Origin of the sequence: Janthinobacterium agaricidamnosum NBRC 102515 = DSM 9628, from assembly GCF_000723165.1 — a bacterium.
GTDB classification, from domain to species: Bacteria; Pseudomonadota; Gammaproteobacteria; order Burkholderiales; family Burkholderiaceae_D; genus Janthinobacterium; species Janthinobacterium agaricidamnosum.
Window position 1 is genome coordinate 897,435 of sequence record NZ_HG322949.1, and the last position, 54,294, is coordinate 951,728.

At 61.6% G+C, this 54,294-nt stretch carries 50 protein-coding genes and 2 tRNA genes (1 of these 52 cut by a window edge); 27 read left to right on the forward strand and 25 right to left on the reverse strand.

All coding sequences use genetic code 11. From position 1 onward, the window contains the following. The 8 genes from glyS to miaB all read right to left on the reverse strand — a co-directional run. Nucleotides 1–607 carry the 5' end (the start) of a glycine--tRNA ligase subunit beta gene (glyS, locus tag GJA_RS03800; RefSeq protein ID WP_038488982.1) on the reverse strand. 1,496 nt of this gene lie to the left of the window's left edge, so the window shows 607 of its 2,103 coding nt (coding positions 1–607); its start codon is at nucleotides 605–607; its stop codon lies off the left edge, out of view. 31 nt (nucleotides 608–638) lie between these two features. Beyond that, nucleotides 639–1,571: a glycine--tRNA ligase subunit alpha gene (glyQ, locus tag GJA_RS03805; RefSeq protein ID WP_038498619.1), complete on the reverse strand. Its 933-nt coding sequence runs from the start codon at nucleotides 1,569–1,571 to the stop codon at nucleotides 639–641. Nucleotides 1,572–1,720: 149 nt separating this feature from the next. Then, entirely contained in the window at nucleotides 1,721–3,247 is a 1,527-nt protein-coding gene (lnt, locus tag GJA_RS03810; protein WP_144241415.1) for an apolipoprotein N-acyltransferase, read from the reverse strand. Nucleotides 3,248–3,333: 86 nt separating this feature from the next. After that, the gene (locus GJA_RS03815) at nucleotides 3,334–4,212 is read right to left on the reverse strand and encodes an HlyC/CorC family transporter (RefSeq protein ID WP_038488987.1); all 879 of its coding nucleotides are present in this window, start codon (nucleotides 4,210–4,212) and stop codon (nucleotides 3,334–3,336) included. Nucleotides 4,213–4,334: 122 nt separating this feature from the next. Continuing rightward, nucleotides 4,335–4,739: a DUF4259 domain-containing protein gene (locus GJA_RS03820; protein WP_038488990.1), complete on the reverse strand. Its 405-nt coding sequence runs from the start codon at nucleotides 4,737–4,739 to the stop codon at nucleotides 4,335–4,337. 191 nt (nucleotides 4,740–4,930) lie between these two features. After that, nucleotides 4,931–5,395: an rRNA maturation RNase YbeY gene (ybeY, locus tag GJA_RS03825; RefSeq protein ID WP_038488993.1), complete on the reverse strand. Its 465-nt coding sequence runs from the start codon at nucleotides 5,393–5,395 to the stop codon at nucleotides 4,931–4,933. Beyond that, nucleotides 5,379–6,440, reverse strand: coding sequence for a PhoH family protein (locus GJA_RS03830; protein ID WP_038488995.1), 1,062 nt, complete (start codon nucleotides 6,438–6,440; stop codon nucleotides 5,379–5,381). Before GJA_RS03830 ends, ybeY begins: the two co-directional genes overlap by 17 nt. Then, nucleotides 6,437–7,804 (reverse strand): tRNA (N6-isopentenyl adenosine(37)-C2)-methylthiotransferase MiaB, encoded by a 1,368-nt coding sequence (gene miaB, locus GJA_RS03835; RefSeq protein ID WP_038488997.1) that lies wholly within the window; start codon nucleotides 7,802–7,804, stop codon nucleotides 6,437–6,439. The genes GJA_RS03830 and miaB overlap by 4 nt, the downstream gene beginning before the upstream one ends. A 542-nt stretch (nucleotides 7,805–8,346) precedes the next feature. On the opposite strand from miaB, the gene GJA_RS03840 reads away from it, so the two are divergent. Beyond that, nucleotides 8,347–8,673 (forward strand): hypothetical protein, encoded by a 327-nt coding sequence (locus tag GJA_RS03840; protein WP_038489000.1) that lies wholly within the window; start codon nucleotides 8,347–8,349, stop codon nucleotides 8,671–8,673. Nucleotides 8,674–8,781: 108 nt separating this feature from the next. Here the strand turns inward: GJA_RS03840 and GJA_RS03845 are convergent, their stop codons facing one another. Together GJA_RS03845 and GJA_RS03850 are read right to left on the reverse strand one after the other, a co-directional pair. Further along, entirely contained in the window at nucleotides 8,782–9,639 is an 858-nt protein-coding gene (locus GJA_RS03845) for an HDOD domain-containing protein (protein WP_038489003.1), read from the reverse strand. Then, nucleotides 9,636–10,007, reverse strand: a complete 372-nt coding sequence (locus GJA_RS03850) for a hypothetical protein (RefSeq protein ID WP_038489006.1) — start codon at nucleotides 10,005–10,007, stop codon at nucleotides 9,636–9,638. Before GJA_RS03850 ends, GJA_RS03845 begins: the two co-directional genes overlap by 4 nt. Nucleotides 10,008–10,229: 222 nt before the next feature. On the opposite strand from GJA_RS03850, the gene GJA_RS03855 reads away from it, so the two are divergent. Together GJA_RS03855 and GJA_RS03860 are read left to right on the forward strand one after the other, a co-directional pair. After that, nucleotides 10,230–11,801: a sensor histidine kinase gene (locus tag GJA_RS03855; RefSeq protein ID WP_038489009.1), complete on the forward strand. Its 1,572-nt coding sequence runs from the start codon at nucleotides 10,230–10,232 to the stop codon at nucleotides 11,799–11,801. Nucleotides 11,802–11,813: 12 nt separating this feature from the next. Then, nucleotides 11,814–12,371, forward strand: coding sequence for a DUF1697 domain-containing protein (locus GJA_RS03860; protein ID WP_038489013.1), 558 nt, complete (start codon nucleotides 11,814–11,816; stop codon nucleotides 12,369–12,371). Nucleotides 12,372–12,377: 6 nt separating this feature from the next. Here the strand turns inward: GJA_RS03860 and GJA_RS27090 are convergent, their stop codons facing one another. Together GJA_RS27090 and GJA_RS03870 are read right to left on the reverse strand one after the other, a co-directional pair. After that, entirely contained in the window at nucleotides 12,378–12,785 is a 408-nt protein-coding gene (locus GJA_RS27090) for a hypothetical protein (RefSeq protein ID WP_144241416.1), read from the reverse strand. Between the two features lie 226 nt (nucleotides 12,786–13,011). Further along, the gene (locus GJA_RS03870) at nucleotides 13,012–13,872 is read right to left on the reverse strand and encodes a LysR family transcriptional regulator (RefSeq protein WP_038489017.1); all 861 of its coding nucleotides are present in this window, start codon (nucleotides 13,870–13,872) and stop codon (nucleotides 13,012–13,014) included. Between the two features lie 116 nt (nucleotides 13,873–13,988). Between GJA_RS03870 and GJA_RS03875 the strand changes: the two genes are divergently transcribed. From GJA_RS03875 to GJA_RS03895, 5 genes are all read left to right on the forward strand, one after another. Next, the gene (locus GJA_RS03875; RefSeq protein WP_038498622.1) at nucleotides 13,989–15,383 is read left to right on the forward strand and encodes an MFS transporter; all 1,395 of its coding nucleotides are present in this window, start codon (nucleotides 13,989–13,991) and stop codon (nucleotides 15,381–15,383) included. A gap of 111 nt (nucleotides 15,384–15,494) precedes the next feature. Further along, on the forward strand, nucleotides 15,495–15,836 hold the full coding sequence (locus GJA_RS03880) for an ArsR/SmtB family transcription factor (protein WP_081905238.1): 342 nt from the start codon (nucleotides 15,495–15,497) through the stop codon (nucleotides 15,834–15,836). A 116-nt stretch (nucleotides 15,837–15,952) separates the two neighbouring features. Then, nucleotides 15,953–16,813: a ChaN family lipoprotein gene (locus tag GJA_RS03885; RefSeq protein WP_038489020.1), complete on the forward strand. Its 861-nt coding sequence runs from the start codon at nucleotides 15,953–15,955 to the stop codon at nucleotides 16,811–16,813. 471 nt (nucleotides 16,814–17,284) lie between these two features. Continuing rightward, on the forward strand, nucleotides 17,285–19,528 hold the full coding sequence (locus tag GJA_RS03890; protein WP_242404443.1) for a TonB-dependent receptor: 2,244 nt from the start codon (nucleotides 17,285–17,287) through the stop codon (nucleotides 19,526–19,528). A gap of 85 nt (nucleotides 19,529–19,613) precedes the next feature. Beyond that, nucleotides 19,614–21,860 carry a CehA/McbA family metallohydrolase gene (locus GJA_RS03895; protein ID WP_038489022.1) on the forward strand — a complete coding sequence of 749 codons (2,247 nt, stop codon included), beginning with the start codon at nucleotides 19,614–19,616 and terminating at the stop codon, nucleotides 21,858–21,860. On the opposite strand, the gene GJA_RS03900 is transcribed toward GJA_RS03895, so the two are convergent. Beyond that, entirely contained in the window at nucleotides 21,861–22,685 is an 825-nt protein-coding gene (locus GJA_RS03900; protein WP_038489024.1) for an IclR family transcriptional regulator domain-containing protein, read from the reverse strand. 195 nt (nucleotides 22,686–22,880) lie between these two features. Here GJA_RS03900 and GJA_RS03905 point away from each other — a divergent pair, with 195 nt between their 5' ends. The 8 genes from GJA_RS03905 to GJA_RS03940 all read left to right on the forward strand — a co-directional run bounded on the left by GJA_RS03905 (nucleotide 22,881) and on the right by GJA_RS03940 (nucleotide 30,423). Further along, entirely contained in the window at nucleotides 22,881–23,588 is a 708-nt protein-coding gene (locus tag GJA_RS03905) for a 3-oxoacid CoA-transferase subunit A (protein WP_038489026.1), read from the forward strand. Nucleotides 23,589–23,601: 13 nt separating this feature from the next. Next, a complete protein-coding gene (locus GJA_RS03910) occupies nucleotides 23,602–24,261 on the forward strand; it encodes a 3-oxoacid CoA-transferase subunit B (RefSeq protein ID WP_422567902.1) in 660 nt (219 codons plus the stop codon). A 12-nt stretch (nucleotides 24,262–24,273) separates the two neighbouring features. Then, nucleotides 24,274–25,476 (forward strand): 3-oxoadipyl-CoA thiolase, encoded by a 1,203-nt coding sequence (pcaF, locus tag GJA_RS03915; protein WP_038489029.1) that lies wholly within the window; start codon nucleotides 24,274–24,276, stop codon nucleotides 25,474–25,476. Between the two features lie 80 nt (nucleotides 25,477–25,556). Continuing rightward, nucleotides 25,557–26,837, forward strand: a complete 1,281-nt coding sequence (locus GJA_RS03920) for an MFS family transporter (protein WP_038489030.1) — start codon at nucleotides 25,557–25,559, stop codon at nucleotides 26,835–26,837. A 96-nt stretch (nucleotides 26,838–26,933) separates the two neighbouring features. Continuing rightward, nucleotides 26,934–27,629, forward strand: a complete 696-nt coding sequence (locus GJA_RS03925; RefSeq protein WP_038489032.1) for a fumarylacetoacetate hydrolase family protein — start codon at nucleotides 26,934–26,936, stop codon at nucleotides 27,627–27,629. Between the two features lie 126 nt (nucleotides 27,630–27,755). Further along, nucleotides 27,756–28,082 carry a thioredoxin family protein gene (locus GJA_RS03930; protein ID WP_038498628.1) on the forward strand — a complete coding sequence of 109 codons (327 nt, stop codon included), beginning with the start codon at nucleotides 27,756–27,758 and terminating at the stop codon, nucleotides 28,080–28,082. Nucleotides 28,083–28,614: 532 nt separating this feature from the next. After that, nucleotides 28,615–29,916: an MFS transporter gene (locus tag GJA_RS03935; RefSeq protein WP_038489034.1), complete on the forward strand. Its 1,302-nt coding sequence runs from the start codon at nucleotides 28,615–28,617 to the stop codon at nucleotides 29,914–29,916. A gap of 183 nt (nucleotides 29,917–30,099) precedes the next feature. Continuing rightward, a complete protein-coding gene (locus GJA_RS03940; RefSeq protein WP_144241668.1) occupies nucleotides 30,100–30,423 on the forward strand; it encodes a helix-turn-helix domain-containing protein in 324 nt (107 codons plus the stop codon). Between the two features lie 55 nt (nucleotides 30,424–30,478). Here GJA_RS03940 and GJA_RS03945 read toward each other — a convergent pair whose 3' ends face one another. The 6 genes from GJA_RS03945 to GJA_RS03970 form a co-directional block, all read right to left on the reverse strand. Next, nucleotides 30,479–31,354, reverse strand: coding sequence for an NAD(P)-dependent oxidoreductase (locus GJA_RS03945; protein ID WP_038489037.1), 876 nt, complete (start codon nucleotides 31,352–31,354; stop codon nucleotides 30,479–30,481). A 216-nt stretch (nucleotides 31,355–31,570) separates the two neighbouring features. Then, nucleotides 31,571–31,647, reverse strand: a tRNA-Met gene (locus GJA_RS03950). A gap of 83 nt (nucleotides 31,648–31,730) precedes the next feature. Further along, nucleotides 31,731–31,807 (reverse strand) — tRNA-Met (locus tag GJA_RS03955). A gap of 90 nt (nucleotides 31,808–31,897) precedes the next feature. Then, nucleotides 31,898–32,854, reverse strand: a complete 957-nt coding sequence (gene miaA, locus GJA_RS03960; RefSeq protein WP_038489038.1) for a tRNA (adenosine(37)-N6)-dimethylallyltransferase MiaA — start codon at nucleotides 32,852–32,854, stop codon at nucleotides 31,898–31,900. Nucleotides 32,855–32,884: 30 nt separating this feature from the next. Next, nucleotides 32,885–34,858, reverse strand: a complete 1,974-nt coding sequence (gene mutL, locus GJA_RS03965; protein ID WP_038489039.1) for a DNA mismatch repair endonuclease MutL — start codon at nucleotides 34,856–34,858, stop codon at nucleotides 32,885–32,887. Between the two features lie 51 nt (nucleotides 34,859–34,909). Further along, entirely contained in the window at nucleotides 34,910–35,821 is a 912-nt protein-coding gene (locus GJA_RS03970) for a peptidylprolyl isomerase (protein WP_038489041.1), read from the reverse strand. Nucleotides 35,822–36,194: 373 nt separating this feature from the next. On the opposite strand from GJA_RS03970, the gene GJA_RS03975 reads away from it, so the two are divergent. Next, on the forward strand, nucleotides 36,195–36,851 hold the full coding sequence (locus tag GJA_RS03975) for a VTT domain-containing protein (protein WP_038489043.1): 657 nt from the start codon (nucleotides 36,195–36,197) through the stop codon (nucleotides 36,849–36,851). A gap of 167 nt (nucleotides 36,852–37,018) precedes the next feature. Continuing rightward, on the forward strand, nucleotides 37,019–38,083 hold the full coding sequence (locus GJA_RS03980) for a carbonic anhydrase (protein WP_038489045.1): 1,065 nt from the start codon (nucleotides 37,019–37,021) through the stop codon (nucleotides 38,081–38,083). Between the two features lie 9 nt (nucleotides 38,084–38,092). On the opposite strand, the gene GJA_RS03985 is transcribed toward GJA_RS03980, so the two are convergent. Genes GJA_RS03985 through tsaE form a run of 3 tightly spaced genes read right to left on the reverse strand, consistent with a single transcriptional unit; the run spans nucleotide 38,093 to nucleotide 40,843 of the window. Further along, a complete protein-coding gene (locus GJA_RS03985) occupies nucleotides 38,093–38,929 on the reverse strand; it encodes a D-hexose-6-phosphate mutarotase (RefSeq protein ID WP_038489047.1) in 837 nt (278 codons plus the stop codon). Between the two features lie 19 nt (nucleotides 38,930–38,948). After that, nucleotides 38,949–40,391 carry an N-acetylmuramoyl-L-alanine amidase gene (locus GJA_RS03990; RefSeq protein WP_038489049.1) on the reverse strand — a complete coding sequence of 481 codons (1,443 nt, stop codon included), beginning with the start codon at nucleotides 40,389–40,391 and terminating at the stop codon, nucleotides 38,949–38,951. Beyond that, nucleotides 40,355–40,843 carry a tRNA (adenosine(37)-N6)-threonylcarbamoyltransferase complex ATPase subunit type 1 TsaE gene (gene tsaE, locus GJA_RS03995; protein WP_038498632.1) on the reverse strand — a complete coding sequence of 163 codons (489 nt, stop codon included), beginning with the start codon at nucleotides 40,841–40,843 and terminating at the stop codon, nucleotides 40,355–40,357. Before tsaE ends, GJA_RS03990 begins: the two co-directional genes overlap by 37 nt. Before the next feature lie 218 nt (nucleotides 40,844–41,061). On the opposite strand from tsaE, the gene queG reads away from it, so the two are divergent. From queG to GJA_RS27695, 3 genes are all read left to right on the forward strand, one after another. Beyond that, complete coding sequence (gene queG, locus GJA_RS04000; RefSeq protein ID WP_038489051.1) at nucleotides 41,062–42,168, forward strand: tRNA epoxyqueuosine(34) reductase QueG; 1,107 nt, start codon at nucleotides 41,062–41,064, stop codon at nucleotides 42,166–42,168. A gap of 115 nt (nucleotides 42,169–42,283) precedes the next feature. Next, the gene (locus GJA_RS04005) at nucleotides 42,284–42,907 is read left to right on the forward strand and encodes a PadR family transcriptional regulator (protein WP_038489053.1); all 624 of its coding nucleotides are present in this window, start codon (nucleotides 42,284–42,286) and stop codon (nucleotides 42,905–42,907) included. Between the two features lie 15 nt (nucleotides 42,908–42,922). After that, entirely contained in the window at nucleotides 42,923–43,099 is a 177-nt protein-coding gene (locus tag GJA_RS27695) for a hypothetical protein (protein ID WP_156484130.1), read from the forward strand. Between the two features lie 278 nt (nucleotides 43,100–43,377). Here the strand turns inward: GJA_RS27695 and GJA_RS04015 are convergent, their stop codons facing one another. Together GJA_RS04015 and GJA_RS04020 are read right to left on the reverse strand one after the other, a co-directional pair. Next, nucleotides 43,378–43,962, reverse strand: a complete 585-nt coding sequence (locus tag GJA_RS04015; RefSeq protein ID WP_038489055.1) for a response regulator transcription factor — start codon at nucleotides 43,960–43,962, stop codon at nucleotides 43,378–43,380. A gap of 11 nt (nucleotides 43,963–43,973) precedes the next feature. Beyond that, nucleotides 43,974–45,986 (reverse strand): PAS domain-containing sensor histidine kinase, encoded by a 2,013-nt coding sequence (locus GJA_RS04020; RefSeq protein ID WP_038489056.1) that lies wholly within the window; start codon nucleotides 45,984–45,986, stop codon nucleotides 43,974–43,976. Between the two features lie 138 nt (nucleotides 45,987–46,124). Between GJA_RS04020 and GJA_RS04025 the strand changes: the two genes are divergently transcribed. The 6 genes from GJA_RS04025 (at nucleotide 46,125) to GJA_RS04050 (ending at nucleotide 51,170) form a co-directional block, all read left to right on the forward strand. Then, nucleotides 46,125–47,111 carry a TRAP transporter substrate-binding protein gene (locus GJA_RS04025; RefSeq protein ID WP_038489057.1) on the forward strand — a complete coding sequence of 329 codons (987 nt, stop codon included), beginning with the start codon at nucleotides 46,125–46,127 and terminating at the stop codon, nucleotides 47,109–47,111. 119 nt (nucleotides 47,112–47,230) lie between these two features. Next, nucleotides 47,231–47,803: a TRAP transporter small permease gene (locus GJA_RS04030; RefSeq protein WP_038498635.1), complete on the forward strand. Its 573-nt coding sequence runs from the start codon at nucleotides 47,231–47,233 to the stop codon at nucleotides 47,801–47,803. Further along, the gene (locus tag GJA_RS04035; protein WP_038489059.1) at nucleotides 47,800–49,080 is read left to right on the forward strand and encodes a TRAP transporter large permease; all 1,281 of its coding nucleotides are present in this window, start codon (nucleotides 47,800–47,802) and stop codon (nucleotides 49,078–49,080) included. The genes GJA_RS04030 and GJA_RS04035 overlap by 4 nt, the downstream gene beginning before the upstream one ends. 414 nt (nucleotides 49,081–49,494) lie before the next feature. Next, complete coding sequence (locus tag GJA_RS04040; RefSeq protein ID WP_038489061.1) at nucleotides 49,495–49,992, forward strand: methylated-DNA--[protein]-cysteine S-methyltransferase; 498 nt, start codon at nucleotides 49,495–49,497, stop codon at nucleotides 49,990–49,992. Beyond that, a complete protein-coding gene (gene xerD, locus GJA_RS04045; RefSeq protein WP_038489063.1) occupies nucleotides 49,992–50,894 on the forward strand; it encodes a site-specific tyrosine recombinase XerD in 903 nt (300 codons plus the stop codon). Before GJA_RS04040 ends, xerD begins: the two co-directional genes overlap by 1 nt. An 81-nt stretch (nucleotides 50,895–50,975) precedes the next feature. Beyond that, complete coding sequence (locus GJA_RS04050; RefSeq protein ID WP_038489065.1) at nucleotides 50,976–51,170, forward strand: hypothetical protein; 195 nt, start codon at nucleotides 50,976–50,978, stop codon at nucleotides 51,168–51,170. Between the two features lie 66 nt (nucleotides 51,171–51,236). Here the strand turns inward: GJA_RS04050 and mgtA are convergent, their stop codons facing one another. After that, nucleotides 51,237–53,996, reverse strand: coding sequence for a magnesium-translocating P-type ATPase (gene mgtA, locus GJA_RS04055; protein ID WP_038489067.1), 2,760 nt, complete (start codon nucleotides 53,994–53,996; stop codon nucleotides 51,237–51,239). Nucleotides 53,997–54,294 lie beyond the last annotated feature (298 nt).

Below are 54,294 nucleotides of genomic sequence, written 5' to 3' on the forward strand. Positions count from 1 at the left end.
GGCCATCGCTGAGGAAGCGGTGGCCCAGCGTGCTGCGGCCGGCGGACAGGCCCAGCAGGGTCAGCGGTACGATATTGACGCCATGCAAGGCGATCAGGCTGTGCACCGGACGCACGAATTGCACGGTGCTGCCGTCCGGACGCTGGTAGCTCATCACTTTCGGGATCGGCAGCTTGGCGGCGGATTCGGCCAAGGCCAGTTGCAAGCCGGTTTCCAGCTTGCTGCCGGGCGCGCTGTAGCTGTAGAAGAAGCTTTCAGCCTTGCCGTCGGCGGCCCGTTCCAGTTCGGCCACGGTGACATCCGGGAACCCCAGCGCGGCCAGTTTCTTGGCCAGCGGCGGCGTGCCGTTGCCATTCGCATCCAGCGCGACCGACACCGGCAGCACTTTTTCGCGGATCGCCTTGTCCGGCGATACTTCGCGCACGTTGCTGATCGAGACCGCCAGGCGGCGCGGCGTGGAATAGGTGGTGGCGATACTGTCGGCTTCGAGGAAGTCGCGCGATTTCAAGCCATTGACGATGCCTGCGGCAAACGCGGCGCCCAGCTTGGCAAGCGCGTTCGGCGGCAATTCTTCAGTCAGTAATTCGATTAAGAGTGTGTGGTTCATATTGTATTCTGGTCTGGTTCTGATCGGGAAGTCACACGCTGCCTGGGGCGCTGGCTGCAGGCGCTGGCTGGGCCGGCAGCATCGGGAAGCCGAGCCGTTCGCGCGAATCGTAATACGCTTGCGCGACCAGGCGCGACAGGGTGCGCACCCGGCCGATATAGGCGGCGCGTTCGGTCACCGAAATGGCGCCGCGCGCGTCCAGCATATTGAAACTGTGCGACGCCTTCATGATTTTCTCGTAGGCCGGCAAGGTCAGTTGCAATTCGATCAGGCGCTTGGCTTCCGCTTCATCGTTGGCGAATTGGCTGAACAGCAAGTCGGTATTGGCGTGTTCGAAGTTGTAGGTCGATTGTTCCACTTCGTTTTGATGGAACACGTCGCCGTAGGTCAGCTTCTTGCTGATGCCGTTTTCCTGCCATTCGGTCCAGACCAAGTCGTAGACGTTTTCGACGCCCTGCAAATACATCGCCAGACGCTCGATGCCGTAGGTGATTTCGCCCAGCACCGGCTTGCAATCGAGGCCGCCCACTTGCTGGAAATAGGTGAACTGGGTCACTTCCATGCCGTTCAGCCAGACTTCCCAACCCAGGCCCCAGGCGCCCAAGGTCGGGCTTTCCCAGTTATCTTCGACGAAACGCACGTCATTCTGCTGCAAATCCAGGCCCAGCGCCGCCAGCGAACCGAGATACAGGTCGAGGATGTTTTCCGGCGCCGGTTTCAAGACCACCTGGTATTGGTAGTAATGCTGCATGCGGTTCGGGTTGTCGCCATAACGGCCATCTTTCGGACGGCGCGACGGCTGCACATACGCGGCGCGCCAAGGCTCCGGGCCGATCGCGCGCAGGAAGGTGCCGGTGTGGAAGGTGCCGGCGCCGACTTCCATGTCGTAGGGCTGGAGCAGGGCGCAGCCTTGCTGGTCCCAGTAGTTTTGCAAGGTCAGGATAATTTGTTGGAATGTGAGCATCGTCGTCATCGCTGCGTCTCCCACGGCTTGCGCGCATGGGTACGCTAAGGGTTCGCTAAAGCGGCTAATTTTAGCGGGTTTTAAAGGGTGGCTGTAACTCTTCCGGCAAGTATCGCCGATATAGACAGAAATTACAGCCGAATGTCATGCTATCGGCTACTTTCCGGCGCCGCAGCCGTCTGTTTGCGTGCTTCGCGGGCCAGCAGGAAGGCGCCGGTCAGCGCCAGGACGATCAGTACCAGGATACCGTTATTGCCATACAAGATGTAGGGCGTCATGCCGCCCATGCCTTGCACCGTCGCCGCCAGCGTGCCGCGGGTATCCTGGGCCAGACGGCTGACCACCTTGCCGTTCTGGTCGATGACGGCGGTGGCGCCGGTATTGGTCGAACGCAACATCGGGCGTCCGGTTTCCAGGCTGCGCATTTGCGAGATCTGCAAATGCTGCGGAATCGCGACCGACGCGCCATACCACGCCAGGTTGGAAATATTCAACAGCACCGATGCCGATTGTTGGCCGGTATTGTGCGCCGATGCCAGCTGGTCGGCGATTTCTTCGCCAAACAAGTCTTCGTAGCAAATATTTGGCAGCACCAGCTGGTCGCGCACCTTGAACGGCGGCTGCACCGCCGGACCACGGCGGAAGTCGCCCAGCGGGATCGACATCAGGTCGACAAACCAGCGGAAACCGGCCGGGATGAATTCGCCGAACGGCACCAGGTGGTGCTTGTCGTAACGATAAGGCTTGGCGCCGGCCATCGGCCAGAAACCCAGTGCGCTATTCGAATACACGGTCGGGCTTTCCATCAGCGGTATGCCGACCAGCAAGTAGCTATTGCTGCTGTGCGCATACTCGGCCAGGCTGCTCAGGTAATCGGGCGGCAAGTCTTTCGGGAACCAGGCCACCGCCGTTTCCGGCGTCGCGATCAGGTCGGCCGGTTCGGCGCGTATCATGTCGCGGTACATGTCCAGCGTCGCCGTGGCGCGTTCGACGCTGAATTTCTCGTCTTGCGGAATATTGCCTTGAAGCAGGCGCACGCTGATCGGGCGGCCGACCGGATGGGTCCAGGCGATAAATTGCAAACCGTAAGCGGCCGCGAACAAGGCGAATAATCCCGCCAGCGCGTGGTAGCGGCGGCGATGCATCAACAGCAGCAGCGCGCCGGCGCTGAGCGCCGCCAGCCAGCCGAGGCCGTATACGCCCAGCACCGGCGCAAAGCCGGCCAACGGGCTGGTGTTGTGCGCGTAACCGGCCGATACCCAAGGAAAACCGGTGAACAGCCAGCCGCGCACCCATTCGAACAAGCTCCACATCGACGGCAGCACCAGTAGCGTGGTCAGCGGCAGCGACAAGATCCAGCGCTTGCGCAGCCACGCCGCCGCGCCCATCGCCAGCGCCACGTACAGGCCCATGAACAGCGCCAGCAGCGCGATCGCCAGCGCCGCCAGCACCGACGGCAAGCCGCCGAAGCGGTGCAGCGCGATGAACAGCCAGTGGATGCCTGCGGCGCACCAGCCGAAGCCGTAGGCCCAGCCGATCAGGAAGCCGCTTTTGACGCCATTGGCGCGCAACATCTGGTAAAACAGGATCGCCAGGCTGACGATTTGCAGCGGCCAGTAGCCGAACGGAGCGAACGCCAGCACGCCGGCAGCGCCGGCGAGGGCGGCAATCAGCATGCGCGCCCGGGTGCTGCGGGGCGGTTTGGCGGGGTCGGAGGGGGTTGCGCGTCGAAAGCGCATTTCAGATTTTTTGCATTTCAGGGTTACAGTTCAAGTTCGGGTATCTCCGGCAATCGCTCGACCAGCAGCACATGCACTTGGCGCGCATCGGCGCGCAATACTTCGAAGCGCAGGTTGCCCAGGTCGAACACGTCGCCCTTGTGCGCCATGCGCCCCAGGTGGTTCGACACCAGGCCGCCGATGGTGTCGACATCCTCGTCCGACAAGTGGGCGTTCAGCGCTTCATTGAACTGGCTGATCTCGGTCAGCGCCTTGACGCGCCAGCGCGAACCCAGCTGGCCTTCCTTGATCGACAGGATATTGTCTTCTTCTTCGTCGAAATCGTATTCATCTTCGATATCGCCGACGATTTGCTCCAGTACGTCCTCGATCGTGATCAGGCCGGCCACGCCGCTGTATTCATCGACCACGATCGCCATGTGATTGTGGTTGGCGCGGAAGTCGCGCAGCAGCACGTTCAGGCGTTTCGATTCGGGGATGAAGATAGCGGGGCGCAACATGTCGCGCACGTCGAACGATTCTTCGGCGTAATAGCGCAGCAAGTCTTTCGCCAGCAAGATGCCGATGACCTTGTCGCGCTCGCCTTCGATCGCCGGAAAGCGCGAGTGGGCGGTCGACAGCACGGTGGGCATCCATTCTTCGATCGGCTTGCTGATGTCGATGACATCCATTTGCGAGCGCGGCACCATGATGTCGCGCGCGGACAGGTCGGATACCTGGAACACCCCCTCGATCATCGACAGGGCGTCGGCGTCGATCAGGTTGCGCTCATGCGCATCGTGCAGAACTTCAAGGAGTTCCGCGCGGTTCTCGGGCTCGGGGGAAATCAGTGCGGTCAAGCGTTCAAACAGTGACCGGTGGGGCTTGGCGTCAGTTTTGACGCCACTAGGGTGCTCTTGCATAGGAGGCGTGAGCCGTTGTTGCGAAGGGATATAGGATACACGAAAAGGGGTGCCCGGGTCGCCTTTGTCACAAAATCATGTTTTGGATCAGTGCGCCCGGGCTGTCAGGAAACGCCGGCAGCTCAGCCCGGCAAGCCGTTTTGCAGCGCTGCCACGGCGCTTTGCCAAGCGTCGTAATGTTCGCTCTCCTGCCACAGCTGGCGCAATTCCGACTGTTCCGACAAGATCCGCGCCAACGCGGCCCTGGCCTTGCCGATCAGCGGCGGTGTGACGTTCTGCTGGCGCCGGCCGACCCAGCCGTCGATATCGGCGATGTCTTCACTGCCCGGCTTGCCGAGCAGGCGCAGCAGCACGTCGACGGCGGCCAGCGCCTCGGCGGCGAACGGCGCTTCCAGTATTTCTTCGTGACTATCGATGACGTTATCGAGGGTGGTCTCGATCAATTCCAGGTTTTTGTATTCCTGCAAATCTTGCGCCCAGTCCATCGCGTAATCGTTGCCGAAGGCATCGGCCGACCATGTCGCCATCGTGTTTCCTTGTCAATATCAATCAAAACGCTATTGTGGCACGCCGGCCAGGATTGGTTGCCGCAACCATCACAAACCGGCATCGTGTTCGGCGGCAAAACACTTGCCAACCTTCGATGGCGCCACGGAAGCCGCACGGCCTGGTAAATCATCCGTGAGCGACGGCGGTCGCCGCTGCCGTCTAGCTGCGCTTATTCCTGGTATGGATCGCTGATGCCGAGCCTGGCCAGGATCTCGGTTTCCAGTCCTTCCATCTCGGCCGCTTCGTCATCGTCCATGTGGTCGTAGCCTTGCGCGTGCAGCACGCCATGGACGATCAAATGGGCGGTGTGTTCTTCGACCGATTTTTTTTGCTCGGCGGCTTCCTGTTCCAGCACATCGGTGCACAGGATGATGTCGGCCCGGCTCGGCTCGTCGTCCGCCAGCTCTTCCCCTTCGTTGTAGGCGAAGGTCAGCACGTTGGTGGCGTAATCCTTTTCGCGGTAATCGCGGTTCAGGTTGCGGCCTTCCTCGGCGTCGACGAAGCGGATGGTGAATTCGGCCGGCGCCAGCAGCGCCGCCTTGACCCAGCGCCGCACTTTCGGCCGGCTGATGATGGCTTGCAGCCGGGTGTCGGGATATTGCACCGACAACGACAATTTATTTTTTTCGGACATTTTTAATCGTGCTTGCTTGTAATAAAGGGGCGATCTCGGCGCTGGCGGCTTGCGCCGACTCATAGGCATCGACGATGCGCGCGACCAATGGATGGCGCACGACGTCGGTGCTGTTGAATTGCGTGAAGGCAATGCCACGCACGTCTTTCAACACCTGGATCGCATCGACCAGGCCGCTCTTCTGGCTTTTTTGCAAATCGACCTGGGTCACGTCGCCGGTGACCACGGCCTTGCTGCCGAAACCGATGCGCGTCAAAAACATCTTCATTTGTTCGACGGTGGTGTTTTGCGCCTCGTCGAGGATCACGAAGGCGTGATTCAGCGTGCGCCCGCGCATATACGCCAGCGGGGCGATTTCGATGACTTGTTTTTCAAACAGTTTCTGGGTCCGGTCAAACCCGAGCAAATCGTACAGCGCGTCGTACAGCGGACGCAGGTAGGGGTCGACTTTTTGCGCCAGGTCGCCGGGCAGGAAGCCCAGCCGTTCGCCCGCTTCGACCGCCGGGCGGGTCAGGATGATGCGCTTGACGGCGTCGCGTTCCAGCGCATCGACCGCGCAGGCCACCGCCAGATACGTCTTGCCGGTGCCGGCCGGGCCGACGCCGAAGCTGATGTCGTGTTCCAGGATGTTGCGCAGGTAGCCGATCTGGTGCGGCGTGCGGCCGCGCAAGTCGCTGCGCCGGGTTTTCAGCGCCGGGCTGGCGATGTCCGGCTCGATGAACGGCGTCACGCTGGCGCTGGCGGCCGGGTGGTGTTCGGACGCGGCCGACAGGCCGGCGCGCTGTTCCACCAGCGCCAGTTGTACTTCTTCCAGCGGCACCACCTTGTTGGCGATGGCATAGAACTGTTCCAGGATTTGCACCGCGCGCTCGGCATTGCTGCCGCCGACGATGAATTTTTCGCCGCGGCGGAAAATGGTCACGTCGAGCGCGGCGGAAATCTGGCGCAGGTTTTCATCGAGCGGTCCGCACAAATGGGCCAGCCGGGTATTGTCCAGCGGCTCTGGAATGAAATAATGCGGCTGGATCGGGGCTTTGGTTTTCAACTGGCTCTTTTCAAGTCGTGGGCGATGGCGACCAGGTCGCCGCGCAAGGTGTAGGAATAACTGTCGGTGATGCGCACGTCGACCAGCTGGCCGACCAGCTGCAAGCCGTCCGGGCCGGCGTCGAAGTTGACTACCCGGTTGTTTTCGGTGCGGCCCTGCAATTCGCTGGAATCGGTGTCTTTCTTGGAGCGGCCTTCGACCAGGATGCGCTGCACCGAACCGACCATCGCCAGGCTGTATTTCTTGGTGTTGGCGTCTATGGCGGCTTGCAATTGTTGCAGGCGAGCCAGCTTGACCTCATGCGGCGTGTCGTCTTCCAGGTTGGCGGCCGGCGTGCCGGGACGCTTGCTGAAGATGAAACTGTAGCTGTTGTCGAAACCGACATCGTTGATCAACTTCATCATCGCATCGAAATCGGCTTGCGTTTCGCCGGGGAAGCCGACGATGAAGTCCGACGAGATCGCCATGTTCGGGCGCACCGCGCGAATGCGGCGGATGATCGATTTGTATTCCAGGCCGGTGTAGCCGCGTTTCATCGCGCCGAGGATTTTGTCGGAGCCGTGTTGCGCCGGCAAATACAGGTGGTCCACCAGTTGCGGGATTTTTGCATAGGCGTCGATCAGGCGCTGGGTGAATTCCTTCGGATGGCTGGTGACGAAGCGCATGCGTTCGATGCCGGGAATGTCCGCCACGTATTCCAGCAGCAGCGCGAAGTCGGCGATCTCGCCATTGTCCATCAGGCCGCGGAAGGCATTGACGTTTTGCCCGAGCAAGGTGATTTCCTTGACGCCTTGCGCCGCCAGGCCCGCCACTTCGGTCAGCACGTCCTCGAAGCGGCGCGACACTTCTTCGCCGCGGGTGTACGGCACCACGCAATAACTGCAATATTTGCTGCAGCCTTCCATGATCGAGACGAACGCCGACGCGCCGTCGACCTTGGCCGGCGGCAAGTGGTCGAATTTTTCGATTTCGGGAAAACTGATGTCGACTTGCGCCGCGCCGCTGCTGCGCCGCAATTGGATCATTTGCGGCAAGCGGTGCAGCGTTTGCGGGCCGAACACCATGTCGACATATGGCGCGCGCTTGACGATGGCGTCGCCTTCCTGCGACGCGACGCAGCCGCCGACGCCGATCAGCAGGTTCGGGTTGGCCTGCTTCAATTCACGCAGCCGGCCGAGGTCGGAAAACACTTTTTCCTGGGCCTTTTCGCGTACCGAACACGTGTTGAGCAGGATCACGTCGGCGTCTTCCGGGCGCTCGGTGCGCACCAGGCCGTCCGACGCGCCGAGCACGTCGGCCATCTTGTCCGAGTCATACTCGTTCATTTGGCAACCGAAGGTTTTGATGAATACTTTTTTCTGCATGGAATCGGGTGCTTACTTTCTGGATGCTGCTGGTCTATGGATGCTGCTGCCCACGCGGGCCGGCGTGCCAGGCCGGCCACTTCTACTACGCGCCAAGGCGCTAGTTTAACGTAATTCGTGTCAACCGGCCATGCCGCGCCCGGTCAGGCGCCGGGGGAGCTTGCCCTGTAAAAACAATGAGTTGTAAAAATGCGCCCCGGCTCTTGCGTGCGCTGCGACATCGTCCGATGTGTTGAAATGTCATCGTTGTTAAGCTTACCAGTTGATTGCTTGATATGTAACAACGTTTGATTTGCGTTGGCAGGCAGGTCACCGTCGATGGGAATAGTATATTGTATTAATTGCAATTTCTCCGGGGGAGTTGCAGGAAGTGGTCCTCGATACCGGGCCGGTCTGACCGGAGCTTGAAGCAGCCTGTTTGGGATAGCCAAGGTCAGCAGGGTAAGGCGTAAATTTATGGAACTTATTTGACGAAACTAAGTCTTCCTTAAGTTCGAATCGGCATTATTTTCATCACTTACTACACTACACGAGGAAAAATCATGACTCAACATTCTCTTGCTTCCCAAGAAAGCTACAACCCTAACCACTTGCTCGATATTTTGCTGGGCAAGATGCAGTTGAAGAATGATGCCGCCCTGTCGCGCCTGCTGGAAGTGGCGCCACCGGTGATCAGCAAGATCCGCCATCATCGCTTGCCGGTCGGCGCATCGCTGCTGATACGCATGCATGAAGTGACCGGCATGAGCATCCGCGACCTGCGCGATTTGATGGGCGACCGGCGCACCAAATATCGTCTGTCCGATGCCCAAGGCCGGCCAAAAGCGGAAGACCGTACCGATACCCAGGAATCGAACTACGCTCACTGACGCGGTTGTGATCCATGCGTAAAAAGTGTTGTTTGAACGGCGCCGGAAACCAGCTTGTCCAGTTCTTTCCGGCGTCCAGTCTGCCCCCCGTTGCAACACAGTCTTGCCTCAGCCCAGCAAGGCGGTGGTAATTTCCTCGTAGCGCAATTCGGTTTCGCGAAACACGCTCAGATAACTTTCCTGGTTCAGGCCCAATGCATGCCAGGCGACATCCGACACCCGCGGCACGAGATCGTCAACCACCTGCGTCAGGTCAAGCGCATGCACGATCGCATCGGCGACGTGTATGATCGAGGCCAGGAAGCCCGCGCCCTGCGTCTCCGGCTCGTGGTGCCAGGCAATCGCCAGCCGCATCGTATCCGAAAAATTCCAGTGTTCGGCCAGCGCCACGCCGGCTTGCACATGATCGACTCCCAGCACGTCCCGTTCCGCATCGAGCAGATAACAATCGTGGGCTGCGCGGTAGGCCAGCACTTGCTCGACATGTTGCGGAAAACTGCTGACCAGCACCAGCCGCCCTATATCGTGCAGCAAGCCGGCCGTGAACGCGTAATCCTGGTTGAAGCGGATATGCCGTGCAAGGATGCGCGCGCAGGCGGCGGTGGCGATCGAATGGCGCCAGAACGCCTTGTCGTCGAAACCCTTGCAGCCGCCTTCCGGGAAGCAGCCGGTGATGGCCGCCGCCGTGATCAGGTTGCGGGTGGTCTGGAAACCCAGGTAAGTGATCGCCTGCTGGATCGTGGTGGCTTTCACTTGCAAGCCGTATTGCGAGGAATTGGCCAGCCGCAGCGTCTTGGCGGTCAGCGCCTGGTCGTACGACACCTTCTTGGCCAGTACCGAGATATCGATATTTTCCTGGTCTATATTGTTGAGCAATTCCATCACCACCGCCGGCAGCGACGGCAAGTCATCCAGGTGCTGCACGATCTCGTCGTAGCTCAGCGGCATGATCGGTTCGGTACTCATGCCGGCTCCTGCGCGCCGGAGCGGTAAGCGGTGACGACACTGCGCAACAAGCTGGTCGCGTCCGGGCCGTCCTGGTTTTGCTCCTGGCCTGGCTCGCTGTCTGCGTCAAGATTGTGTTTGCGGAACAAATGCGTCAGGCGTTCCAGGCGGCGCTGGCGCGCGGCGGCCACTTCTTCTTCCGAGAGCGCTAACGTGAGCAGGATCGGCAACATTTCGATGCCGTAGCGCGGCAGGCTGGCCAGCATGGATTCGGTCAGCACGGTCCCTTGCGGCAGCAAAACCTGGCCCTGCAGACCTAATAATTGGTCCGATAAAATCATTCCTGGTGTAACTTGTTCCAGCGCTAGGTGTTGATGTTTGGCCGGCATGGTGAGTCCTTAATTTTGGTTTGAAGATATTACCATTGCTTTGTCGCAATGTCTTGGGCTCATATCAAAGCTTCGCTGGCGGCGCTCCGCAAACGCTGGCGGCAAGGTTTTCGTCTTGCCAAGAAAGGGGTCATCACGTACATTCTTGGATAACAGGTTCTTGCTGTTCTTATATTTCTTGCCGTGCGCCGCCAGTCCGGGCACTGGCCCGGGAGTGTTTTCATGGTGCGTATCCAAGTCCGGCTGACTCTGCTGTTTGTCGTGATCGTCACGCTGGTGCTTGGCATTTCCGGCAGCTATACCCAATATACGCTGGCCAGGGAATTGGAGGCAGGCAGCCAGCGCTTGCGCCAGGGCGTGTTGACGCGCCTGCAAACCAGCTTGCCGTCGGCGCTGTGGGACCTGGATAAGTCCAAGGTCGACAGCATTGTTGCAGCGGAAATGTTGCCGCCGGAATTGGTGGCGATCCGTGTCTACGATTCCTCGGTCGGCCTGTTTTCCGGGAAAATGCGCAACGCCACCGGCATGGTGGTGGCGCTGGCCGCCGATAACGGCATGCCGGGTGCGCAAGCCGAGGCGCCGCTGGTGTTCCGCGAAGCCGTCGCCACCTCCGTCAACAGCAAGCCGGTGATTGTCGGCCGGGTGGTGGTCAATTTCAGCCGCGATCAGATCGATACCGCGCTGCGCGCCGAAGTCCGGCGCAAGGTCATGGAAGTATTGCTGCTCGACTTGATCCTGGTGGCGGCGCTGGTGCTGAGCTTGCGTATCGTGTTTGGCCCCTTGAAACAATTGCGCGATGGCTTGTTCGACCTGGCCACGCGCGGCAGCGACGAAGTCGAGGAATTGCCGGAAACCCGGCGCGACGAACTGGGCGACGTGATCCGCGGCTTTAACGCGGTGCAGCGCAAACTGCAATCGATCATCGAACGCATCCGCGAAGCGGAAGATGCGGCGCGCAGTTCGCAGCAAGCGACGGTCCAGGCGATGGATGAATTGCGGCGCGCCCAGGAATCGCTGCTGCAATCTGAACGGCTGGCCTCGCTCGGCAGCCTGGTGGCCGGCGTGGCCCATGAAATCAATACGCCGGTCGGCATCGCGCTGACCAGCGCCTCGGTGCTGAAGGACGCCACCGACAGCGTGCTGCTGGCGGTGCAGGACGGCGCGGTCAGGAAATCGGATATCTTGCGCTACCTCGAAACGGCCGGCGAAAGCGCGCGCCTGATCATGAACAACGCTTACCGCGCGGCGCACCTGATCCACAGCTTCAAGCAAATCGCGGTCGACCAGGTCAGCGAGGCGCACCGCCAGTTCGGCTTGCGCGACTATATCGAAGAGGTGATGGCCAGCTTGCAGCCGACCTTGAAAAAGACCCAGGTGCAGATCGTCATTCACTGCCCTGAAGATATTGTGCTCGACAGCTATCCGGGTGCGCTGGCGCAAGTGCTGACCAATCTGACCTTGAATTGCCTGGAACATGCTTTTGATGCGGAGATGGCCGGCGTCATCGATATCCGGGCCCGCCGCGATGGCGGCGACTGGATCGAAATGTGTGTCAGCGATAATGGCAAGGGTATCGCGCCGGACATGATAGACCGCGTCTTCGATCCCTTCGTGACGACCCGGCGCGGCCAGGGCGGCACCGGACTGGGATTAAATATCGTGTTTAACTTGATTGCCAAGCAGTTTGGCGGCACCATCTCGGTGAGCAGTACCTTGGGACAGGGCGCCAGCTTCTTGCTGCGCATGCCGCGCGTGACGCCGATGTGCGACGAGGCCGCCGCCACGCCAGGCTGAAGGAGGAAATTGATGGATACAGGGCAACAAGTAGCATTGCTGCGCGGAATAAACGTCGGCCGCGCCAAGCGGGTAGCGATGGCCGACTTGCGCAAATTATTGGGCGACCTCGGTTATACCGACGTGCGTACCGTCTTGAACAGCGGCAATGTGGTGTTTGGCGCGGGCGGCGTGCCGCCGGCCGAGTCGGCGATCCGCATCGAAGAGGCGCTGGTGCTGAAATTGGGCGTGGCGGCGCGCGCCACCGTGCTCGACGCCGCGCAATTTGCCGCCATCATCGAGCAAAACAGCTTGCAGGCGCTGGCCGACGATCCGTCGCGGCTGCTGGTGTCGGTGCTCAACGATGCGGCCGACATGCAGCGCATCGAGCCCTTGCTGCGGCAGGATTGGGCGCCGGAAGCACTGGCGGTCGGGCAGTGGGCGGCCTATGTCTGGTGTCCGGGCGGCGTGCTGGCCAGCCGCGCCGCGACTGCGCTGGGCGTGTTGCTGGGCGACGCCGTCACGTCGCGCAACTGGTCGACGATGAATAAATTGCATGCCTTGCTCGCAGGCCAGCTGGCCGTGCTCTGATATCGCTTACAAGGAAAATTTTTCATACTTCGCTTCGTGGCCGGACAATAGCAGCAAGCCCAGGCCGACCAGCAGCATGATGGAGACCGGCGCTTCCGGCACGGGCGTGACGCCGATGCCGGCCAGGTAGGCGGCAAATGGGGTCTGCTGCGAATATGCCCGGCCGGCAGGCGGATTCAGCGCGGGTGCCATATAGTTATCGTTTTGCAAGCTCTCAAGGAGCCGGCCATACGGCGCATCCAGCTGCTCCCATGGAGTGCGCCGGGCTGTCAACCCTCTGCCATTCCAGTCCGGACTGGCGCCGCAATCGGCATAAACGTCGCAAGAAAACGTCTGGTACAGGGCTGGCTCATCGATGCCGGCGCTGAATGGAGCAGCCTGCGCCGCACCGCCGAAGCCGCATGCGAGCGCCAAGATGATCGTGTGTGCAGATCCAAATAGTGTCATTTCTTACCCCTGGCGTCATACGCTAACTACCTGAGTGGTGATAGCGCGATTTTTTATCGTCCAGTTGATATTAAAGCATCGATAGTAAATTTGCCATATTTTTTATTTGCGCATAATCAATATTATTATTCATTGTCTCAATTGTTATTTAATAATATTTCTACCCAGCTCAGCGGGCGCCCCAAGTCGTTCGTCACGCGAGGAAGCTGTCGGCAAACGCTTGCCGCGCCGGATGGCGTACCACGTCGCGGCGCCACACCAGCACGGTGCTGATCTGCGCCACGCTTGGCGGCAGCTGGTGGACCTGGACGGTATCGGCCAGGTCGCGCCGGCGCAGTATTTCCTTCGGCATCAGCGCCACGCCCATGCCGGCCGCGACGCAACCGATGATGGCTTCGAAGGTGCCGAACTCGATGGTGCGCACGGTGGCGACGCCGGCTTCGGCAAACCAGCCTTCCAGTTTGCGGCGGTAGGCGCAGCCGGCGCGGAACACCAGCAAGGATTTCTTGCGCACATCGTGCGGCGTGACGACCGGGTCATGCTCCTGGTCGGTCAGCAGCACCAGTTCTTCCTCGAATACCGTCATTTGTTCCAGCTCCGGCCGCTCGACCGGCGCCGCGACCAGCGCCACGTCGAGCCGGTAGCTGAGCACCGCTTGCAGCAAATAGTCGGTGGGGCCGCTATCGAGCAGCAGCTCGACTTCCGGATGGGCACGGTGAAATTTCGCCAGGTAAAACGGCATGCGTGCGGCGGCCGTGGTTTCCATCGCGCCGATTTGCAGCTTGCCGGACGGGCTGCGGTCGCCGCGCATCGAAGCTTCCGCTTCATCGGCCAATTGCAGCAAACGGTCGGTATATTGAAGCAAACGCGCGCCTTCCGCCGTGATCAGCAGCCGCCGCCCGCTGCGGTGGAAGAGCGTCACGCCCAGCGACTCTTCCAGTTGCGTCAGGCGTACCGACACATTCGATTGCACACGGTGCAACCTGGCCGCCGCCTTGGTGACGCTGCCTTCTTCCGCGACGGCTTTAAAGATCCGCAATGCCGATAAGTCCATCCCCTTCTCCATTCTCTATTTGTGATTGACGACTTCATTATTATTCATTTTTTTAAATGTGAATAGGGTTTTATAGTGAAGTCATCATTCACCGCAGTCTCATCATGGATTCCTTCATGCAAGCGCATCAACGCCCCTCGCCCGCCATCCTGTTGGCCAGCAGTTTTGCTTTTATCATCGTCCAGCTCGACGTCACCATCGTCAATGTGGCCTTGCCGCAAATTGGCCAGCAACTGGGGGCCAGCGTCAGCGATCTGCAATGGGTGGTCGACGCCTACACGCTCGGCTTTGCGGTATTCCTGTTGTCGGCCGGCGTGATGGGCGACAAGTTCGGCGCCAAAAAAGTATTCCTGACCGGCTTCGCCCTGTTCACCGTCGCATCGGTCGGCTGCGCCACGGCGCCGGTCGCCGATGTGCTCAATATTGCCCGGGCCATCCAGGGCATCGGCGCGGCGCTGCTGGTGCCGAGTTCTTTGTCGATTCTTAATTTTTCGTATGCGCATGACAAAAAGATGCTGGCCAAGGCGATCGGCTGGTGGACCGCCACCGGCGGCGCGGCGATCGCGGCCGGGCCGGTGATCGGCGGCCTGTTATTGTCGGTGGCTGGCTGGCGCAGTATTTTCTGGGTCAATGTGCCGATTTGCATCATCGGCTTTTTCTTGACACGCAAGGTGGTGCCGGTCATGCAGGGCAAGGACCCGGGCCGCTCGTTCGACATGCCGGGACAGTTGCTGGCGATTATCACCCTGACCGCCTTTATCGGCGCGGTGATCGAGGTGGAAGCGTTGGGCTGGAATCATTACCTGGTGCGTGGCGCGCTGTTGCTGTCGCTGCTGTCCGGCATCGCGTTCTTGCTGGTCGAGCGGCGCAGCACGGCGCCGATGTTGCCGCTGGTATTGTTCCGTCAAATCGGCTTTTCCGGCGCCGTACTGTTTGGCGTGCTGGTCAATTTCTCGTATTACGGCATCATTTTCGTGTTCAGTTTTTACCTGCAAAAAGTGCGCGGTTTTTCGGTGCTGGAAACCGGGCTGACCTTCTTGCCGCTGACGGGCACCTTCATCATTTCGAATATCAGCAGCGGCGCCATGTCGGTCCGCACCGGTTTGCGGGCGCCGATGGTATGGGGCGGCTTGATCGGCTGTAGCGGTTACGCCTTGCTGGGCGGGTTCGGTATTTCTTCCGACGCCACGTTTTTACAGATGTTGCCGGGGCTGGCGCTGATTCCAGCCGGCATGGGACTGGCGGTGCCGGCGATGACCACGTCGATCTTGTCCAGCGTCGGCCGGCACCAGGCTGGCACCGCGTCGGCGGTGCTCAATACGGCGCGGCAAGTCGGCGGCGCAATGGGGGTGGCCGTATTCGGTTCCATGGTTGCGTTCGGTTCCGGGCTGGAGATCATGGCCGGCATCCGCGGCGCGATGTTTGCCTCGGCATGCTTGCTGCTCGCCGCCGCGGCGATTGCCTACTGGTGCCGGGTGGGGCTGGCCCATCCAGTGGCGGTTCATGTATAAAGTCATGCATAAATAAAACACTGTTGTTTTTAGTTGCACCGTATTGGTGCACAATATATTGTTTGATATAGTGTTCCCATCCAGCTTATTTGATCGTTATTGGGAACCATCATGTGTACAGCCGCCGCCACTTTTGATCTCACCGCCATGCGCGGCTGCGCCGACCGCGCCAGCGCCTTGTTGAAGGCGATGGCCAATCCGGACCGCCTGCTGTTGTTATGTCAGTTATTGCAGGGCGAACATTGCGTCAGTGAACTGGAGCAGGCGGTCGGCATCGGCCAGCCCAGTTTGTCGCAGCAACTGGGCGTGCTGCGCGAGGAAATGCTGGTGGCGACGCGGCGCGACGGCAAGCAGATTTTTTACCGGGTCGCCAGCGACAATGTGCTGGCCGTGCTGCAAGTGCTGTACACCCAGTTTTGCACGGTGCAAGCCGTGCCGCAACGCGGCCGATGACCATCGACAGCCTGCATTTCACGCCATGGGCCGGAGCGGCGTAAACCATGGCGTGGCCACGGCGCGGTATACAATCGTCCCATCTTCCACCTCGACCCGGGACCCGGTACTGACGCATGATGACGACACCTACACGACGCGGCTGGTCCGCCACACTGGTTTTGCTGTTTTCCGCCTTGGCCTTGAGCGCTTGCTCATTCCTTAAAAAACAGCCGGATGGACCACGCGCGGCACCCGCCTTGCCGAATCCGCAAGTGCTGCTGCTGGGCGAAGTGCATGACAATGCCCAAGGCCACAAGGAGCGTTTCGACGATTTGCGGCGCCGGGTCGAAGCGGGCTGGCATCCGGCCATCGCGATGGAACAATTCGACCAGGAAAACCAGGCCTTGCTGACCCGCGCGCAACGGGATTGCCCGGACGCCGGCTGTGTCATCCGCGTCATGGAAGGCAAGGGCTGGGATTGGGAACTGTACAAGCCGGTCATCGACCTGGCGATTTTTTATCGCTTGCCGCTGATCGCCGCCAACCTGTCGCGCAGCGATGCGTCGCGTACCGTGCGCGACGGCGTGAAAACCACCTTCGATGCGGCGGCCGTGCAAGCTTACCGCTTGAACGATGCGTTGCCGGCCGATATAGTCGCGGGCCAGCAAAAGGAAATCATTGCCGGCCATTGCAATATGCTGCCCGACATGATGGTGGGCGGCATGGTCCATGCACAAATCGCGCGCGATATCTGGATGGCCAAGCTGATCCGCGCGCAGGCGCCGAACGATGTGGTGCTGATCGCCGGCAATGGCCACGTGCGCAAGGATTTCGGCGTCGCGCGCTGGCTCAATGAAATTGCTCCCAAGCTGACGATACGCAGTGTAGCGTACCTGGAACAAGCCGGCCCGCATGACGCGGCCGCGTTCGATGTGGTGCATTTGATTAAGGCGCAGCAGCGGCCCGACCCTTGCGCCAAATTCAACGTTAAATAAGAGCCTATCCCAGTAGTGAGCGTCTTGTTCTGGCCGCGCATCAGGAGCGCGGACCAGGCGTGAGAAGGAAGCGTGGCGCGCCACGCGACGACGATCAACGCAGTCCCCGTTCCTGAGGGGCGCCAGAAGAGGGCGTATTCATCTACTGGGATAGGCTCTAAGAGCGACCGACAACACGCCGATGGCGGTCTTGCATCGTCTTGCCTTGAACGTTTTGTCAGGCGCTCCAGGTATTCTTGCTACTGTCACCCCGGCCGGCCAATTCGGCCGGGGCAATATTGTGCGGTAAATTTCCCCTCCACATCTTCTTTTTTTGCCGAGTGTTGTATCTCGCGCAATGTCATTCTTGCGTCATATTGGCTCACTACAATCCGCCACAGTTGAGTTTGTGACATGCATGAATGCCGATGACTGCATGCGCCAGGCCTGCGCCGTTTTCTCCCCTCCCCACAACTGTACGAGAGAATTTCCATGCAACAGCGTAATTGTTTGAAGCTGAGTTTGAAACCGATGTGCCTGATCGTCCTGCAAGCGCTGGCCTGCTACGCCCATGCCGCACCGGCAGGCGATGCCCCGGCAGGCGAGGGCGCCGCCCCGGCCATGCAAGTGGTGGAAGTGACGGGCCAGGGCCAGTCGCGCCAGGTGCAAAACATCACCCGTGCCGACTTGCAAAAAACGATACCCGGCACCAGTCCGTTGCTGGCGCTGGAAAAATTGCCAGGCGTAAGTTTCCAATCGGCCGACCCGTTCGGTTCGTATGAATGGTCGACCCGTTTCAGCATCCGCGGCTTCAATCAAGGCCAGCTCGGCTTTACGCTGGATGGCGTGCCGCTCGGCGACATGAGCTACAGCAATAACAACGGCTTGCATATCAGCCGTGCGATTTCGTCGGAAAACATCGGCCGTGTCGCCGTCTCGCAAGGCGCCGGTACGCTGAGCACCGCCTCGACCAGCAACCTCGGCGGCACCGTGCAGTTCTACACGCTGGACCCGTCCGATACGATGGGCGTGACCGCCTCGCAAACGCTGGGCAGCGACAGCACTGCGCGCACGTTTGTCCGCGTCGATAGCGGCCTGTTGTCGACCGGCACCAAGTTCTACCTGAGCGGCACCCGCATGCGTTCGGACAAATGGAAGGGCGACGGTCCGCAAGACCAGGATCAGTTCAACAGCAAATTCGTGCACACGTTTGGCGACAACAAGTTGAGCGGCTTCTACAATTACTCGAGCCGCAGCGAAGTCGATTACCAGGATTTGTCGCTGGACATGACCAGGCGCCTCGGTTACAACTGGGATAACTATGCGCCGGACTGGCAACGCGCCGTCAACGCCGCCAAGGGTATCTTCACCGGCGGCGTGACCAGCCTGGACGATGCGTATTACCTGGGCCGCGGCTTGCGCAAGGATAACCTGGGCGGCGTGTCGCTGGACTTGCAACTGACCCCGGCCAGCGTGTTGAAGACCACCATCTATCACCATGACAACAAAGGCCAGGGCCACTGGTACACGCCGTACAATGCATCGTCGGCGACCGTGCCGATCTCGATCCGCACCACCGAATATTCGATCGGCCGCGACGGCGTGACCAGCGACCTGACCTGGGATGTCGCCAACCATACGATCAACGCCGGTTTCTGGGGCGAACGCAGCCTGCACACGCTGACCCGCAATTTCTATGCGGTCACCGACGGCACGTATCAAGATCATTTCTTGAGCAACCCGACCTCGACCGTCTTCAAGCAAGACTTCACCACCACCACGCGCCAATTTTATGTGCAAGACACGGTGTCGCTGCTGGATGACAAGATGAGCCTGAATTTCGGCTTCAAGAGCCCGAAAGTGGCGATCGAAGCCGTCAACCTGGTCGGCACCCGCGCCGCCGGCAATATCGAAGCGAAAAAGGCGTTCTTGCCGCAAGCCGGCATCACCTATCGCCTGAACCGGAACGATGAAATCTTCACCTCGTTCTCGCGCAATATGCGTGCCTACCAGCCTGGCATCACCGGCCCGTTTTCGCAAACCCAGCAAGCGTTCGACTTGACTTCCAGCCAGCTGAAACCGGAAACCTCGACCACCGTCGACCTCGGCATGCGCTTCAAGCGCGACGCCGTGCAAGGTTCGATCGCCGTGTATTACGCCGACTTCAAGGATCGCCAACTGTCGATCGCGACATGCGCCGGCATCGTCGGTTGCCCTAGCACCATCGTCAACGTCGGCAAGGTCGAAACCAGCGGCCTGGAAGCGCTGGCTGTGTGGAAAGTGGCGCGCGATGTGTCGTGGTTCAACTCCTTCACCTACAACAGCTCGAAATACAAATCGGACTACACGGATAACGGCAAGCTGGTCGCCGTGGCCGGCAAGGATGTGGTCGATGCGCCGCGCGTGATGTTCAATACCGAATTGTCCTACGAAAATGCGGACTGGTTCACCCGCCTCGGCGCCAAGTACACCGACAAGCGTTATTACACCTACACCAACGATGCGCAAGTCCCGTCGTTCTGGAACTCGACCTTGTCGGCCGGCTACAAGTTCAAGACGGTCGGCGCGTTCAAGGAAGTGTCGCTGCAGTTGAACGTCAGCAACCTGTTCGACAAGCAGTATTTCAGCACCATCGGCAGCAACGGTTTCCAGGCGTCCGATCCGAACGGCACCTTCGCCACCTTGCTGGCCGGTGCGCCGCGCCAGGTATTCTTGACCTTGAGCGGCAAGCTGTAATTTTTAACCGGTAATAAACCAAGGCACGGCGGGAAGCGATTCTTGCCGTGCTTTTTTGTATTGTGTTGATGGTAGCGAGTCAATCATGAAGCAATTCTGCAAGATGGCGATTTTCCTGGTGCTCAGCCTGCCGTTGCTGGCGGGCGCCGCCGTGCGCTTGGTCACCGGGCCGACGCCGATACCGGATGGCGACGCCAGGGCGGCCGGCGATATCACCGTGATCAACCAGAAGCTGGCGTTTGCGCTGGCGCTCGCGTCGCCGGTGCCGTATGGCGTGCCGCGCGGCGCCATCGTCGATGTCGCAGTGGTGAACAAGGGCAAGATCGGGCGCGACCGCGCCGTGTTTGCCGACTTTATTCCGAATAACTGGTCGGCCTGGCCCAACACCGACCAAAAGATCGAGATCCTGGAACGCGGCCCGCAACAGGTGGTGATACGGGCCGTGCGCGACTGGGGCAAGGTGACGATTAGCACCACGTACACCTTGAAAGACCAGGCCGACCGGGTCGAAATTTCGACCGTCATGACGAATGGCGGCGACACGGAATTGATGGGTTTGCTGTCCGGCCTGACGTATTGGCCGAAAGGCGGCTTTTTGTTCGGCGTGCCGGGCGCGCCGGCCAGCGGCGCGGCGCCGCATGCGCTGGCGCAACGGATGGTGGCCTATGACGAAGACTGGAGCGTTGCCTTGCACGCGTCGTATTTCGACCATGTCGAATATGGCTCCAAGGATTTATACCAGTCGCACACGCTGGCGCCGGGCGCCAGCCGCACCTTTTCCGGCTGGCTGCAAGTCGGGGCCAGCGGCGACCTGGCGCCGGTGATGCGCGCTGAAATCGCGCGTGGCCAGTTGCCGGCCGGTCGCCTGCATGGCCTGGTGTCCGGCGCCGATGGCAAGCCGGTGCAGAAGGCGGTGGTGGTGGTCGAAAAATCCGGCAAGCCGTATGGCTGGGCGCTCGCGCCGCAGGGGCGGTATCAACTGCAATTGCCGGCCGGCGACTATGTTTTTTATGCGACCGCCAAGGGGTATCGGCAAACGGCGAAACAGGCGCTGACGGTGGGCCGCGACGCCGATCTGACGCAAGACTTCCAGCAATTGCAGGGGCCGGGTTTGCTCCATGTTGCCGTCAAGGGCAGGCAAAGCGGCCAGCCGCTCGATGCGCGCATCGTCATCGCCGAGGGGCAGCAGCCGGTGGTCGAGTTTCTCGGCAAGAAGACTTTTTTGACTGAATTGGAACGCAAGGGGCGGGCCGACCTATCGCTGGCGCCCGGCGATTATGTATTGAAGGTGGCGGCGGGCGGCGGTTTCCTGTCCGAACCGGCCAGCATCCCGCTGCATATCGCCGCCGGCAGCGAACAAAGCGTGCCGGTCGCATTGATTCCGTTTGCCGACCCGGCGGCGCGCGGCTGGTTTGGCGCCGACCTGCATCACCATGCGGACCAGGCCGAGGCGGTGACGCCGCCGGCCGACCTGGCCCGCTCGCAACTGGCGGCCGGCCTGGATCTGCTGTTTGTCAGCGACCATGACACGATGGTCAACCTGCCGGCCTTGCAGCGTATCGCCGGGCGCCGCCGCATGCCGTTGATCGGTTCGATGGAATTGTCGGCGTCGTGGGGACATTTCAACGCGTATCCCCTGGCTGGCGGGCAAAAATTGGCGATCGACATGAGCACCGCGACGGTCGAGCAGATTTTTGCCGAAGCGCGCCGGCTGGGCGCCGGCATCATCCAGGTGAACCATCCGTTCATTCCCTACGGCTACTTTGCCAGTGTGGATAAGCAGGTCGCGCCGGGCGGTTGGAATCCCGGCTACGACGTGGTCGAAATCAATGCCAGCGTGCCGGGCGACGACGGCAAGGTCTTGAAAAAACTGTGGGACGACTGGAACCACGGCCGTCCGTATTACCTGGCCGGCGGCACCGACGTGCATGACGTGTGGAACGATGAATCGGGCCGGGTGCGCACTTTTGCTCATGTCGACGGTCAATTGACTGCCGCCAGTTTCAGCGCGGCATTGAAGGCTGGCCGCGCCTATATCAGCCATGGCCCGCTGATTTTTCCGGACATCATGTTTGGCGAGCATTTGAGCAAGCCGCCGGCGGTGCTGGGTTTCGAGGTGCAAGCGTTAGCCGGTATCAAGCGGGTCGACCTGATCGCCGACGGTGTGGTGCTGGACAGCTTGTCGTTCGATGAGGTTACGCGCAGCAAACGCATCGACTTCATGCTCGCCGCGCAGTCGTCGACGGCTGGCTGGTATGCGCTGGTGGTCGAAGACCGCGACGGCCGCAAGGCGTACACCAACCCGGTCTGGGTCGATGGCGAGAAGCCGTAATTATTTCTGCATGCGCACCAGCGCGCTGACCTTGTCCGCCGTCGCCAGCAGCTTCGGCCGCGTGTGTTCCAGCAAATGCGATATCGACGGACCGGTGACCTGGCCGCTGACATTGATCGCGGCGACGACTTTGCCGCTGCGGTCGAACACCGGCGCGGCCAGCGCCACCAGGCCTTGTTCCAGTTCTTCGATCACCAGGCTCCAGCCTTGGCGGCGCACCTTGGCTATCTCTTCCAGCAATTGTTGCTGGTCGGTCACGGTGTGCGGCGTCAATTTCAGCAAGGCCATTTTGGACAAGCGTTCGCGCAGTTGTTCCGGCGCCAGGCCGGCCAGCATCACCCGGCCCATCGAGGTGCAATAAGCGGGCAGGCGGCTGCCGATGCCGAGGTTGATCGACATGGTCTTGTGCGCCGACAAGCGCACCACATAGACGATGTCGTCGCCGTCGAGCACGCTTGCCGAACAGGATTGGCGCAAGCTTTGCGTCAACTCTTCCAGCACCGGCTGGGCCTGGGTCCAGATCGGCAGCGACGACAGATAGGCGTAACCGAGATCCAAGACTTTGGGCGTCAGACGGAACAAACGGCCGTCCGCTTCCACATATCCCAGATGTAGCAAGGTCAACAAGATGCGGCGCGCGCCGGCCCGCGTCAAGCCGCTGCGTTCCGCCACGTCGCTCAAGGTTTGCGCCGGGGCGTCGGCGCCGAAACTGCGCAGCACCGCCAGCCCGCGCGCGAACGATTGCACGTAGCTGTCGCCGGGACGTGGCGTGCCGGCGTCGCTGGAAGGCAAGCCGGAGCCGGATGGAGTCTTGCTATCGGTCATGAATATTCCGTTTCATTAAGGTAGCGATTATAGCCACGGGGGCCAAAAGCGCGTGGTTTGTCGCCAATCGGCGGCAGACAAATCGCCAAATATTCTGCTACTATAGTTCTAAATACGAATATTTGTTCGCTATAAGAACAATGAATGAGCAAATAATCTGAAAAATGACAAGCAGATTTTCTTCCGGAGTAGCACATGATTAATAAATTATTGCCGTCCGTGGCCGAGGCGCTGGCCGATATCCACGACGGCGCGACGGTCATGATTGGCGGTTTCGGCGGCGCCGGCCAGCCGGCCGAATTGATCGACGGTTTGATCGCGCAAGGCGCGCGCGAGTTGGTGATCGTCAACAACAACGCCGGCAATGGCGACAGCGGCCTGGCGGCCTTGCTGAACAACGGCCAGGTGCGCAAGATCATTTGCTCGTTCCCGCGCCAGGCCGATTCGCATGTGTTCGACGCCTTGTACCGGGCCGGCAAGCTGGAACTTGAATTGGTGCCGCAAGGTAATCTGGCCGAACGCATCCGCGCCGCCGGCGCCGGCATCGGCGGCTTTTTCACGCCGACCGGTTACGGCACCGAGCTGGCCAAGGGCAAGGAAACCCGCGAAATCGGTGGCCGCATGTATGTGCTGGAAGCGCCTATCCACGCCGACTTCGCCTTGATCAAGGCCGAGCGGGGCGACCGCTGGGGAAATTTGACTTACCGCAAGACGGCGCGCAATTTCGGCCCGATCATGGCCAGCGCCGCCAAGGTGACCATCGCGTCGGTGCATGACATCGCCGAGCTGGGCGCGATCGATCCGGAAATCGTCGTCACGCCCGGCCTGTTCGTGCAGCGCGTGGTGCAAGTGCCGCGCAGCGCCACCGGGCCGGCCGGATTCAAAACTACTGCGGGAGCATAAGATGGCGGACGAGATGACGACACGGATGAAATGGAGCCGGGACCAGATGGCGGCGCGGGTCGCGCGCGATATCCCGGATGGCGCGGTGGTCAACCTCGGCATCGGCTTGCCGACGCTGGTGGCCAACCATTTGCCGGCCGACCTGGAAATTGTGCTGCATAGCGAAAATGGCGTGATCGGCATGGGGCCGGCGCCGGCCGCCGGCGATGAAGATTACGACTTGATCAACGCCGGCAAGCAGCCGGTCACCTTGTTGCCGGGCGGCAGCTTTTTCCACCACGCCGACAGTTTTGCGATGATGCGCGGCGGCCACCTCGACGTGTGCGTGCTGGGCGCGTTCCAGGTATCGGCCGGCGGCGACCTGGCCAACTGGCATACCGGCGCGGCGGATGCGATTCCGGCCGTCGGCGGGGCGATGGACCTGGCCATCGGCGCCAAGAAAACCTATGTGATGATGGAACACCTGACCAAGGGCGGCGACAGCAAGCTGGTGCCGGCCTGCACCTATCCGCTGACCGGCATCGGCTGCGTCAGCCGCATCTATACCGACCTGGCGGTGATCGACGTGGGACCGTCCGGCGCCTCGGTGATCGAACTGGCCGATGGCTGGACTTTCGACGCCGTGCAAGACATCACCGCCGTGACGCTCAGCGACGCGCGTCAAGCTAACTAACCTGGGAACTATATGAACCACGCTTTTATTTGCGACGGCCAACGCACCCCGTTCGGCCGCTACGGCGGCAGCCTGTCCGGCGTGCGCGCCGACGACCTGGGCGCATTGCCGATCCGTGCCTTGATGGCGCGCCATCCGCAAGTCGACTGGGCCGCGGTCGGCGACGTCATCTATGGCTGCGCCAACCAGGCCGGCGAAGACAACCGCAACGTGGCGCGCATGGCCGCACTGCTGTCCGGCTTGCCGCTCGAGGTGCCGGGTGTGACCGTCAACCGCCTGTGCGGTTCCGGGCTGGATGCGATCGGCACGGCGGCGCGCGCGATCAAGAGCGGCGAAGCGGGCTTGATGATCGCCGGCGGCGTCGAAAGCATGAGCCGCGCGCCGTTCGTGGTCGGCAAGTCGGACAGTGCGTTTGCGCGCGGCATCAAGATGGAAGACACCACCATCGGCTGGCGTTTCATCAACCCGTTGATGAAGGCGCAATACGGCGTCGACACGATGCCGGAAACGGCGGAAAACGTCGCCGCCGACTACGGCATCAGCCGTGCCGACCAGGACCAGTTTGCACTGGCCAGCCAGCTCAAGGCGCTGGCCGCGCAGCAGGCCGGCGTGTTCGACAGTGAAATCACGCCGGTGTCGATCGCCCAGAAAAAGGGCGATCCGCTCATCGTCAGCCGCGATGAACATCCGCGCGCGACCACGCTGGACACGCTGGCCAAATTGAAGCCGGTGGTGCGTCCGGACGGCAGCATTACCGCCGGCAATGCGTCCGGCGTCAACGACGGCGCCGCCGCCTTGCTGCTGGCCGACGAAGCCAGCGCCGCGCGCCATGGCTTGAGACCGGCAGCCCGCGTGGTGGCGATGGCGACCGCCGGCGTGGCGCCGCGCGTGATGGGCATCGGCCCGGTCGCCGCGACCCGCAAGGTGCTGGCGTTGACCGGCCTGAGCATGAACGATTTCGACGTCATCGAACTCAATGAAGCGTTTGCCGCGCAGGGACTGGCGGTGCTGCGCCAGCTGGGTTTGCAAGACGCCGATCCGCGCGTCAACCCGAATGGCGGCGCGATTGCGCTGGGCCATCCGCTGGGCGCGTCCGGCGCGCGGCTGGCCATGACGGCGGTTAACCAGTTGCAGCGCACGGGCGGGCGCTATGCGCTGTGCACCATGTGCATCGGCGTCGGCCAGGGCATTGCGCTGGTGCTGGAACGGGTTTGAGGTTTTGAGTGAGGGCGCCTGAATGTTTTGCCAGGCGCTCTCAAGACATATTTACTACAACAATATCTGGGAGACAAAAAATGACAACATCCTACGCCAGCCTGACGTCGGGCCAGCGCATCAAGGCGATTATCGGCGCTTCGTCCGGCAACCTGGTCGAATGGTTCGACTTTTACATTTATTCCTTTTGCGCGCTGTATTTTTCGCACGCGTTTTTCCCGGAAGGTAATCCAACCACGCAATTGCTGCAAACCGCCGGCATCTTTGCCGCCGGCTTCCTGATGCGACCGGTCGGCGGCTGGCTGTTCGGCCGCATCGCCGACAAATACGGCCGCAAGCAATCGATGATGATTTCGGTGCTGATGATGTGCGGCGGTTCGCTGATGATCGCCGTGATGCCGACCTACGCGACGATAGGCGCGGCCGCCCCGTTCCTGCTGCTGGTGGCGCGTTTGTTCCAGGGCTTGTCGGTCGGTGGCGAATATGGCACCAGTGCAACCTATATGAGTGAAGTGTCGGAATCGGGCAAGCGCGGTTTCTTTGCGTCGTTCCAGTACGTGACGCTGATCGGCGGCCAGTTGCTGGCGCTGCTGGTGCTGGTGGTCTTGCAGCAATTGCTGACGGTCGAAGAATTGCGCGCCTGGGGCTGGCGCATTCCGTTCGTGCTCGGCGCGGCCGCCGCGCTGATTTCGCTGTACCTGCGTAAATCGCTGACCGAAACCACCACCGCCGAAGAGCGCAAGGACAAGGACGCCGGCAGCTTGCGCGGCTTGCTGAAGCACAAGCGCGCCTTTATCACCGTGCTCGGCTTTACCGCCGGCGGCTCGCTGATCTTTTACACCTTCACCACCTATATGCAGAAATACCTGGTCAACACGGCCGGCATGGAGACCAAGACCGCCAGCGCGGTGATGACCGGCGCGCTGTTCGTCTACATGGTGATGCAGCCGCTGTTCGGCGCGATTTCGGACCGTATCGGCCGGCGCACCTCGATGTTGTGCTTTGGCGCCTTGTCGACCTTGTGCGTATTGCCGGTGATGCATACCTTGAAAGACATCAGCAACCCGTACGCGGCGTTCGGCCTGATCGTGCTGGCGCTGGCGATCGTCAGTTTTTATACCTCGATCAGCGGCTTGATCAAGGCCGAAATGTTTCCGGTCGAAGTGCGCGCACTGGGCGTCGGCCTGTCGTACGCGGTGGCCAATGCGGCGTTTGGCGGATCGGCCGAATACGTGGCGCTGCTGTTCAAGTCGATGCATGTGGAAGACTATTTTTATATCTATGTCACCATCATGTGCGCGCTGTCGCTGCTGGTGGCGATCCGCATGCCGGACCCGGGCCGCTCCGGCCTGCTGAAATAAGCTGGCTGCAGTACTATATGGCTACGGCAGGCGGGCCGATCCGCGCAGCGCCTGCCTGTTGACTGTCTTGTGAAAAAAATGCCATCAGGAGTTGATATGCAATATGTAATCGAAACGCCGGTCCAGGCGGCGGTGCCGGTCGCCGGCAGTGAGGCATGGTTTCCGGTACACCGGATTTATTGCGTCGGCCGTAACTATGTCGAGCATGCGAAGGAAATGGGCCATACCGGCCGTGAAGCGCCGTTCTTTTTCATGAAACCGGCCGACGCCGTATTGCCGGTCGCGGCCGGCACTACCGGCAACATGCCTTATCCGAGCCAGACCGCCGATCTGCACCATGAAATCGAACTGGTGGTGGCGATCGGCAAGGGCGGGCGCGACATCAGCACCGCCGACGCGCTGTCGCATGTGTGGGGCTATGCGGTCGGGCTGGACATGACGCGCCGCGACTTGCAGGGCGAAGCGAAGAAACTGGGCCGTCCATGGTGCACCGGCAAGGGTTTCGATTATTCGGCGCCGATCGGCCCGATCTTTCCGGTGGCCGACGCCGGCGCCGTTGACGCGGCGGCGATTTCGCTGACCGTCAACGGCGAACCGCGCCAGGCAAGCACGACCGGCAAGCTGATCTGGAACGTTGCTGAAACGATTTCGATCCTGTCGACACTGTACCAGTTGCAGCCGGGCGACCTGATCTTCAGCGGCACGCCGGAAGGCGTGGCGGCGGTCAGCCAGGGCGACTTGCTGGTCGGCGCCATCGACGGGCTGGGCGAGTTGCGCGTCAAGCTTGTATAAGAGTATCAAGCGGAGTATCAAGCGGTTCAATCGGACGACAGGCAAAACCCGCATGGCTCATGATGAGTGATGCGGGTTTTTTTGTTGATGATCGTTGCATGCCAATTAAGGAGGTTCCCCATCATGATGAGCACCATCTACGCCAGCGCCCAGCCGACGCGGGCCGATATCGATGCGCTGCCCGGCCCGGCACTGCTGGAATTCGGCGCCGGCTGGTGCGGCCATTGCCGTGCGTCGGAAGCCGTGCTGGCCCATGTGTTTAGCGATTATCCCGATGTGCGCCATCTCCGGGTCGAAGACGGCAGCGGCCGCGCGCTGGGCCGCTCGTTTCGCGTCAAGCTGTGGCCAACCATGATCTTCCTGCAGGATGGCATCGAAGTGGCGCGCCTGGTGCGTCCGCTCGACGCCGGCGCGATCCGCGACGCGTTTGCGCTGATCCGTCCCGCCGCCTGAGCCGCCGGCATCGTCCTGCGTCGCGTTATTCACTGCTGACTCACTTGCCGCACGGCAAGCGGGCAGGTATCATGAATGTAACAGCAAGATCGACGGCATCCCGAACCGGATGTTGGCGCAAGACTCGCCGGCCAAGTGATCGCACTTGGCCGCAGGCATGCCGGTACATCACAAATGTTCGCGCGCCGCGATCGCTTGGCGCCGGTCGGCACGGTATGTCATGCAATCGCTGGCCCGAACACGTCTCCCATCCCCGGACGACTCCCTTGCCGTATCTGTTCAATCAGATACCCGACCCTGTTTTCATGTGTCGCGAGCAGCGCCTGGCTGATTTCCTTCGGCTACGCGGGATACATTCTATTTTGCAAAAAAAGCACTGCATGTAACGCGCGTGGCGGATATGATGTTGATAGCGAGGCGGAGACACCACGCTGATCGGTGCACATGAATGAAACTGAGCTGACTGACCTGACTGACAATAACCCTGAGCATGCAGGGGCCTTCATATCACTCCCAATCAAGGAGAGCAGTAATGAGCAAGCATCAAGCCGGCGCCGTCAAGGCGAACTCACCCGGTACCGTTTTATTTGCCAGCCTGATCGGCACCACCATCGAATTCTTCGATTTTTATATTTACGCGACCGCCGCCGTGCTGGTCTTCCCGAAATTGTTTTTCCCGGCTGGCGACCCGTCGGCCGCCGTGCTGCAATCGCTGGCGACGTTTGCCATCGCCTTCTTCGCGCGGCCGGTCGGTTCGGCGCTGTTCGGCCACTTCGGCGACCGCATCGGCCGCAAGGCCACGCTGGTCGCGGCCTTGCTGACCATGGGCTTGTCCACCGTCATCATCGGCTTGCTGCCGACTTACGCGATGATCGGCACCGCCGCGCCGCTGTTGCTGGCGCTGTGCCGCTTCGGCCAGGGGCTCGGCCTGGGCGGCGAATGGGGCGGGGCGGTCTTGCTGGCCACCGAAAACGCGCCGCCGGGCAAACGCGCGTGGTATGGCATGTTCCCGCAACTGGGCGCGCCGATCGGCTTTTTCCTGTCGGGCGGCATCTTTTTGCTGCTGAGCGAAACGCTGAGCGATGCGCAATTCTTCAGCTACGGCTGGCGCATTCCGTTCCTGGCCAGTGCCTTGCTGGTTATCGTCGGTTTGTATGTGCGCCTGAAAATCACGGAAACCCCGGCGTTCCAGAAAGTGCTGGAAAAGAACGAGCGCGTCAAATTGCCGGTCGCTACCGTGTTCCGCGACCATGGCCGCATGCTGCTGCTCGGCACTATCGCCGCGATGGCCACCTTCGTGCTGTTTTACCTGATGACGGTGTTCGCCTTGAGCTGGGGTACCACCAAGCTGGGTTTCACGCGCAAGGAGTTCCTGATCCTGCAATTGTTCGCGGTGCTGTTCTTTGCGCTGACGATACCGCTGTCGGCCGTGCTGGCCGACCGCCACGGCCGCCGTTTGACGCTGATTCTGGTATCGGCCGCGATTGTCATCTTCGGCCTGGTGCTGGCGCCGATGTTCGGTTCCGGCAATGTCTGGGAAGTGACCCTGTTCATGTCTATCGGCCTGGGCTTGATGGGGATGACGTACGGCCCGCTGGGCACCATGCTGTCGGAACTGTTCCCGGCCGAAGTGCGCTACACCGGCTCGTCGCTGACTTTTAATCTGGCCGGCATCCTCGGCGCCTCGCTGGCGCCGTACGCGGCGACCTGGCTGGCCACCAATCATGGCCTGCAATATGTCGGTTATTACCTGTCGAGCGCCGCCTTGCTGACGCTGATCGCCTTGCTGCTGGTGGGCAAGCCGGTGAAGGGCAAGGAAGCGTGGGCTGAATAAGTTTCCGGCGTTTATCTGAATTGCCCCGTAAGGCCGCCAGCGTGATGTCGGCGGCCTTTTTTCATGGAGCGCATGCCAGCGGTATCAAGGTGGCGGTTCGCCAGCAGTGGCATATTGGCAGAGTGTGCTTCTCATCGTGAGCATTTATTTTTCACCGAGGTTGGCGAATGTGCCCACATGCTTATGTGGGCGAGCCAGTTTGATAGCGCGCGTGTGAAGGGGGATCCGGTTACGCGTGCGGCGCTGGAAGAGGCCAGCTTGCGTCCCGGTTTTGAACAGGCATGGAGCGCGCTGGAAGAGGAATATGGCGTGCTGGATGCGTTGTTGACGGCGCGTCAGCAGGCTGGCTTGACGCAGGAGCAGCTGGCGCAAAAGATGGGCACCACCAAGAGCGCGGTGTCGCGTCTGGAAGCGTCGCTGCGCAGCGAAAAATATTCGCCGTCCTTTGCCACGCTGAGGAAATATGCCCAGGCTTGCGGCAAGAAATTGGTGCTGCAACTGATTTGAGCGTATTGACCGGCGCAGCCATGCCGCCGGTCTGCGGGACGCGCTGATCTGGCGCCTACTGCTGGCCCGAACGCTTGATCGCGTGTACCCCGAGCATCGAAATATCCTTGCCGCCGTCGCCGGCCGCCAAGGCTTGCAAGAAGTTGTCGCGCAGCACGCTGGCGAAGGGCAATGGCACATCGTGCGCCTCGCCAGCCTTCAGCGCCAAGTTGCAATCCTTCAAGCCCAGGCGCAAGGTGAAGCTTGGCTGCTCCACTGTGCGCTGGCTAATCAGCGGACCGTAGATTTTGTAGGCCGGCGACGCAAATAGGGTATTGGTGACAAAATCGACCATGCTTTCGTTGGCGATGCCATAACTCTGCGTCAGCGCCATCGCTTCGCCCAATGCTTCGATGGCGCAGCCCAGCATCATATTGGCGGAAATTTTCAAGATGGCCGCCTGTACCGGCTGGTCGCCCATCGGCCAGGTTTTCTGGCCCATCATATCGAGCAGCGGCTGCACCTTGTCGATCGCTTGCTGCGGGCCGGCGACGGCGATATTCAAGGTGCCGGCGGCGGCCAGGTTGTTGCGGCCAAACACCGGTGCGGCGATATAGGCCACGCCCGCTTTTTCATGCAGTTCGCTTAGTTCGATGGTCAGGGCGGCCGATAGGGTTGCCATGCTCAGGTGAATCAAGCCCGGTTTGGCTGACGCCAGCGCGCCGCTGTCGATGACGATTTGGCGCGTCACATTGTCGTCCGACAGCATGGTGATGACCACGTCGGCATCGAACGCCTGCTGCGGTGTATCGACCACCACTGCGCCCAGCTTTTTCATTTCTTCCAGCGGTTCCGGGCTGCGATTCCAGATACTGAGTTGATGGCCTGCCTTGAGCAAGTTGGGCACCATCCCTTTGCCCATGGAACCAATCCCGATAAATCCGATATGCATAATAATAAACTCCGATAGTGCGTTGGTGGGTATTCGAATGTGTCCGGGCTGGCACCGGTTTGTTATCGTGCAATGTTCTTACCGAGCGGTAAGCATATCAGGATACGGACAGATCTTCCGCGACGCAGGAGTGGATTGCAAGGATGATAATAAAAGTGGGCAGGCGAAAAAAATGGCCAGTTCCGCATAACGGGACTGGCCATTTTTCTTGAATCCTGGTGGTGATAGGTGGACTTGAACCACCGACCCCAGCATTATGAATGCTGTGCTCTAACCAACTGAGCTATATCACCTTACAGACCGGTTTGATCCGGATGCGCTTTAAAACATAAATGGCCCAGTCATAATATCGGCTGGACCATCGATGATTGTTCTTTGGTGGTGATAGGTGGACTTGAACCACCGACCCCAGCATTATGAATGCTGTGCTCTAACCAACTGAGCTATATCACCCAACAGCCGAGCATTATCCGGTCTTCACTTTATGTTGTCAAGACAAGTGCTGAAAATTCCGCGATTTTTCGCGCTTTGCTGATTTATTCATTACTTTGCGGTCACTCTCAAGGCTTCCAGCCGGGCCAGCATGGCCGCCGCCGGATCGGACTCCAGGCAATCGATGACGATGCGCTCCGGCATCGAGCGCAGCCATGTCAATTGCCGCTTCGCCAGTTGGCGGGTGGCGATGATGCCGGTGTCGCGCAAGGCCGCGCGGTCGATATGGCCGTCCAGGTAATCCCAGGCCTGGCGGTAGCCGACGCAGCGCATCGACGGCAAGCCGGGATGCAAGTCGCCGCGCCGCCGCAAATGGTCGACCTCGTCGAGCAGCGCGTCGTTTTCCAGCATCAGGTCGAAGCGCCTGGCGATGCGCTGGTGCAGCACGGCTCGGTCCGACGGTTCCAGCGCGAACGATACCAGATTGAAGGGCAAGACAGTTTTTTCGCGCAGCGCCAGCAAGGTCGACATCGGCTTGCCGGACAGCGCGATGATTTCCAGCGCACGCTGGATGCGCTGCGCGTCGTTCGGTGCCAGCCGCGCGGCGGTGGCCGGGTCGAGCTGGGCCAGCCGCTGGTGCATGAGCGGCCAGCCGACCAGCGCCGCGTCGGCTTCCAGCGTGGCGCGCAGCACCGGATCGGCGCCCGGCAATTCGTCGAGCCCGTCGGCCAGGCCCTTGAAATACAGCATGGTGCCGCCGACCAGCAGCGGCAGTTTGCCGCGCCCGGCGATGTCGGCCACCAGCCGCAGCGTGTCCTTGCGAAATTGCGCCACCGAATACGCATCGAGCGGGTCGATGATGTCGATCAGGTGGTGCGGCACGCTGGCCTGTTCTTCCTTGCTCGGCTTGGCGGTGCCGATATCCATGCCGCGATACACCAGCGCCGAATCGACCGAAATGATTTCAGACGGGATTTTTTCGGCGATGGCCAGCGCGGCGGCGGTCTTGCCGGACGCGGTCGGCCCCATGATGGCGAGCGCCAGCGGTAGTGTTGCTGTGTTTGTCATTCAATACTTTGTCTTGTTACTTCATCTTTTTTATTGGCCGCGCAAGAACAGTTTGTCCAGTGCGCCGATGTCCACCTGCACCCAGGTCGGGCGGCCGTGATTGCATTGGTCGGCCCGTTCGGTGCTTTCCATCTGGCGCAGCAGGGCGTTCATTTCCTGCACCGACAGGATGCGGTTGGCGCGCACCGCCGTGTGGCAGGCCAGCGTGCCGAGCAATTCATTTTGCCGTTCGATCAGCACCCGCGAACCGCCGTATTCGCGCACGTCGCGCAGCACGTCGCGCGCCAGCGTCTGGGCGTCGGCGTTTTTCAGCAGCGTCGGCACCGAGCGCACCGCCAGCGTGGTCGGCGACAGCGCGGCGATGTCGAACCCGAGCGCCGTCAAGGTGTCCTGGTTTTCATTGACGGTGCTCACTTCGATCGCGTCGGCGTAGAAGGTGACCGGGATCAGCAGCGCCTGCACCTGCATGGCGTGGCCGGATACCTGGGCTTGCAGCGCGTTTTTCAATTGTTCGTACAGGATCCGTTCGTGCGCCGCATGCATGTCGACCAGCACCAGTCCCTTGGTGTTTTGCGCCAGGATGTAAATGCCGTGCAATTGCGCCAGCGCGAAGCCGAGCGGATATTCTTCCTGCGCCATCGCTTGCGGCGACGCGATATAGGGTTCGGCTTGCTGGATCGTCGCCGGCGGCATGCCCGGGCGCTCGCTCGCGGCGTCGCCGCTGAACAGCGCGCCATAGTTGGCGCTGCTTTGCGCCACGCCGGCCAGGCCGCCGCCGAGGAACGGTTTCGATGGCCCGAATGGCGACGGCGAGAAGGTATTGCTGAATTGCGGGCCGAACGAGGTCTGGGTCTGTTCGCGGCGCCAGTTGCCACCGCCACCACCACCGCCACCGCCACCGTTGCCGCCGCCACTGGCACCAGCGCCGCCGCCGCTGCCGCCGTGGCCGAAGCCGCCATCGGCCGCCGGTTGCGGCGACGGCACGCTGCCGAACGCGGTGGCCGAGGTTTGCGCCAGCGCGCGCTGCACCGCGTGGAACACGAACTGGTGCACCGAGCGGCTGTCGCGGAAGCGCACTTCGATTTTCGATGGATGGACGTTGACGTCGACCAGCGCCGGGTCGAGGTCGAGCGCCAGCACATACGACGGGAAACGGTCGGCGTGCAAGACGTCTTCATAGGCGGCGCGCACCGCGTGCACCAGCAGCTTGTCGCGCACGAAGCGGCCGTTGACGTAAAAGAACTGGCCGTCGGCGCGCGTCTTGGAGGCGGTCGGCAAGCCGGCAAAGCCGTGCAGGCGCAGCGGGCCGGCCGTTTCATCGAGCGCCAGCCGCGCCTCGGCAAAGTCGTTGCCGAGGATGTGGGCGCTGCGCTTGGCCATTTCGCTGATGTTCCACTGGTCGATGGCGCGGCCGTTGTGGCTCAGCGCAAACGATACGTCGGGCCGCGCCAGCGCGATGCGCCGTACCACCTCGGCGCAATGGCCGTATTCGGTTTGTTCGGACTTCAGGAACTTGCGGCGCGCCGGCGTATTGAAATACAGGTCTTGCACGTCGACCGTGGTGCCGCAGGCGCCGGACGACGGCGTCACGTCGCCATGGTGCGAACCGACGATTTCCCACGCGTGGGCGGCGTCGGCCGTGCGCGAGGTGATGGTGACCGCCGCGACCGAGGCGATCGACGCCAGCGCCTCGCCGCGAAAACCCAGCGTGCCGACGTTTTCCAGGTCCGACAGGCTGGCGATTTTCGACGTGGCATGGCGCGCCAGGGCCAGCGGCAGCTGTTCGGGGGCGATGCCGCGGCCATTGTCGGTGATGGCGATGCGCTTGACGCCGCCTTCCTCCAGCCGCACCGTGATCTGGGTGGCGCCCGAGTCGAGTGCGTTTTCCAGCAATTCCTTGACCACCGCCGACGGCCGTTCGACCACCTCGCCGGCGGCGATTTGGGAAATCAACTGGTCGGGCAGGGCCTGGATCGGGCGATGGGGCGTCATGGGAGCGTTCATGGTACGGATTATAGCGTTTTGGCCGGCGCGCCTGCAGCCGGCCGGTTTCAATTAGTGGCGGACGGCTGGTTCGCGCACCGGGATCGGCGCGTTGCATAGTTCGATATAGCCGGCCGGGACTTTGTTCCATGGCCCGCCGCGGTTGCGCTGCGCTTCCACCACCGCCTGGTAGGCGGCGCTATCGGTGCGCATCACTTCCAGCTTGCTGCGTTCGGCTTGCGGCACGTCGGCGGCCAGCCGTATCGCCTTGATCGGCACGTTCTTGTCCGGCGTGTCGTAAAAGCCCATCGGCGCAGTGCCGCGCGGCAGCGTCGACAGCAGCGGCATGCCGGACACCACCCGGCCGACCACGGTGATGTTGCGGTCCAGGTGGCGCGGCGCATGGCCGATGACGGCGTACAGCTCGGCGCCGCCGCCGCTGTCGCTGCCATTGTCGCGTCCGACGCCGACGGCGCCATAACAATGGGTCAGCCAGGCGCGGCCGCTTTTCGGATCGCGCGCCGACGGGAAACCGTTCGAATGGCCCACTTGCGGCGCATAGCCGTCGCGGTCCGGCAAGCGGGTGAAGTGGCGATCGTTTTTCAGCGGCACGGTGAATTCGCCGGGCAGCGTGCGTTGCGCCGTCTTCATCGGCTTCGGCTCTGTTTCATTCGGATCGCCCCATTGGACCACCCAGTTGTCTTGCGCGCGCACGATCGCCAGGCCGTCGAAATACCGCTCGCGCACCAGCGCCTTGATGTTGGCGACATGGTTGGGCGCAAAGGCCGGCGCCATTTCAATCACCACCCGGCCGCCCGGAATCTCCATGTACAAGGTGTTGTCGGGGTCGAGCGGGCGCCAGTCGGACGGCCTGGACGCCTTGATCAGGTCGGCCACGCTGGCCTTGACGGGCGCATCGGCGGCTTGCGCGCAGTGGATGGCGAGCAGCATGGCGATGGCGGAACAAGTTCTGAATGCAGTCATGCGGAAATCTCCAGAAGCTAAGGCTGTTTGTTAATTAAAGGGTACTTTAAGTAATCTTAATACGGAACAATGTAAAGTTGGCAAAGGTCGTTGTCGGAAAGGCTGGCCGGCGGTTTGATGTGCCGCGCATTTAGAGCCTATCCCAGTAGATGAATACGCCCTCTTCTGGCGCCCCTCAGGAACGGGGACTGCGTTGATCGTCGTCGCGTGGCTCGCCACGCTTCCTCCTCACGCCTGGTCCGCGCTCCTGATGCGCGGCCAGAACAAGACGCTCACTACTGGGATAGGCTCTTAATCACAAAATATCACGGCCATTGCGCCGTTGGGCGCCTGCCGTGGTGTATGATTCCGCCGCAACCTTTAGGGAAAATTTATGGATTTTGTGCAATTCCTTGACATGATCGTTCATGTCGACAAGACACTTGGCGTCCTGATCGCGCAATACGGCACCCTGGTGTACGCCGTGCTGTTCGCGATTATTTTTTGCGAAACCGGATTGGTGGTGCTGTTTTTCTTCCCGGGGGATACGCTGCTGTTTATCGCCGGCGCTTTTTGCGCGACCGGGGAAATGCATCTCGGCCTGTTGATGGCGTTGCTGGTGACGGCGGCGATTACCGGCAATACGCTCAATTACTGGATAGGCGAGGCGATCGGGCACCGGGTATTTACCCACGATTACCGCTGGATCAACAAGGATGCGCTGCGCCGTACCCACGATTTCTTCGACAAGCATGGCGGCAAGACCATCATCCTGGCGCGCTTCGTGCCGGTGGTGCGTACTTTTGCCCCGCTGGTCGCCGGCGTGTCCGACATGACCCATGCGCGCTTCCAGATGTATAACATCAGCGGTGCGATACTGTGGGTGGTCGGCCTGGTGACGGCTGGCTACTTCTTTGGCAATATCCCGATGATCCGCGACCATCTGACGCTGATCGTGCTGTTCGGCGTCGGCGTGGCGGTAGTGCCGATCGCGCTGGGCGGCTTGTGGAAATTGTACAAAAAGATGACCACCCGTAAAGCTGGAACCTGAGCGGGCGATAGGCTGCGGCACAGTCCGCAGCCGGCCCGGCCCGGCGATTTTGTTTCCGTTTTCTGCCATTATTTCCGCACCATTTTCCTCTGGCATTCATGTCAAAATTCAAGTTTTAGCATGTAACAGCCGTATACCAGAAGGTAATCGACCCTTTCTGGAATCCCATGCGTAATTTGAGCGCCCTGCTGGTTTGCAGCCTTGCCATGATGACGGCGAGCGCCAACGATGTGCCCGCCCCCGGTAGCGCGTCGGCTTCGGCTGCCGCCAGTGCGTCGGCACCGGCCAGCGCCGCCGCCAAGGCCGCCGCCGCCAAGACCCTGACCGAGTCGGTCAAGAAACCTGTCGCGCCAAGGTCGTCGGCCGCCAGCGCCGCCGCCGCGCGCGCCGCCGAAGATCAGTCCGAACTGGATTTATCGGCCAAGATCGCCGCGCGCCTGGCCGAGATGCGCGCCAACCAGGCCGCCCGCGCGGCGCATGCCGCCAAGGCCCGCAAGGCGGCGACGGCGGCCGCCGCGGCGCGCGCCGCCGCGCCGGTGCCGCCGCCGGTCCCGCAAAGCACCGACTGGTCGTATGAGGGCGATACCGGGCCGGACAACTGGGGCAAGATCAATTCCAGCTGGGCCCAGTGCGGCAACGGCACGCGCCAGTCGCCGATCGATCTCCGCGACGGCATGAAGGTCGACCTGGAGCAGATCAGCTTCGACTACAAGCCGTCGTCGTTCACCGTCATCGACAATGGCCACACCATCCTGGTGACGGTCGGCAGCGGCAATTACATCACCGTGCAAAACCATATGTACGAGCTGGTGCAGTTCCACTTCCACCGTCCGTCGGAAGAGCGCATCAACGGCAAGGGCTATGAAATGGTGGTGCACCTGGTGCACCGCGATGGGCAAGGCAAGCTGGCGATGCTGGCGATTTTGCTGGAGCGTGGCAACCCGCAAAGCACCATCCAGACCGTGTGGAACAATCTGCCGCTGGAGAAAAAGGAGCTGGTGACGCCGGCGATCGTGCTCGATCCGGCCGAACTGCTGCCGCAGAAGCGCGACTATTTCACCTACATGGGCTCGATGACCGAGCCGCCCTGCACCGAGGGCGTGCTGTGGATGGTGATGAAACAGCCGCAGCAGGCGTCGCCGGACCAGATGGCGCTGTTCAGCCGGCTGTATCCCTTCAATGTGCGGCCCATCCAGAACAGCAACGGCCGCGTCATCAAGGAATCGAACTGAGTGTGCCGTTTAGGACCAGTTGAGCTGCTGGCGGCCCGACCAGCTTTGGCCGGGCGCCAGCGTGGCCGGTGCGATCAGCGCCGCCTCGATGCAGATAAAGCGCCGGTATTCATCGTCGCTCATGTCGTTCAAGGCCCGGCTGTCGGCCGCGCCGGGATTCCACACCACCGCGTCGGTAAACCCCTGCTGCTCCAGTTGCAGCGTGGCGTCGCCCGCGCTCAGGGTCAGCGGCCCCGGCACCTGGCGGTAGAGCCGGTCCAGCTTGTCGTCGAAGGACAGCACCGCTTCGCGCTGGATGGCGTCGCTGTGCTGCGGGTCTGAAAAATGCACGTCTTGCAAACCCGCCAGGCGGCTGGACTGGAAGTCGCCGACCTGGTGATAGCTGTGCAGCGCCGCCGAAAACGGGAACGCTTGGGTACCGGTGTTCGCGACCGTGAAATCGATGGCCAGCCGATTGCCGTGCAAGGTCACGCGCAGGGTCAGTGCGAATGCGAACGGCCAGGCCGACGCCAGCGGCGCCGGCAAGTCGGATGGGGCCAGGCTGAATTCGGCGTAAGCACCGTCGTCGTCGCTGCCATTGCCGCTCAGGCGCCAGTGGGCGATGCGCGCAAAACCGTGGCGCAAGCCGGTGCCGCGTTCGCTGAATTGGGGAAAGATCAGCGGCACGCCGCCACGGATCGCCTTGCTGCCGTCGAGCGCCGACAGCGCGCTGCAGAACAGCCGCTCCTGGCCGTCCGCGGTTGTCCACGACACCAGGTGGCCGCCGTACAGCGTGACGGTGGCGTGGGCGCCGTCCGGCGCGCTGATGCGCACTGCGGGCAGCGCGCCGAAGGTGGTCATGCTCATCGAGGAAGTTCCGTGATAGTCAAGTCAGGCGGTTCTTGGCCAGCGGCGGGTTTTTCGCGAGATAACGCTTGATGCCCTTGACGATGGCGTCGGCCAACTGGTCCTGGTAGCGGTTGTCGGTCAGCCGCGCTTCTTCTTCCGGGTTCGAAATGAAGGCGGTTTCGATCAGGATCGACGGAATGTCCGGCGCCTTCAATACCGCGAAGCCGGCCTGTTCGACCGAACCCTTGTGCAGCCGGTTGATGCCGCCGATTTCACTCAGCACCGCATTGCCGAGCTTCATGCTGTCATTGATCTGCGCCGTGGTCGACAGGTCGAACAGCACGCTGGCCAATTGCTTGTCGTGGCTCTTGACGTTGACGCCGCCGATGGTGTCGGCTTCGTTTTCCTTGTTGGCCAGCCAGCGCGCGGCGGTCGAGGTGGCGCCTTTTTCAGACAGCACGAACACCGACGAGCCGCGTGCGCTCGGCTGGATGAAGGCGTCGGCGTGGATCGACACGAACAGGTCGGCCTGCACCTTGCGGGCTTTCTCGACGCGCATTTGCAGCGGCACGAAAAAGTCGGCGTCGCGCGTCAGCATCACGCGGATATTCGATTGTTCTTCCAGCTTGGTCTTGAGGCGCTTGGCGATCGCCAGCACCACGTCTTTTTCGCGGCTGCCGCGATTGCCGGTGGCGCCCGGATCTTCGCCGCCATGGCCGGGGTCGAGCGCAACGGTCAGGATGCGCGTGATTTTCTGGCCAGGCACGGGCTTGTTGTCCGGCCGCGGCTCCGGCTTCGGCGGCACCGCCGCCACCTCCGGCGCCGGTGCAGCGATAGTCGCCGGGGCGGTGATAGGCGCCGGTGCGGCTGGCGCCGGGACCGGGGCCGGCGTGGTCGCCGCTACCACCGGCGCATTGGCGATGTCCGGCCGCAGGTCCGGCATCGGCGGCTTGACCGGGTTATCCGGGTCGCTCGACCATTCGCCTTTTTCGATCAGGCGGGCGATCGGGTCGGCTTGCCTGACCGGATACAGGTCGAAGATCAGGCGATGGTTGTACGAGCCGGCCGGCGGCAGCGTAAACAGCTGCGGCGTGACTTCTTCCTTCAGGTCGAACACCAGCCGCACCACGTTGGGCCGGTTCTGGCCGACCCGCACCTGTTTGATATACGGGTCGCCGGACTGGATCTTGGCCACCAGGCCTTTCAGCGTCGGGCTCAGTTCCAGGCCTTCGATGTCGACCACCAGCCGTTCCGGGTCCTTGACGATGAAATGGGTGGTTTTCAGGACGCTGTCGTTTTCCAGCGTGACGCGGGTGTAATCTTCGGCCGGCCAGACCCGCACGGCGAGAATCTGGGCGGCCATCGCCGGCAGCGGCGCCAGCACGGACAGCAACAGGGTGGCGCCGGCCTTCAGCACCGTGCGCCGGGTGGCCGGCGAGGCAATTAAAGGTTCGGTGCGAATTTGAGACGGTTGAGGCATGACAGACCCAGTTCAGACGACGCCTGCAATTCTACATCACGACCATGCCCGGCGACCTCAAGAAATATATTCAAATCGGCCGGCGGCAAGACCGGGTCGGCTTTTTCCGGCCATTCGACGATGCAGATATTGTCGCCGTCGAAGTCTTCGCGGAAGCCCGCGTCGAGGAATTCTTCCGGACTGCCCATGCGGTACAGGTCGAAATGGATCAGGTTGACGGCGCGGCCATCGAGTTGCACGGTGTACGGTTCGGACAAGGTATAGGTCGGGCTTTTGACATGGCCGGCATGGCCGGCCGCGTGCAGCAGCGCGCGCGTCAGCGCGGTCTTGCCGGCGCCAAGGTCGCCGTGCAGGTAGATCGCCAGGCCGGGCGCCAGGGCGCGCGCCAGCGCCGCGCCCAGGGCTGCGGTGCCGGCTTCATCGTTGAGGTGGGCTTTGAAATGGGCGGTCATCGGCTGCATCGAATAAAATGTGGTCTTATCGTTTTAAATATGAGTGTCTGACAGAATGTTCAGGGCAAGGCGTATCGCCGCAGACAGTACGAGAGTACGGCAAGGTGATATAACGAAGCCATGGACATTTTGTCAGGCACTCCAAGTTGGATCGGGCGCGCGGCTGCGGCTTTATCCATTGTAATGATCCATTGTAACCGCGAGAACGACGTCCCGGCATGAGCACCACCGAACCCGATCTGATCGAACTGGCGCGCACCATCAAGAGCTGGGGCAGGGAACTCGGTTTTGCCGAGGTGCGCATCGCCGACATCGATCTGAGCCACCAGGAGGCCGGCTTGCAGGCGTGGCTGGACGCCGGTTATCACGGTCAGATGGATTATATGGCAAGCCACGGCATGAAACGCGCGCGGCCGGCCGAACTGGTGCCGGGCACGGTGCGCGTGATCAGCGCGCGCATGAACTACCTGCCGCCGGCGCTGGGCCCCGACTGGCGGCGCGACGAAGCGGCGCGCCAGGACGATCCGGCGGCCGCCGTGATCTCGGTGTATGCGCGCGGCCGCGACTATCATAAAGTGATGCGCTCGCGCTTGCAGCAGCTGGCCGAACGCATCGAGGGCGAGATCGGCGCATTCGGTTTTCGGGTGTTCAGCGATTCGGCGCCGGTGATGGAAGTGGCGCTGGCCGAAAAGGCCGGCCTGGGCTGGCGCGGCAAGCATACCTTGCTGATCAACCGCCAGGGCGGCTCGTTTTTCTTCCTCGGCGAGATCCTGGTCGATTTGCCGCTGCCGGTGGACAGCCCCGAAACGCCGCGCTGCGGCCAGTGCTCGGCCTGCATCGCCGTGTGTCCGACCCAGGCCATCCTGGGGCCGCAGCAGCTCGACGCGCGGCGCTGCATTTCCTACCTGACCATAGAACTGAAGGGCAGCATCCCGCTGGAGATGCGGCCGCTGATCGGCAACCGGGTGTATGGCTGCGACGATTGCCAGACCATTTGCCCGTGGAATAAGTTCGCGCAACGGGCGGTGGTGGCGGACTTCGACGAGCGCAACGGCCTCGGCGGCTCCAGCATGGTCGCACTGTTCGGCTGGACCGAGGAGCAATTCAACCGGTGCATGGAAGGCAGCGCGATCCGCCGCATCGGCCATGAACGCTGGCTGCGCAACCTGGCGGTCGGCATGGGCAATGCAGCCGTCAAGGCCAAGGGCGCGCCGGACATCGTCGCGGCATTGACGGCGCGGCTCGACCATCCATCGGAGATCGTGCGCGAGCACGTCGCATGGGCGCTGGCGCTGCACCGCTCCTGCGCGGCCGGCAGCACCTGACAAAACGCCGATGACGGCGCGATTTTCGCTGCCCCGAAATTGCCACTTGACTTAGCGATATATCGTTATAAACTGTCGATATCTACTAACGATATATCTTTAAATGGGTGGCGACATGAGAAACTCACACTACGCCGGACACGGCCAGCACTACCACGGCTACCACGGCCAGCGCGATCACTTCGCATTGCACGGGCGCGGCGGACGCGGCGGTTTCGATGGCGAATTCGACGGCATGGGCGGCGGCATGGGACGTGGCGGGCGCGGCGGCGAACGCCCCGAGCGCGTGTTCGGCCGCGGCGACTTGCCGCTGATCGTGCTGGCGCTGATCGAGGCCAGCCCGCGCCACGGTTACGACATCATCAAGGCGATCGAGGAACGCTGCGGCGGCGCCTATGCTCCCAGCCCGGGCGCGGTATATCCGACGCTGACCATGCTGGAAGAGCAGGACCAGATCGTGGCGGCGGAAAGCGCCGGCGGCAAGAAGCTGTACAGCATCACCGGCATCGGCCGCGCCTATCTGCTGGAACACCGCAGCCAGGTCGACGGCATCCTGGCGCGGCTCGACATGTTCGCCCGGGTGCAAGCCAGGCGCGCGCTGCCGGAGCGGGTGCATCAGGCGATGCATACGCTGAAACACGCGCTGCTGCTGCGCAAAGGCAGCTGGGACGAAGCCGAAGCCGGGCGCGTTTGCGCCATCCTGCAACAGGCGGCCAACCAGATCATCGATGCAGACTGAGATAAAGGAGTCACCTTGAGCGCCATCCCCGAACGCCGGCACGCGATCGCCCGGGTGCGCCACGACCTGACAAGGCGCGTGCTGACCGTGCTGCGCACCGAACCGCTGAGCCGCCACATGCTGCGCGTCACGCTGACCGGCGACGACCTGGAAGGGTTTGTCTCGGCGCGCCTGACGACCATGTCAAGCTGATTTTCCCGGCCCCGGGCAGTCGCGCGCCGGTCTTGCCGGTGCCGGGCAACGGCCCGAATCCGATCACTCATGCCGAAGGCGAGCGGCCGGTCGCGCGCAATTAGACGCGGCGCCGCTACGATGCCCTGACGAAGGAACTGGATATCGATTTCATGCTGCATGGCGACGGCCCGGCCTCGTCGTGGGCGGCGCAAGCGGCGCCGGCCAGACGGCCAGCGAACATCACCAGACCCACAACGAGTGAGCGCGTAGCGGTAGCAGCTGGACGGGAGGCCGGCTTATTTCAGCAGGCCGGCCAGTTCGACCGCCGTCTTGACTTGCATCTTGTCGAAGATATGCGCGCGGTGCACTTCCACCGTGCGCATGCTGATGCCCAGCTTGTCGGCCACCACCTTGTTCATTTTCCCGGCCAGTATCAAGTCCAGCACTTCCCGCTCGCGGCTCGACAGCGTCGCCAGCCGCGCATGCACGGCCGCCAGCTCGCCGGCCTGGCGCGAGTTGGCCAGGCCCTGTTCGACCCGGTCCATCAAGTCGTTGTCGTTGAACGGCTTTTCAAAAAAATCGAAGGCGCCGCGTTTCAGGCTGTCGACCGCCATCGGCACGTCGCCGTGACCGGTCAGGAAAATCACCGGCAGGCGCTGGGTCAGGTCGCGCCGCACCAGCTGGTCGAACAGCGCGATGCCGTTCATGTCGGGCATGCGCACGTCGAGCAGCACGCAGTCGCCCTGCGGGTCGAACTGGCCGTCCAGCCCTTCCAGGAAGCGCAGCGCGCTGTTGTACGTGCAGGCGGCGATATTGCGCGACGACGCCAGCCAGGACAGGGAATCGCGTACCACTTCTTCGTCATCTATTATGTGCAGCATGGTGTCTCCGTTCAGTGCCGCCGCGGCCGCGCCGCCGGCAGGGAAAACTTGAATATGGTGCCGCCTTGCGGGTTGGCGCTGTGGTTCAGGGTGCCGCCGTGGAATTCGATGGCGGTGCGGCAGATGTTCAGCCCCATGCCCATGCCTTCCGCCTTGGTCGAGAAAAATGGCGAAAACAGCCGTTCGGCGACTTCCTGCGCAATGCCGTGGCCCTGGTCGGTGACCGCCACCGTGACTTGCTCTTCCTGCGCATCGTACACCGCCGACAGGCACATGATACGCCGCTCCGGCGCGATCTCCTGCATCGCCTCGATGGCGTTGCGGGTCAGGTTCAGCAGCACTTGTTCGATCATCACGCGGTCGGCGCGCACCATCGGCAATTCCGGCGGCAAGTCGGTCAGCACCGTCACGTACGATTTGCGGGCCTGCAAGTCGATCAGCGCGCGGATGTCGTCGACCAGCAGCGGAATCGCGACATCCTGGCGCACCGGATCGCGTTTCTTGACGAAACCATGCACGCTGCGGATGATCTGGCCGGCGCGCTGCGCTTGCGCGCTGGCCTGTTCCAGCGCCGGTTTCAGCAGCGCCGGATCGACCGGCTTGCCGTAATCGGCGGCGCGGCCGATCAGGTTCAGCGCGCCGGTGGTGTAGCTGGAAATGGCCGCCAGCGGCTGGTTCAATTCATGCGCCAGCATCGACGCCAGTTCGCCCATGGTCGCCAGGCGCGCGCTGGTTTGCAGTTTTTCATGCTGCTGGCGGTTCAATTCCTCGACCCGCTTGCGGTCGGAAATGTCGAGGAAGGAGCCCATCCAGCCGGTTTGCCTGCCATTCTTGTCGAGCAGCGGCGACTCGAAGATCAGCACCGGCAGGCGCGCGCCGTCGGAGCGCTGGAACACGGTTTCGAATTGCGGCGTGGCGCTGCCGGCCAGCACCCGCGTAAAACGTTCCTGGTACTCTTCCATCGCTTCCGGCGCCCAGTACGGCATCGGCGGCAGCTTGCCGAGGATTTCCTCGGCCGGATAGCCGACCAGCTCGCAAAACGCCGGGTTCACATACGTGACGCGGCCTTCCAGGTCGCGCGCGCGCAAGCCGGTCACCAGCGAGTTTTCCATCGCGGTGCGGAACAGCATTTGCTGGCGCAGCGCGCCCTCGGCCACCAGCCGGCGCGAAATATGGCGCCACAGCGCCAGCAAGCTCCACAATAAACCCAGCGACAGCGCGATCACCGAGCCGACCAGCAGGTTGGGCAGCAAGCGCGGCTCGCTCTTGACGCTGTCGGTAAACAGGGTGATCGACGCGCCCGGCACGTCCAGCGCGCGCTTGTGGGTGTACACGCCATGGCCGGGACCGGCCGCGGCACGGCGCGCCAGCACCTTGTCGTCGCGGTCGATCAGGCTGATCTGGTTATCCTGGGCAAACCACCACGGCACCATTTCATCGAGCAGGCTGCTGATCTTATAGGTCGCGACCAGGCTGCCGAGATAGCGGTTGCCCTCGTACAGCGGCAAGTGATAATCCATCAGCATGGTCGCCGGCGACGCATCCGGATTGCCCAGTTGCGGTTCCGGCTGGCTGTACTGGGCCTTCCTGATGCGGCGCGCATTGTCGGCCGCCAGCAGCGAGGCCGGCGAAAAATACACGTCTTCGGATGCGTCGTTGTCGCTGGCGGCCAGCACCTTGTTGCGCGGGTCGATCCAGATCACGCGCTGCAATTCGCGGCCGTTCTTCAGCAATTGCTGCAGGCGCTGCTGCAGTTTTTCCGGCGTCAGGTGGCCGGCGTCGATTTCGCCGCCCAGCGTGCGCAGGCTTTCTTCATCGCGCGCCAGCTGGAAGCGGATGGTTTGCTCGACCCATAAGGTATCGGCAATTAATTGTTCCTGGCGCTCATTGCTTTCCATCTGCCGCGCCTGCCAAGGCAGCCACAGCAGCACAGACAGGAATAACAGCAGTAAAATAACCGGCATCAGCCAGCGCACCGGGCTGGTAAATTGAAGACGGTGCGCGAGGGAATGCGGACTTTTCATCTGTGGCAGGGTAGCGCTTTGGTCATGGCGGGCTATTGTGGTTATCCACAATAGAAGTGCTTGTCAATTTATAACAATATCTATCTGGCAATAATAAAATAATAAAGATCTATCATAAATAACCACACGGAGACAGCCTTGAAAATGAAAACCATCCTGGTGGCGCTATGCGCCGCCGCCAGCATCAACGCCTACGCACAAGCGCCGATCATCATCAAGTTCAGCCACGTGGTGGCGACCGATACGCCGAAGGGCCAGGCCGCGGAACGTTTCAAGCAACTGGCGGAAAAAGCCACCAATGGCAAGGTCAAGGTTGAATTGTACCCAAACAGCCAGCTGTACAAGGATAAGGAAGAGCTGGAAGCCTTGCAGCTGGGCGCGGTGCAAATGCTGGCGCCGTCGCTGGCCAAGTTCGGTCCGCTGGGCGTGAAGGAATTCGAGGCGTTCGACTTGCCGTATATTTTCCCGACCAAGACCGCGCTGTATAACGTCACCGAAGGCGAAATCGGCAAGAGCCTGCTGAAAAAGCTGGAGCCGAAGGGCATCACCGGCCTGGCGTACTGGGATAACGGTTTTAAAGTGATGTCGGCCAACAAGCCGCTGCACAAGCCGTCCGACTTCAAGGGCATGAAAATGCGCATCCAGTCGTCCAAGGTGCTGGACGCGCAAATGCGCACGCTGGGCGCCAACCCGCAAGTGCTGGCCTTCTCGGAAGTGTACCAGGCGCTGCAAACCGGCGTGGTCGACGGCACCGAGAATCCGCCATCGAATATGTACACCCAGAAGATGAATGAAGTGCAAAAACATGTGACCGTGTCCAACCACGGCTACCTGGGTTATGCGGTCATCGTCAACAAGAAGTTCTGGGATGGCTTGCCGCCGGATATACGCATGGAACTGGAAAAGGCCATGAAAGAGGCGACCACGTTTGAAAAGGCCATTGCCCAGCGCGACAACGACATGGCGCTGGAAGCCATCAAGAAAACCGGCAAGACCACCATTTACACGCTCAGCCCCCAAGAGCAGGCCGAATGGCGCCGCGTGCTGGCGCCGGTGCAAAAAGACATGGAAGGACGGATCGGCAAGGAGCTGATTTCCGCCATCAACAAGGAAAGCGCGAAGTAATTCCGCTGCTGGTGCAACCGGACTGACTGCCGCGCCAGCGGCAGCCGGCCCGGCTTTGCCGTGCGCGCCTGCTTTTAAGACAGGCGCGTGCGCTCCATCTTTTTTTGAAAGTTTTCATCATGAAATTCCTTGATCGTCTCGAGGAGTGGCTGATCGCGTCCCTGATGGGCGCGGCCACCCTCATCATTTTCGTCGCGGTGATCCACCGCTACCTGGCCGGCTTGCCGATTCCCGGCGTGCAGGATTTCCTGATCCAGGTGAATACCAGCTGGGCCCAGGAACTGTGCATCTATATGTTCGTCTGGATGGCCAAGTTCGGCGCCGCCTACGGCGTGCGCACCGGCATCCACGTCGGCGTCGACGTCGTCATCAATCGCCTGAACACGCCATGGCGCAACAAATTCATCGTGTTCGGCCTGCTGGCCGGCGCCGTGTTCACCGGCATCGTCGGCACGCTGGGCGCCAGTTTCGTCTGGTCGATCGGCCATACCGAACAAACCTCGGCCGACCTGGAAGTGCCGATGTGGCTGGTCTACCTGGCGGTGCCGCTGGGCTCGTACCTGATGTGCTTCCGCTTCCTGCAAGTGATGGTGGGTTTCATTCGAACCGGCAACCTGCCGAAACATGACCATTCGCACGTCGAAGGATTGGATGACGAATTGACGGCGGAAGAAAAAGGAGCCAAAGCATGAATACCGTGATTATTTTCGTCTTGCTGCTGACGCTGATGCTGACCGGCATGCCGATCTCGATTTCGCTCGGCTTGACGGTGTTGACCTTCCTGTTCACGATGACCAGCGTGCCGATCGAATCGGTGGCGCTGAAGATTTTTACCGGCATTGAAAAATTCGAGATCATGGCGATCCCGTTCTTCATCCTGGCGGGTAACTTCCTGACGCATGGCGGGGTGGCCAGGCGCATGATCAACTTCGCCAGCTCGATGGTCGGCCACTGGCATGGCGGCCTCGGCCTGGCAGGCGTGATGGCCTGCGCACTGTTTGCCGCCGTGTCCGGCTCCAGCCCCGCCACCGTGGTGGCGATCGGTTCCATCATCTTGCCGGCGATGGTCAAGCAGGGTTATCCGCGCGCGTTCGGCGCCGGCATCATCACCACCTCCGGCGCGCTGGGCATCCTGATACCGCCATCGATCGTGATGGTGATGTACTCGGTCTCGACCAATACCTCGGTCGGCAAGCTGTTCATGGCCGGCGTGATTCCGGGCTTGATGCTGGCCATCCTGCTGGGCCTGACCACTTGGTTCCGCGCGCGCAAGAAAGGCTATCCGCGCATGCAGAAAGCCACCTGGCGCGAGCGTTTCAGCACCTTCAAGAAAAGCGCCTGGGGCCTGTTGCTGATCCTGATCGTGATGGGCGGCATTTATAGCGGCAAGTTCACGCCGACCGAAGCGGCGGCGATGGCGGCGGTCTATGCCTTCATCATCGCGGTGTTCGTCTACAAGGATTTGAAGATCAAGCAAGTCGGCAAGGTGCTGCTCGATTCCGCATCGATGTCCGCGATGCTGTTGTACATCATCACCAACGCCGTGCTGTTCTCGTTCTTGATGACCAGCGAAAACATCCCGCAAGCGATGGCGGAATGGATCACCGGCCAGGGCCTGGGCGTGATCGGCTTCTTGCTGCTGGTGAATGTCTTGCTGTTGTTGGCTGGTAACGTGATGGAGCCGTCGTCGATCGTGCTGATCATGGCGCCTATCCTGTTCCCCGTGGCGATCAAGCTGGGCATCGATCCGATTCACTTCGGCATCCTGATCGTCGTCAATATGGAAGTGGGCCTGTGCCATCCGCCGGTCGGCTTGAACCTGTATGTGGCGTCGGGCATCACCAAGATGGGCATCTCGGAATTGACGGTGGCGGTGATGCCGTGGCTGATGACGATGCTGGGCTTCCTGGTCTTGATCACCTATGTACCGCAAATCTCGCTGTGGCTGCCGAATTTAATTTATGGTTAAAGCAATGTATCGCTCGCTACTATAAAAAAAGTCGATCCCATCTGGTAAATAAGTTATGATGGGCGACTTTTCGGGGATACGTACATAAGCATATGCAAGAAAGCTACTTATCCTTGAAGCAAGAATTCGGAAATCAGTTGGTGGGGGAGTGGTCTATAAAAACGGTATCGATACCGGGGATATATTGAGGAGACACACGTTTCACAGAAGTTGTTGAGTTATCGCTGCATGCAGTCACAAGCTGGCTACGGCGAACCCAAACGACCGGAGACGTGAAGCAAGACTTGAAGCGCACCATGGGTGCGCTTTTTTTTCGTCCCGGCGCCGTGGCCGCAACTGGGTAAAATGGGGTCATCGACAGCCTGGGTATGCCACGGATCGTGGTATTTCGGTCACAGCAAAATGACAAGTGTTATGAAAAAACAACAAGGTAGCGCATTCTTTTCCGCCATCGTCGCGGCGCCGTTCGGCGCGGTCGGCATCCGCAGCGTAGCGGGCCTGTTGCGCGAGCTGGTTTACCTGCCGCCGCATTTCGACGAAAAGGACGGCCACGACAGCGTCAGCGAACAGGCGGCAGTGCAATTGCAGCGTTATTTCAGCGATCCCGACTTCGTCTTCGACTTGCCGCTGGCGCCGGCCGGCACGCCGTTCCAGAACCGCGTCTGGCAGGCGATCCGCGCGATCCCGCGCGGCCACGTCGCGACCTACGGCCAGCTGGCCAGGCAATTGCCGTCGGCGGCGCAGGCGGTCGGCCAGGCCTGCGGCGCGAATTGGTATCCGGTGATTATTCCGTGCCACCGGGTCACCGCGGCGGGCGGGCTGGGCGGTTTTTCCAACCACGACGAGGCCAACGGTTTTCATCTCGGCGTCAAGCGCTGGCTGCTGGCCCATGAAGGCGTCGAGGGGTATTGATGGCGCTCGATAATGGCTCCCTGATCGACGAGTTTTGCGACAGCCTGTGGCTGGAAGATGGATTATCGAAGAATTCCCTCGACGCTTACCGGCGCGACTTGCGTCTGTTCGTGCGCTGGCTGGAAGTGACACGGCCCGGGCGCGACAATTTGCTGCAGGTCGGCACCAGCGACTTGCAGGATTATTTTGCCGCGCGCCATGAAGACAGCAAGCCCAGTTCGTCGAACCGGCGCCTGTCGGTATTGAAACGGTTTTACCAGATGGCCTTGCGCCAAAAACAGATCACCATCGATCCCTGCCTCAAGATGGTGTCGGCGAAACAAGCCACGCGCTTTGTCCATACGCTCAGCGAAGCGCAAGTCGAGGCGTTGCTGGCCGCGCCGGACGTGTCCACGCCGCTGGGCCTGCGCGAACGCACCATGCTCGAATTGATGTACGCTAGCGGCTTGCGGGTGTCGGAACTGGTGGACTTGAAAAGCGTCGAGCTGAGCTTGAACGACGGCGTGCTGCGCATCACCGGCAAGGGGGCCAAGACGCGGCTGGTGCCCTTCGGCGAGCAAGCCCGGCTGTGGATCGAACGCTACCTGCAAGAGGCGCGCGGTCTGATACTCGGCGGCCAGGCCGATGACGCGCTGTTCGTCACGCGGCGCGGCGGGCCGATGACGCGGCAAATGTTTTGGGTGTTAATCAAGAAACATGCACTGAAGGCGGGCATCAGCGCGCCGCTGTCGCCGCATACCTTGCGCCACGCATTCGCGACCCATTTGCTGAACCATGGCGCCGACTTGCGTGTCGTGCAACTATTGCTGGGCCATTCAGATATTTCGACCACCCAAATTTACACCCATGTGGCGCGCGAGCGCTTGAAGCTGCTGCATGCGCAGCATCATCCCCGCGGCTGAAAAATTTGCATTTGCCATATCTGCGTCATAATGTGCTTCATATGCATTCGTTTGTGATATCAAAAACTAAAGAGGTAGTAAATGGCAAAGACAAATTTCCAGTACGAAAAACGACAAAAAGAGTTGGAAAAGAAGAAGAAAGCCGAGGAAAAAGCCAGGCGCAAGCTGGAGGCGAAGAACAATCCCAAGCCTGAAGACGGCGCCGGCGGGGATGCAGAAGATGAGCCTGTTCAAGATGCCGCGGCTGCCGGCGATACCCCGGCCGAGCCTGCATAATTGAAGCAGGGCTTGCGGGAATGGGGGGAACCCATTACCCGCAAGCAAGCTTGATGGGCGGCTATCTTATTGCCAGCCGAACTTGCGGATATAAAACCGCTTCAGTCCGGTCGTCACGATGGCGTAGCACAGCAGGATGCCGGCCAGCCACGGGAAGTACAGCAGCGGCAACGCTTCCAGCTTGAAATAGCCGGCCATCGGTCCCATCGGCAAATAAATGCCGACTGCCATCACGATGCCGGTCATGGCCAGCACCGGCCATGCCGCGATGCTGTGGATGAACGGCAGTTTTGGCGTGCGTATCAAATGCACCACCAGCGTTTGCGTCAGCAAGCCGACCACAAACCAGCCCGACTGGAACAAGCCCTGGCTGGCCACCGTGTTGGCGCCGAACACCAACCACATCAGCGCAAATGTCGCCATGTCGAACAGCGAACTGAGCGGGCCGAAGAACAGCATGAAGCGGCCGATGCCGCGCGGATTCCATTGCAGCGGTTTGGCCAGCAATTCGCGGTCCACCTGGTCGAACGGCAGGGCGATTTGGGCAATGTCGTACAGCAGGTTTTGCACCAGCAAATGCAGCGGCAGCATCGGCAGGAATGGCAAGAATGCGCTGGCCACCAGCACCGAAAACACGTTGCCGAAGTTCGAGCTGGCCGTGATGCGGATATATTTCAGCATATTGCTGAACGTCTTGCGGCCTTCGATGACGCCCGCTTCCAGCACCATCAAATCCTTTTCCAGCAAGATGATGTCGGCCGCCTCGCGCGCGATATCGACCGCGCTGTCGACCGAAATGCCGATGTCGGCCGCGCGCAGCGCCGCCGCGTCGTTGATGCCGTCGCCCATGAAACCGACGATGTGGCCGTTGCCGCGCAAGGCCGTCACCAGGCGCTCCTTGTGCAGCGGCGTCAGCCTGGCGAAGACCGTGTTTTTCTGTGCCACGCGGGCCAGCTGGTCATCCTTCATGCGCTCGATTTGCGGTCCCAGCACCATGCCGTCGATGACCAGCCCCAGCTCGCGGCAAATCTTGGCGGTCACCAGTTCATTGTCGCCGGTCAGCACCTTGACCGTCACGCCATGGGCGGCCAGCGCCGCCAGCGCCGGCGCCGCGCTGTCCTTGGGCGGATCGACGAAGGTCAGGTAGCCGGCCAGCGTCAGGCCGCTTTCATCATCGACCGAGAACACCGTTTGATCCGGCGCCGCGGTGCGCACCGCCACCGCCACCACCCGCAAGCCTTCCTCGTTCAAGTCGCGCGTGACGCGCAGCAGCCGCTCCAGCATGCCCTTGTCGAGCGCCACCGTGCCGCCGCCCTGGCGCACCCGGCTGCACACCGACAGGATTTCCTCGACCGCGCCCTTGCAAACCAGCTGCCGCTCGCCGTTGCCGTCATCGACGATGACCGACATGCGGCGGCGCTGGAAGTCGAACGGCACTTCATCGACCTTGGCGTACTGTTGCCTGATGTGCAGCGCGGTCTCGGCCGGCATGTGCATCAGCAGCGCCGTGTCGAGCAGGTTTTTCAAGCCGGTCTGGAAATGGCTGTTCAGGAAGGCCAGCCTGAACACCTCGGGGTTGTCGCCGCCGAAGGCGTCGGTGTGGCGCGCCAGTATCATCCGGTCCTGCGTCAGCGTGCCGGTCTTGTCGGTGCACAGCACATCCATCGCGCCGAAGTTTTGCATCGCATCGAGGCGCTTGACGATCACCCGCTTGCGCGCCAGCAGCGTCGCGCCCCTGGCCAGCGCCGAGGTGACGATCATCGGCAGCATTTCCGGCGTCAGGCCGACCGCCACCGACAGCGCGAACAGGCACGCCTGGCCCCAGTCGCCGCGCGCCGCGCCGTTGACCAGCAAGACGAACGGCGTCATCACCAGCGCGAAGCGGATCAGCAGCCAGCTGACGCTGTTGACGCCGGCCTGGAACGCGGTCGGCGCGCGTCCGGCCGCGCCGAGGCGGGCCGCGATGGCGCCGAAATAGGTGGCGCCGCCGACCGCCAGCACCACCGCCATGGCGCTGCCCGAGACCACGTTGGTGCCCATGTACAGCAGGTTGTCGAGGTCGAGCGGATTGTCGCCGGCGAAGCGCTGCCGTTCGGCGAACTTCTCGACCGGCAGAAACTCGCCGGTCATCGCGGCCTGGCTGACAAACAGATCCTTCGCTTCCAGCACGCGGCAATCGGCCGGGATCATGTCGCCGGCCGACAGCACGATGATTTCTCCCGGCACCAGCTGGCTGAACGGCACTTCGATCTGGCGCGATGCGCGCGCCGGCATGCGCAGGTTGAAGTAGCGCCGCGCGTCGGCCGCCGCGTCATCCGACAAGTCGCGCCGGATCACGCTGGCGGTATTGCCGACCATGACCTGCAGGCGCAGCGCGGCGCGGTGCGAACGGCCCTCGACGACAAAACGGATCAGCGTCGACAGCAAGACCATGCTGGCGATGACCCAGGTGGCCTTGGTATCGTCGTTGAAGAACGACAGCAGCACCAGCGCCGTCAGCAGCAGGTTGAACGGGTTGCGGTAGCACAGCCACAAGTGGCGCCACCATGGCAGCGGCTTTTCATGCGCGATCTGGTTGCTGCCGCTGCGCAGCCGCACCGCCTTCACTTGCGCGCCGCTCAAGCCATGTTCGCTGGTGCGCAGCCGCACCAGCACGGCCGCCAGGTCTTCCCGCGACGCCCGCATCAAGTCGTTCGCCATGCGCTGCGGCACGGCGCGCGCCAGTTTGCCGGGCGTGGCCGCGTCGCCGATCGGCCGCAAATGAAAATTGCGGCCCAGCTCGCGCCAGGACAGCAGCCGTCCCGACAGGTTCTTGAACAGTTTCATGCTGTACTCCTGTTAAGTAATTCTCGGGAAATTATTGTGAATTTATGACGAACAGAACCGGATGCTCTGCAAGGCGCTCGTTGCGACGCAGTGCGAGCACTGCTAGCAGCGAGCAACACCGCAGAGCGTCGGTTATGGCAGTCAGAAATCACAATAATTTATTGGGGGTTACTTAGAGCCTATCCCAGTAGATGAATACGCCCTCTTCTGGCGCCCCTCAGTAGCGGGGACTGCGTTGCTCGTCGTCGCGTGGCCCGCCACGCGTCCTCCTCACGCCTGGTCCGCGCTGCTGATGCGC

Excerpts from the sequence above, each read along its gene's own strand:
- glyQ (WP_038498619.1), bottom strand. The coding sequence starts at position 1,571 with ATGCTCACATTCCAACAAATTATCCTGACCTTGCAAAACTACTGGGAC.
- lnt (WP_144241415.1), bottom strand. The coding sequence starts at position 3,247 with ATGCTGATTGCCGCCCTCGCCGGCGCTGCCGGCGTGCTGGCGTTCGCT.
- GJA_RS03815 (WP_038488987.1), bottom strand. The coding sequence starts at position 4,212 with ATGCAAGAGCACCCTAGTGGCGTCAAAACTGACGCCAAGCCCCACCGG.
- GJA_RS03820 (WP_038488990.1), bottom strand. The coding sequence starts at position 4,739 with ATGGCGACATGGTCGGCCGATGCCTTCGGCAACGATTACGCGATGGAC.
- ybeY (WP_038488993.1), bottom strand. The coding sequence starts at position 5,395 with ATGTCCGAAAAAAATAAATTGTCGTTGTCGGTGCAATATCCCGACACC.
- miaB (WP_038488997.1), bottom strand. The coding sequence starts at position 7,804 with ATGCAGAAAAAAGTATTCATCAAAACCTTCGGTTGCCAAATGAACGAG.
- GJA_RS03840 (WP_038489000.1), top strand. The coding sequence starts at position 8,347 with ATGACTCAACATTCTCTTGCTTCCCAAGAAAGCTACAACCCTAACCAC.
- GJA_RS03845 (WP_038489003.1), bottom strand. The coding sequence starts at position 9,639 with ATGAGTACCGAACCGATCATGCCGCTGAGCTACGACGAGATCGTGCAG.
- GJA_RS03850 (WP_038489006.1), bottom strand. The coding sequence starts at position 10,007 with ATGCCGGCCAAACATCAACACCTAGCGCTGGAACAAGTTACACCAGGA.
- GJA_RS03855 (WP_038489009.1), top strand. The coding sequence starts at position 10,230 with ATGGTGCGTATCCAAGTCCGGCTGACTCTGCTGTTTGTCGTGATCGTC.
- GJA_RS03860 (WP_038489013.1), top strand. The coding sequence starts at position 11,814 with ATGGATACAGGGCAACAAGTAGCATTGCTGCGCGGAATAAACGTCGGC.
- GJA_RS03870 (WP_038489017.1), bottom strand. The coding sequence starts at position 13,872 with ATGGACTTATCGGCATTGCGGATCTTTAAAGCCGTCGCGGAAGAAGGC.
- GJA_RS03875 (WP_038498622.1), top strand. The coding sequence starts at position 13,989 with ATGCAAGCGCATCAACGCCCCTCGCCCGCCATCCTGTTGGCCAGCAGT.
- GJA_RS03880 (WP_081905238.1), top strand. The coding sequence starts at position 15,495 with ATGTGTACAGCCGCCGCCACTTTTGATCTCACCGCCATGCGCGGCTGC.
- GJA_RS03885 (WP_038489020.1), top strand. The coding sequence starts at position 15,953 with ATGATGACGACACCTACACGACGCGGCTGGTCCGCCACACTGGTTTTG.
- GJA_RS03890 (WP_242404443.1), top strand. The coding sequence starts at position 17,285 with ATGCAACAGCGTAATTGTTTGAAGCTGAGTTTGAAACCGATGTGCCTG.
- GJA_RS03895 (WP_038489022.1), top strand. The coding sequence starts at position 19,614 with ATGAAGCAATTCTGCAAGATGGCGATTTTCCTGGTGCTCAGCCTGCCG.
- GJA_RS03900 (WP_038489024.1), bottom strand. The coding sequence starts at position 22,685 with ATGACCGATAGCAAGACTCCATCCGGCTCCGGCTTGCCTTCCAGCGAC.
- GJA_RS03905 (WP_038489026.1), top strand. The coding sequence starts at position 22,881 with ATGATTAATAAATTATTGCCGTCCGTGGCCGAGGCGCTGGCCGATATC.
- GJA_RS03910 (WP_422567902.1), top strand. The coding sequence starts at position 23,602 with ATGACGACACGGATGAAATGGAGCCGGGACCAGATGGCGGCGCGGGTC.
- pcaF (WP_038489029.1), top strand. The coding sequence starts at position 24,274 with ATGAACCACGCTTTTATTTGCGACGGCCAACGCACCCCGTTCGGCCGC.
- GJA_RS03920 (WP_038489030.1), top strand. The coding sequence starts at position 25,557 with ATGACAACATCCTACGCCAGCCTGACGTCGGGCCAGCGCATCAAGGCG.
- GJA_RS03925 (WP_038489032.1), top strand. The coding sequence starts at position 26,934 with ATGCAATATGTAATCGAAACGCCGGTCCAGGCGGCGGTGCCGGTCGCC.
- GJA_RS03930 (WP_038498628.1), top strand. The coding sequence starts at position 27,756 with ATGAGCACCATCTACGCCAGCGCCCAGCCGACGCGGGCCGATATCGAT.
- GJA_RS03935 (WP_038489034.1), top strand. The coding sequence starts at position 28,615 with ATGAGCAAGCATCAAGCCGGCGCCGTCAAGGCGAACTCACCCGGTACC.
- GJA_RS03940 (WP_144241668.1), top strand. The coding sequence starts at position 30,100 with ATGTGGGCGAGCCAGTTTGATAGCGCGCGTGTGAAGGGGGATCCGGTT.
- GJA_RS03945 (WP_038489037.1), bottom strand. The coding sequence starts at position 31,354 with ATGCATATCGGATTTATCGGGATTGGTTCCATGGGCAAAGGGATGGTG.
- miaA (WP_038489038.1), bottom strand. The coding sequence starts at position 32,854 with ATGACAAACACAGCAACACTACCGCTGGCGCTCGCCATCATGGGGCCG.
- mutL (WP_038489039.1), bottom strand. The coding sequence starts at position 34,858 with ATGAACGCTCCCATGACGCCCCATCGCCCGATCCAGGCCCTGCCCGAC.
- GJA_RS03970 (WP_038489041.1), bottom strand. The coding sequence starts at position 35,821 with ATGACTGCATTCAGAACTTGTTCCGCCATCGCCATGCTGCTCGCCATC.
- GJA_RS03975 (WP_038489043.1), top strand. The coding sequence starts at position 36,195 with ATGGATTTTGTGCAATTCCTTGACATGATCGTTCATGTCGACAAGACA.
- GJA_RS03980 (WP_038489045.1), top strand. The coding sequence starts at position 37,019 with ATGCGTAATTTGAGCGCCCTGCTGGTTTGCAGCCTTGCCATGATGACG.
- GJA_RS03985 (WP_038489047.1), bottom strand. The coding sequence starts at position 38,929 with ATGAGCATGACCACCTTCGGCGCGCTGCCCGCAGTGCGCATCAGCGCG.
- GJA_RS03990 (WP_038489049.1), bottom strand. The coding sequence starts at position 40,391 with ATGCCTCAACCGTCTCAAATTCGCACCGAACCTTTAATTGCCTCGCCG.
- tsaE (WP_038498632.1), bottom strand. The coding sequence starts at position 40,843 with ATGACCGCCCATTTCAAAGCCCACCTCAACGATGAAGCCGGCACCGCA.
- queG (WP_038489051.1), top strand. The coding sequence starts at position 41,062 with ATGAGCACCACCGAACCCGATCTGATCGAACTGGCGCGCACCATCAAG.
- GJA_RS04005 (WP_038489053.1), top strand. The coding sequence starts at position 42,284 with ATGAGAAACTCACACTACGCCGGACACGGCCAGCACTACCACGGCTAC.
- GJA_RS04015 (WP_038489055.1), bottom strand. The coding sequence starts at position 43,962 with ATGCTGCACATAATAGATGACGAAGAAGTGGTACGCGATTCCCTGTCC.
- GJA_RS04020 (WP_038489056.1), bottom strand. The coding sequence starts at position 45,986 with ATGAAAAGTCCGCATTCCCTCGCGCACCGTCTTCAATTTACCAGCCCG.
- GJA_RS04030 (WP_038498635.1), top strand. The coding sequence starts at position 47,231 with ATGAAATTCCTTGATCGTCTCGAGGAGTGGCTGATCGCGTCCCTGATG.
- GJA_RS04035 (WP_038489059.1), top strand. The coding sequence starts at position 47,800 with ATGAATACCGTGATTATTTTCGTCTTGCTGCTGACGCTGATGCTGACC.
- GJA_RS04040 (WP_038489061.1), top strand. The coding sequence starts at position 49,495 with ATGAAAAAACAACAAGGTAGCGCATTCTTTTCCGCCATCGTCGCGGCG.
- xerD (WP_038489063.1), top strand. The coding sequence starts at position 49,992 with ATGGCGCTCGATAATGGCTCCCTGATCGACGAGTTTTGCGACAGCCTG.
- GJA_RS04050 (WP_038489065.1), top strand. The coding sequence starts at position 50,976 with ATGGCAAAGACAAATTTCCAGTACGAAAAACGACAAAAAGAGTTGGAA.
- mgtA (WP_038489067.1), bottom strand. The coding sequence starts at position 53,996 with ATGAAACTGTTCAAGAACCTGTCGGGACGGCTGCTGTCCTGGCGCGAG.